At 67.9% G+C, this 47,622-nt stretch carries 45 protein-coding genes and 4 tRNA genes; 39 read left to right on the top strand and 10 right to left on the bottom strand.

The window, feature by feature from the left end; all coding sequences use genetic code 11:
* Window positions 1-45 precede the first annotated feature (45 nt).
* From QAR72_RS10495 to QAR72_RS10480, 4 genes are all read left to right on the top strand, one after another.
* Window positions 46-122, top strand: a tRNA-Arg gene (locus QAR72_RS10495).
* A 206-nt stretch (window positions 123-328) separates the two neighbouring features.
* Window positions 329-1,618 carry a PQQ-dependent sugar dehydrogenase gene (locus tag QAR72_RS10490; RefSeq protein ID WP_304617324.1) on the top strand — a complete coding sequence of 430 codons (1,290 nt, stop codon included), beginning with the start codon at window positions 329-331 and terminating at the stop codon, window positions 1,616-1,618.
* 84 nt (window positions 1,619-1,702) lie between these two features.
* A complete protein-coding gene (gene dusA, locus QAR72_RS10485) occupies window positions 1,703-2,725 on the top strand; it encodes a tRNA dihydrouridine(20/20a) synthase DusA (protein WP_304617323.1) in 1,023 nt (340 codons plus the stop codon).
* 9 nt (window positions 2,726-2,734) lie between these two features.
* Window positions 2,735-3,544 (top strand): sulfite exporter TauE/SafE family protein, encoded by an 810-nt coding sequence (locus tag QAR72_RS10480; protein ID WP_304617322.1) that lies wholly within the window; start codon window positions 2,735-2,737, stop codon window positions 3,542-3,544.
* On the opposite strand, the gene mazG is transcribed toward QAR72_RS10480, so the two are convergent.
* Complete coding sequence (gene mazG / locus QAR72_RS10475; RefSeq protein ID WP_304617321.1) at window positions 3,541-4,347, bottom strand: nucleoside triphosphate pyrophosphohydrolase; 807 nt, start codon at window positions 4,345-4,347, stop codon at window positions 3,541-3,543. The two genes, QAR72_RS10480 and mazG, sit on opposite strands and share 4 nt — an antisense overlap.
* Window positions 4,348-4,411: 64 nt before the next feature.
* Here mazG and QAR72_RS10470 point away from each other — a divergent pair, with 64 nt between their 5' ends.
* From QAR72_RS10470 to ggt, 11 genes are all read left to right on the top strand, one after another.
* Window positions 4,412-5,587, top strand: a complete 1,176-nt coding sequence (locus tag QAR72_RS10470) for a M20 aminoacylase family protein (protein ID WP_304617320.1) — start codon at window positions 4,412-4,414, stop codon at window positions 5,585-5,587.
* Between the two features lie 157 nt (window positions 5,588-5,744).
* Window positions 5,745-6,077 (top strand): preprotein translocase subunit YajC, encoded by a 333-nt coding sequence (yajC, locus tag QAR72_RS10465; RefSeq protein WP_304617319.1) that lies wholly within the window; start codon window positions 5,745-5,747, stop codon window positions 6,075-6,077.
* A gap of 15 nt (window positions 6,078-6,092) precedes the next feature.
* Window positions 6,093-7,757, top strand: coding sequence for a protein translocase subunit SecD (gene secD, locus QAR72_RS10460; RefSeq protein WP_304617318.1), 1,665 nt, complete (start codon window positions 6,093-6,095; stop codon window positions 7,755-7,757).
* Between the two features lies 1 nt (window position 7,758).
* Window positions 7,759-8,760, top strand: a complete 1,002-nt coding sequence (gene secF / locus QAR72_RS10455) for a protein translocase subunit SecF (RefSeq protein ID WP_304617317.1) — start codon at window positions 7,759-7,761, stop codon at window positions 8,758-8,760.
* On the top strand, window positions 8,760-9,113 hold the full coding sequence (locus tag QAR72_RS10450) for an Mth938-like domain-containing protein (RefSeq protein ID WP_304617316.1): 354 nt from the start codon (window positions 8,760-8,762) through the stop codon (window positions 9,111-9,113). The genes secF and QAR72_RS10450 overlap by 1 nt, the downstream gene beginning before the upstream one ends.
* The gene (gene ccmA / locus QAR72_RS10445) at window positions 9,110-9,739 is read left to right on the top strand and encodes a heme ABC exporter ATP-binding protein CcmA (RefSeq protein WP_304617315.1); all 630 of its coding nucleotides are present in this window, start codon (window positions 9,110-9,112) and stop codon (window positions 9,737-9,739) included. The genes QAR72_RS10450 and ccmA overlap by 4 nt, the downstream gene beginning before the upstream one ends.
* A 13-nt stretch (window positions 9,740-9,752) precedes the next feature.
* Window positions 9,753-10,409: a heme exporter protein CcmB gene (gene ccmB / locus QAR72_RS10440; RefSeq protein ID WP_304617314.1), complete on the top strand. Its 657-nt coding sequence runs from the start codon at window positions 9,753-9,755 to the stop codon at window positions 10,407-10,409.
* 42 nt (window positions 10,410-10,451) lie between these two features.
* A complete protein-coding gene (ccmC, locus tag QAR72_RS10435; RefSeq protein WP_304617313.1) occupies window positions 10,452-11,177 on the top strand; it encodes a heme ABC transporter permease CcmC in 726 nt (241 codons plus the stop codon).
* Complete coding sequence (gene ccmD / locus QAR72_RS10430) at window positions 11,174-11,326, top strand: heme exporter protein CcmD (protein WP_304617312.1); 153 nt, start codon at window positions 11,174-11,176, stop codon at window positions 11,324-11,326. Before ccmC ends, ccmD begins: the two co-directional genes overlap by 4 nt.
* Window positions 11,319-11,861: a DsbE family thiol:disulfide interchange protein gene (locus QAR72_RS10425; protein WP_304617311.1), complete on the top strand. Its 543-nt coding sequence runs from the start codon at window positions 11,319-11,321 to the stop codon at window positions 11,859-11,861. Before ccmD ends, QAR72_RS10425 begins: the two co-directional genes overlap by 8 nt.
* A gap of 82 nt (window positions 11,862-11,943) precedes the next feature.
* On the top strand, window positions 11,944-13,746 hold the full coding sequence (gene ggt, locus QAR72_RS10420) for a gamma-glutamyltransferase (RefSeq protein WP_304617310.1): 1,803 nt from the start codon (window positions 11,944-11,946) through the stop codon (window positions 13,744-13,746).
* A gap of 18 nt (window positions 13,747-13,764) precedes the next feature.
* On the opposite strand, the gene QAR72_RS10415 is transcribed toward ggt, so the two are convergent.
* The 4 genes from QAR72_RS10415 to tsaD are packed head-to-tail and all read right to left on the bottom strand — an operon-like array spanning window position 13,765 to window position 16,458.
* Window positions 13,765-14,184, bottom strand: a complete 420-nt coding sequence (locus QAR72_RS10415; protein ID WP_304617309.1) for an EVE domain-containing protein — start codon at window positions 14,182-14,184, stop codon at window positions 13,765-13,767.
* Complete coding sequence (locus tag QAR72_RS10410) at window positions 14,184-14,459, bottom strand: YciI family protein (RefSeq protein WP_442953570.1); 276 nt, start codon at window positions 14,457-14,459, stop codon at window positions 14,184-14,186. The genes QAR72_RS10415 and QAR72_RS10410 overlap by 1 nt, the downstream gene beginning before the upstream one ends.
* Window positions 14,456-15,394, bottom strand: a complete 939-nt coding sequence (locus QAR72_RS10405) for an NAD(P)H-dependent glycerol-3-phosphate dehydrogenase (protein WP_304617307.1) — start codon at window positions 15,392-15,394, stop codon at window positions 14,456-14,458. Before QAR72_RS10405 ends, QAR72_RS10410 begins: the two co-directional genes overlap by 4 nt.
* Window positions 15,391-16,458: a tRNA (adenosine(37)-N6)-threonylcarbamoyltransferase complex transferase subunit TsaD gene (gene tsaD / locus QAR72_RS10400; protein WP_304617306.1), complete on the bottom strand. Its 1,068-nt coding sequence runs from the start codon at window positions 16,456-16,458 to the stop codon at window positions 15,391-15,393. The genes QAR72_RS10405 and tsaD overlap by 4 nt, the downstream gene beginning before the upstream one ends.
* A gap of 80 nt (window positions 16,459-16,538) precedes the next feature.
* Here tsaD and QAR72_RS10395 point away from each other — a divergent pair, with 80 nt between their 5' ends.
* The 4 genes from QAR72_RS10395 (at window position 16,539) to QAR72_RS10380 (ending at window position 20,685) form a co-directional block, all read left to right on the top strand.
* Window positions 16,539-17,204: a uroporphyrinogen-III synthase gene (locus QAR72_RS10395; RefSeq protein ID WP_304617305.1), complete on the top strand. Its 666-nt coding sequence runs from the start codon at window positions 16,539-16,541 to the stop codon at window positions 17,202-17,204.
* Between the two features lie 93 nt (window positions 17,205-17,297).
* Window positions 17,298-18,620 (top strand): hypothetical protein, encoded by a 1,323-nt coding sequence (locus tag QAR72_RS10390; RefSeq protein WP_304617304.1) that lies wholly within the window; start codon window positions 17,298-17,300, stop codon window positions 18,618-18,620.
* Between the two features lie 10 nt (window positions 18,621-18,630).
* A complete protein-coding gene (locus QAR72_RS10385) occupies window positions 18,631-20,463 on the top strand; it encodes a heme biosynthesis protein HemY (RefSeq protein ID WP_304617303.1) in 1,833 nt (610 codons plus the stop codon).
* A gap of 146 nt (window positions 20,464-20,609) precedes the next feature.
* Window positions 20,610-20,685 (top strand) — tRNA-Thr (locus QAR72_RS10380).
* Window positions 20,686-20,932: 247 nt separating this feature from the next.
* On the opposite strand, the gene QAR72_RS10375 is transcribed toward QAR72_RS10380, so the two are convergent.
* Window positions 20,933-22,576 (bottom strand): CTP synthase, encoded by a 1,644-nt coding sequence (locus tag QAR72_RS10375; protein ID WP_304617302.1) that lies wholly within the window; start codon window positions 22,574-22,576, stop codon window positions 20,933-20,935.
* 152 nt (window positions 22,577-22,728) lie between these two features.
* Complete coding sequence (secG, locus tag QAR72_RS10370; RefSeq protein WP_304617301.1) at window positions 22,729-23,277, bottom strand: preprotein translocase subunit SecG; 549 nt, start codon at window positions 23,275-23,277, stop codon at window positions 22,729-22,731.
* A 91-nt stretch (window positions 23,278-23,368) separates the two neighbouring features.
* On the opposite strand from secG, the gene QAR72_RS10365 reads away from it, so the two are divergent.
* From QAR72_RS10365 to QAR72_RS10345, 5 genes are all read left to right on the top strand, one after another.
* Window positions 23,369-24,799: a cobyric acid synthase gene (locus QAR72_RS10365; protein ID WP_304617300.1), complete on the top strand. Its 1,431-nt coding sequence runs from the start codon at window positions 23,369-23,371 to the stop codon at window positions 24,797-24,799.
* A gap of 107 nt (window positions 24,800-24,906) precedes the next feature.
* Entirely contained in the window at window positions 24,907-25,866 is a 960-nt protein-coding gene (gene ispH, locus QAR72_RS10360; RefSeq protein WP_304617325.1) for a 4-hydroxy-3-methylbut-2-enyl diphosphate reductase, read from the top strand.
* Between the two features lie 70 nt (window positions 25,867-25,936).
* Window positions 25,937-26,542: a glutathione S-transferase family protein gene (locus tag QAR72_RS10355; protein ID WP_304617299.1), complete on the top strand. Its 606-nt coding sequence runs from the start codon at window positions 25,937-25,939 to the stop codon at window positions 26,540-26,542.
* Window positions 26,535-26,984, top strand: a complete 450-nt coding sequence (gene rnhA / locus QAR72_RS10350) for a ribonuclease HI (RefSeq protein WP_304617298.1) — start codon at window positions 26,535-26,537, stop codon at window positions 26,982-26,984. Before QAR72_RS10355 ends, rnhA begins: the two co-directional genes overlap by 8 nt.
* Window positions 26,981-27,613, top strand: coding sequence for a trimeric intracellular cation channel family protein (locus QAR72_RS10345; protein WP_304617297.1), 633 nt, complete (start codon window positions 26,981-26,983; stop codon window positions 27,611-27,613). The genes rnhA and QAR72_RS10345 overlap by 4 nt, the downstream gene beginning before the upstream one ends.
* On the opposite strand, the gene QAR72_RS10340 is transcribed toward QAR72_RS10345, so the two are convergent.
* Window positions 27,610-28,008 (bottom strand): group III truncated hemoglobin, encoded by a 399-nt coding sequence (locus tag QAR72_RS10340; RefSeq protein WP_304617296.1) that lies wholly within the window; start codon window positions 28,006-28,008, stop codon window positions 27,610-27,612. The genes QAR72_RS10345 and QAR72_RS10340 overlap by 4 nt on opposite strands.
* A 103-nt stretch (window positions 28,009-28,111) precedes the next feature.
* Between QAR72_RS10340 and queF the strand changes: the two genes are divergently transcribed.
* From queF to QAR72_RS10325, 3 genes are all read left to right on the top strand, one after another.
* The gene (gene queF / locus QAR72_RS10335) at window positions 28,112-28,573 is read left to right on the top strand and encodes a preQ(1) synthase (RefSeq protein WP_304617295.1); all 462 of its coding nucleotides are present in this window, start codon (window positions 28,112-28,114) and stop codon (window positions 28,571-28,573) included.
* Window positions 28,574-28,750: 177 nt separating this feature from the next.
* Complete coding sequence (gene ileS / locus QAR72_RS10330) at window positions 28,751-31,657, top strand: isoleucine--tRNA ligase (protein WP_304617294.1); 2,907 nt, start codon at window positions 28,751-28,753, stop codon at window positions 31,655-31,657.
* A complete protein-coding gene (locus QAR72_RS10325; RefSeq protein WP_304617293.1) occupies window positions 31,654-31,920 on the top strand; it encodes a DUF3253 domain-containing protein in 267 nt (88 codons plus the stop codon). The genes ileS and QAR72_RS10325 overlap by 4 nt, the downstream gene beginning before the upstream one ends.
* Window positions 31,921-31,977: 57 nt before the next feature.
* Here QAR72_RS10325 and QAR72_RS10320 read toward each other — a convergent pair whose 3' ends face one another.
* Window positions 31,978-32,973: a hypothetical protein gene (locus QAR72_RS10320; protein WP_304617292.1), complete on the bottom strand. Its 996-nt coding sequence runs from the start codon at window positions 32,971-32,973 to the stop codon at window positions 31,978-31,980.
* Between the two features lie 142 nt (window positions 32,974-33,115).
* Window positions 33,116-33,199: transfer RNA gene (locus tag QAR72_RS10315), tRNA-Tyr, on the bottom strand.
* Window positions 33,200-33,333: 134 nt separating this feature from the next.
* Here QAR72_RS10315 and rlmB point away from each other — a divergent pair.
* The 12 genes from rlmB to rpoC all read left to right on the top strand — a co-directional run bounded on the left by rlmB (window position 33,334) and on the right by rpoC (window position 47,607).
* The gene (gene rlmB / locus QAR72_RS10310; RefSeq protein ID WP_304617291.1) at window positions 33,334-34,134 is read left to right on the top strand and encodes a 23S rRNA (guanosine(2251)-2'-O)-methyltransferase RlmB; all 801 of its coding nucleotides are present in this window, start codon (window positions 33,334-33,336) and stop codon (window positions 34,132-34,134) included.
* 111 nt (window positions 34,135-34,245) lie between these two features.
* Window positions 34,246-34,653 (top strand): YHS domain-containing (seleno)protein, encoded by a 408-nt coding sequence (locus QAR72_RS10305; protein WP_304617290.1) that lies wholly within the window; start codon window positions 34,246-34,248, stop codon window positions 34,651-34,653.
* A 220-nt stretch (window positions 34,654-34,873) separates the two neighbouring features.
* Window positions 34,874-35,305, top strand: coding sequence for a CoA-binding protein (locus QAR72_RS10300; RefSeq protein WP_304617289.1), 432 nt, complete (start codon window positions 34,874-34,876; stop codon window positions 35,303-35,305).
* A 97-nt stretch (window positions 35,306-35,402) separates the two neighbouring features.
* A tRNA-Trp gene (locus tag QAR72_RS10295) sits at window positions 35,403-35,478 on the top strand.
* Window positions 35,479-35,618: 140 nt separating this feature from the next.
* Window positions 35,619-35,813, top strand: a complete 195-nt coding sequence (gene secE / locus QAR72_RS10290) for a preprotein translocase subunit SecE (protein WP_304617288.1) — start codon at window positions 35,619-35,621, stop codon at window positions 35,811-35,813.
* Between the two features lie 175 nt (window positions 35,814-35,988).
* Window positions 35,989-36,525, top strand: a complete 537-nt coding sequence (gene nusG, locus QAR72_RS10285) for a transcription termination/antitermination protein NusG (RefSeq protein WP_304617287.1) — start codon at window positions 35,989-35,991, stop codon at window positions 36,523-36,525.
* An 87-nt stretch (window positions 36,526-36,612) separates the two neighbouring features.
* Window positions 36,613-37,065 carry a 50S ribosomal protein L11 gene (rplK, locus tag QAR72_RS10280; protein WP_304617286.1) on the top strand — a complete coding sequence of 151 codons (453 nt, stop codon included), beginning with the start codon at window positions 36,613-36,615 and terminating at the stop codon, window positions 37,063-37,065.
* Window positions 37,066-37,068: 3 nt separating this feature from the next.
* Complete coding sequence (gene rplA, locus QAR72_RS10275) at window positions 37,069-37,767, top strand: 50S ribosomal protein L1 (RefSeq protein ID WP_304617285.1); 699 nt, start codon at window positions 37,069-37,071, stop codon at window positions 37,765-37,767.
* A 244-nt stretch (window positions 37,768-38,011) separates the two neighbouring features.
* A complete protein-coding gene (gene rplJ / locus QAR72_RS10270) occupies window positions 38,012-38,527 on the top strand; it encodes a 50S ribosomal protein L10 (protein ID WP_304617284.1) in 516 nt (171 codons plus the stop codon).
* A gap of 65 nt (window positions 38,528-38,592) precedes the next feature.
* The gene (rplL, locus tag QAR72_RS10265; protein ID WP_304617283.1) at window positions 38,593-38,964 is read left to right on the top strand and encodes a 50S ribosomal protein L7/L12; all 372 of its coding nucleotides are present in this window, start codon (window positions 38,593-38,595) and stop codon (window positions 38,962-38,964) included.
* Window positions 38,965-39,203: 239 nt separating this feature from the next.
* Window positions 39,204-43,349 carry a DNA-directed RNA polymerase subunit beta gene (gene rpoB, locus QAR72_RS10260; RefSeq protein ID WP_304617282.1) on the top strand — a complete coding sequence of 1,382 codons (4,146 nt, stop codon included), beginning with the start codon at window positions 39,204-39,206 and terminating at the stop codon, window positions 43,347-43,349.
* Window positions 43,350-43,398: 49 nt separating this feature from the next.
* Entirely contained in the window at window positions 43,399-47,607 is a 4,209-nt protein-coding gene (rpoC, locus tag QAR72_RS10255) for a DNA-directed RNA polymerase subunit beta' (protein WP_304617281.1), read from the top strand.
* Window positions 47,608-47,622: the final 15 nt, after the last annotated feature.

Raw genomic sequence — 47,622 nt, 5'->3', positions numbered from 1 at the left:
CCCTTGCGCTCGTTTGGCGCGACGGTTAGTTCACCGCCTCAAGACGGACCCGTAGCTCAGCTGGATAGAGCACCAGACTACGAATCTGGGGGTCGGGCGTTCGAATCGCTCCGGGTCCGCCATTTCCCATCCAGACCGTCGCCGGCATGCCCCGACAAGGGCTGATCCCGTAAGGTGGCTTGCGGCCTTTGCAAGGCTGTCACCGCGCCATGCGCGGGGAACGGGCGCCGGTCACTGAACCCCTCGACCGATCAGGCGTTGTTGGCCCGCGGCTCCTGCTGCTAGGCTGGACCGTCTCCGCCAACACCGGACAACAAGGGGGAAGGGAATGCAGTTTCTTGCCAAGGCCGCCGCCGCCGTGGGCGGTGCCGTCGCGCTGATGCGCCGTGTGGGCGCGCCGGACCAACAGGCCATGGGCCCGCGCCCGCAGATCCCCGAGGCCCGCAAGCAGGGCATCATGACGCTCAAGATGCCCGCCGCGCATGGCTGGGTGGACGGGCATGTGCCGACCTGCGCCCCGGGGCTGAAGGTCAACGCCTTCGCGACCGGGCTGGACCATCCCCGCTGGATCGATGTCCTGCCCAATGGCGACGTGCTGGTCGCGGAATCCAAGGAACAGCCCGGCCCGCCGAAATCGCTGATGGACCATGCCGCGCAGGCGGTGATGCGACGGGCCCGCGCCATCGGGGTCAGCGCCAACCGCGTGACGCTGCTGCGCGACGCCGATGGCGACGGCGTGGCCGAGTTCCGCACCCCCTTTGTCGAGAACCAGAACCAGCCCTTCGGCATGGCCCTGGTGGGCGAGCGCTTCTATCTGGGCAATACCGACGGCGTCCTGGTCTTCGATCACAAGCCCGGCGAGACGGCGCTGCGGGGCGAGGGGCGGCGTCTGGTCGACTTCAAGCCGCATGGCCACTGGACGCGCAGCCTGCTGGCCTCGCCCGACGGGCGCAGGCTCTATGCGGGCGTCGGCTCGCTGACCAACATCGCCGATCAGGGCATGGAGGCCGAGGAAGGCCGCGCCGCGATCTGGGAACTGGATCTGGAGACCGGGGATGCACGCATCTTCGCATCCGGCCTGCGCAACGCGGTCGGCATGGCATGGGAACCCGTGACCGGCGCGCTGTGGACGGTGGTGAACGAACGCGACGGCCTGGGAGACGAGACGCCGCCCGATTACCTGACCTCGGTCCGGGACGGGGGCTTCTACGGTTGGCCCTATTGCTATTGGGGCGACACGGTCGATGACCGCGTGCCGCAGGATGCCGGGATGGTCGCGCGCGCGATCCGGCCCGATTACGCGCTGGGCGGGCATACGGCGTCGCTGGGCCTGTGCTGGATGCCCGAGGGAACCTTGCCGGGCTTCGGCGCGGGCATGGTGATCGGCCAGCACGGGTCGTGGAACCGCTCGAAGCTCAGCGGCTACAAGCTGATCTTCGTCCCCTTCGCCGATGGCGCCCCGAGCGGGCAGCCGCGCGACATCCTGACGGGCTTCCTGTCCGATGACGAGAAGCTGGCCTATGGCCGTCCGGTCGGCGTGACGGTGGGCGCCGACGGCCGCTCGCTGCTGATGGCCGATGATGTGGGCGACGTGATCTGGCGGGTGACGGCGGCCTGAGGCGGCCTTGCACCTTTCGCCCATTTCCGGCAGGTGCGGCGCCGACAGACGCGCCCCCTGTCGGACAGCCACCGGTGGACCAGCATGACGACCCCTCATCCCAGGATCAGCGACAGCGCCCGCCTGTCCGTGGCGCCCATGATGGACTGGACCGACAGCGCCTGCCGCCGGTTTCACCGCCTACTGTCGCGTCACGCGCTGCTTTATACCGAGATGGTAACGGCCCCGGCCGTCATCCATGGCGACCGCGCGCGGCTGCTGGATTACGACGCCGCCGAACATCCCGTGGCGCTGCAACTGGGCGGGTCCGACCCGGCCGAACTGCGCGAGGCGACGCGTATCGCCGCCGATTGGGGCTATGAAGAGATCAACCTGAATGTCGGCTGCCCCAGTGACCGCGTGCAATCGGGCTGTTTCGGTGCGGTCCTGATGAAGACGCCCGGTCTGGTGGCCGAATGCGTGGCGGCGATGCAGGCCGTCAGCCCGGTCGAGGTCACGGTGAAATGCCGCATCGGCGTCGACGATCAGGACCCCCATCAGGTGCTGCCCGATTTCGTGGCCACGATGCGCGCGGCGGGGATCAGGCGCATGACGATCCATGCCCGCAAGGCCTGGCTGCAGGGCCTCAGCCCGCGCGAGAACCGCGAGGTGCCGCCGCTGGATTACGATCTGGTCCATGCGATGAAGCGCGCCTTTCCCGACATGCACCTGTCGATCAATGGCGGCATCGCGGATATGGACACGCTGCGCGACCAGTTGAGGATCATGGACGGCGTCATGGTGGGCCGCGCGGCCTATCACCAGCCCTGGGCGATCCTCGGTGCGGCGGATGCGCTGTGGGGCGCGGCGCCGGCCTTTGCCGATCCGGTCGAGGCCGCGCAGGCGATGCGGCCGATGATCGTGGACCATCTGGGGCAGGGGGGGCGGCTGCATCATTTCACCCGCCACATGCTGGGCCTCTTCCACGGACTGCCCGGCGCGCGGGGCTGGAAACGCACGCTCTCCGAGGGCGCCTCGAAGGGCGGGATCGAGGTCTATGACGCCGCCCTCGCGCAGGTTCAGGCGGCCCGCATCGAGGCGCTGGCATCTGCCGCGACGCCGGGCTAGTCAGTCCTCATGAGCGAATTGATCCCGGCCATCATCGGCCTTGCCGCGACCGGAGCCTTTGCGGGCATCCTGGCCGGTCTTCTGGGGGTCGGGGGCGGCATCGTGCTGGTCCCGGCCTATTTCTACGTCTTCACGCTGGCGGGCTTCGGCGGGGCGGGCGTGATGCAGATCGCGCTGGCCACGTCGCTGGCGACGATCATCGTGACCTCGGCGCGGTCCGTGATGGCCCATCACCGCAAGGGCGCGGTTGACTGGGACATCCTGCGCGCCTGGGCGCCGGGCATCGCGCTTGGCGCGGGCATCGGCGCGCTGACCGTGGGCGCGCTGCGGACCGAGACGCTGCAGATCATCTTTGGCGTCCTGATCTCGGTCATCGCCATCTACATGGCGGTGTCACGCCCCCATTGGCGGCTGGCCGAAGAGATGCCGCGGGGCCTCTGGCGCTGGATCTTCTCGCCCTTCACGGGTTTCGTGTCGGTGCTGCTGGGGATCGGCGGCGGCAGCATCGGCGTGCCGCTGATGACGCTGCATGGCCGGCCGATCCACCGCGCGGTGGCCACGGCGGCGGGCTTCGGGGTGCTGATCGCGGTGCCTTCGGTCGCGCTGTTCCTGTTCATGCCCACCGGCAACGCGCTGCCCTACACGCTTGGCTCGGTGAACCTGCCCGCGTTCTTCCTGACCATCGCCATGACGCTGATCACGGCGCCGATGGGCGCGGCGCTGGCGCATCGCACCGATGCCAAGCGGCTGAAACGCTATTTCGCGATCTTCCTGCTGCTGGTCGGCCTGAACATGCTGCGCAAGGCGCTGATGGGCTAAGCCCGTTCAGCCGCCTTGGCCTCGTTCCACAGGCGGTCCATTTCCGCGAGGTCGCTGTCCTCGGGGCGGCGGCCGGTCGCTGCCAGGGCGGCCTCGATCGCCTGAAAGCGACGGGTGAACTTGGCGTTGGCGCGGCGCAGGGCGGCTTCGGGATCGACCTTCAGATGGCGCGCAAGGTTGGCCATCACGAACAGAAGGTCGCCGAACTCCTCCTCCATCGCCTCGGGTCCAAGGCTGTCGCGCGCCTCGACCAGTTCGGCGGCTTCCTCGGTGATCTTCTCCAGCACGTCGCCCGCATCGGGCCAGTCGAACCCCACCCGCGCGGCGCGGTTCTGCAATTTCAGCGCCCGCGTCAGCGCCGGCAGGCCAAGCGCGACCCCGTCCAGCGTTCCGCGTTCGGCCTTGCCGGCGCGCTCGACGGCCTTGATCGCCTCCCAGTCCCTGACCTGCTGCTCGGCCGACTTGTCGCGGGATTCGTCTCCGAAGACATGCGGGTGGCGAAAGATCAGCTTGTCGCTGATCGCGGCTGCGCAATCGGCGAAGTCGAACATTCCGGCCTCATGCGCCATCTGGGCGTGAAAGACGACCTGCAGCAGCAGATCGCCCAGTTCTCCGGGCAGCTCGTCCCAAGCCTGACGCTGGATCGCGTCCTCGACCTCGTGCGCCTCCTCAATCGTGTAGGGCGCGATCGAGGCGAAATCCTGCTCGATATCCCAGGGACAGCCGGTCTGCGGGTCGCGCAGCGCCGCCATGATGCCCAGCAGGCGGGTGATCTCGGCTTCGGGGTCACGAGCGGCGGCCATTGCAATTCCCATCGGCAAGAGGACAATGGCCCCCCGACTGCCATACAGAAAGGCGCAAGTCCACATGCCCGTCCTGAACCGCATCGCCGATTTCGCCACCGACATGACCGCCTGGCGGCGCCACCTGCACCAGCACCCGGAACTGGGCTTCGACTGCCACCAGACCGCGGCCTTCGTGGCCGAACGCCTGCGCGAATTCGGTGTGGACGAGATCCACGAGGGGATCGGCCAGACCGGCATCGTCGCCATCATCGAGGGGCAGGCCCCCGGCCCGACCATCGGGCTGCGCGCCGACATGGACGCCCTGCCCATGGACGAGGCGACGGGCGCGGACTGGGCCTCGACCGTGCCGGGGCGGATGCATGCCTGCGGCCATGACGGCCATACGACGATGCTTCTGGGCGCCGCGCGCTATCTGGCCGAGACGCGCAATTTCGCGGGCCGGGTCGCGCTGATCTTCCAGCCCGCCGAGGAGGACGGCGGCGGCGGCGACGCCATGGTCCAGGAGGGGATCATGGACCGCTTCGACATCGCCCGCGTATTCGCGCTGCACAACAATCCCGGCCAGCCCGAGGGCACGTTCCAGACCACGCCCGGTCCGATCATGGCGGCAGTGGACCGCTTCGACATCCATATCAAGGGTCGGGGCGGCCACGGCGCCATGCCCCATCTGACCGCCGATCCGGTCGTCGCGGCCGTGGCGGTCGTGCAGGCTATCCAGACCATCACCAGCCGCAACCACCACGCGCTGGAGGATCTGGTCGTCTCGGTCACGCAGATCCATACCGGCAGCGCCGACAACGTGGTGCCGGACAATGCGTGGATCTGCGGCACGGTCAGGACCTTTGCGCCGCATGTGCGCGACATGGTGCGCCGCCGCATGACCCAGATCTGCGACGGCGCGGGCGTGGCCCACGAGGTCGAGATCGTCCTCGACTACCAGCAGGGCTATCCGGCCACCGTCAACGATGCGGACCAGACCGAATTCGCCGCAGAGGTCGCGTGCGAGATCGCCGGAGAGGCGCGCGTCGATGCCGAGGCCGGGCGCGAGATGGGCGCCGAGGATTTCAGCTACATGCTGAATGCCCGCCCCGGCTGCTACCTGTTCCTGGGCCAGGGCGAGGGGCCGGGCGTCCACAATGCTGCCTATGATTTCAACGATGCCGTGGCCCCGGTCGGCGCCAGCTTCTTCGCGCGGCTCGTGGAACGCGGCCAGCCTCTGAACCCCAACGATGCCTGACTTCGTCTGACGCGCGTTCACGAAGCCGTTTGCGGGCCTTGCCCCGGGGCGGGGTGGCGCTTTCTTGCCAAGGGCGGGCGGCGCAGATAGGTTGCGCGCCAATCCAGACAGGGGCGCCGCCATCGGGGCGCTGTCCCGACAGACGAAAGGATCGTGCATGTTCGTGACCCCCGCCTATGCCCAGGCCGCCGGCAGCCCCGGTGCCGGAGCCGCCTTCGCGCAGTTCATCCCGCTGATCCTGATCTTCGCGATCATGTATTTCCTGATGATCCGCCCGCAGCAGAAACGCCTTCGCGCCCATCGCGAGATGGTCGGCGCGCTGAAAAAGGGCGATCACGTCGTCACCCAGGGCGGTGTTCTGGGCAAGGTCACCAGCGTGCGCGACGATGAACTCGAGGTCGAGATCTCGCAGGGCGTCCGTATCCGCGTCGTGCGCAGCACCATCGCGCAGGTCGTCAGCAAGACCGAGCCTGTCGCCGCGAATTCCTGAAAGGCTTAAGCCAAAATGCTTCAGATCGACCGCTGGAAGCGCATCCTGATCCTCGGGATCTGCCTTCTCGGGCTGCTATACGCGATGCCCAACGCCTTCTACACCCGCGTCGAGGCGCATAATGACGCCAATGCCCGGATCGAGGCCACCGGCGTCACCACGCCCGAATTGCAGGCGGCGGCGGAAGGCTGGCCGAACTGGCTGCCCTCCAGCCTGGTCAATCTGGGGCTCGATCTGCGCGGCGGCGCGCATCTGCTGGCCGAGGTGCAGGTCGAGCAGGTCTACAAAAGCCGGGTCGACGCGCTCTGGCCGGAACTGCGCCGGGCGCTTGCCGCCGAACGCGAGACGGTCGGCGCGATCCGCCGGGTCGAGGCGCCCGAGGGCGTCCTGGCCATCGAGATCGGCAATCCCGACCAGATGGCCCGCGCGCTGGACATCGCGCGCGGCTTTTCCACGCCCGTCACCACCCTGACCGGCGCGGGCCAGCAATCGCTGGCCATCGCCTCGGACGGGGCGGTCATGCGGATCCAGCTGTCGGATGCCGAAAAGGCGATGACCGACGACCGCACCATCCAGCAATCGCTGGAGATCATCCGCCGCCGCGTCGATGAGGTGGGTACCCGCGAGCCGACCATCATGCGCCAGGGCGAGGACCGCATCCTAATCCAGGTGCCGGGCATCGGCTCGGCCGACGAGCTGAAGGCCCTGATCGGCACCACGGCGCAGCTGACCTTCAACCCGGTCCTCGGATCGACCTCGGACCCCGAGGCCGCGCCGGGCGTGGGCCAGATCATCGCGCCCTCGCTGGACAATCCGGGCCTTTTCTACATCCTCGAGGACAGCCCCGTCGTTACCGGCGACGATCTGGTCGATGCCATGCCCGGCACCGACGAGAACGGCCAGCCCTCGGTCAATTTCCGCTTCAACCCGACCGGCGCGCGGGCCTTCGGGGCCTATACCTCGGCCAATATCGGCCAGCCCTTCGCCATCGTCCTGGACAACGAGGTCATCTCGGCCCCGGTGATCCGCTCGGCCATCACCACCGGGTCGGGGCAGATCTCGGGCTCGATGAATTTCGAACAGGCCAGCCAGCTGGCGATCCTGCTGCGCGCGGGCGCGCTGCCGGCGGAACTGACCTTCCTCGAGGAACGCACGATCGGCCCGGAACTGGGGCAGGACAGCATCGATGCGGGCAAGGTCGCGGCCACCGTGGGCTTTCTGGCGGTGATCGTGCTGGTCATCATGTCCTACGGCATCTTCGGGGTCTTCGCCTCGGTCGCGCTGGCGGTGAACATGGCGATCCTGTTCGCGCTGCTCTCGGTCATCGGGGCGACGCTGACCCTGCCGGGCATCGCGGGGATCGTGCTGACCATCGGCATGGCGGTCGATGCCAACGTGCTGGTCTTCGAACGCATCCGCGAGGAATTGCGCACCGCCAAGGGCCCGGCCCGCGCCATCGAACTGGGCTATGAAAAGGCGATGTCGGCCATCGTGGACGCCAACATCACCACCCTGATCGTCGCGGCGATCCTGTTCGTGCTGGGCTCGGGTCCGGTCAAGGGCTTCGCGGTGACGCTCAGCCTCGGGATCATCACGTCGGTCTTCACGGCGCTGTTCGTCACGCGCCTTCTGACCATCATGTGGTTCGAGCGTGCGCGCCCGAAAACGATCGAGGTGTAACATGGCCTTCCGTCTGAAACTGGTCCCCTCGGAAACGCGCATCGACTTCTTCCGCTGGCAGAAGCTGACCTTCGGCCTGTCGGCGCTGATGATGATCGCCTCGGTGATCGTGCTGTTCGTGAACGGGCTGAATTTCGGCATCGACTTCCGCGGCGGCACCACCATCCGGACCGAGGCGACCCAGCCCGTCGATGTCGCCGCCTATCGCGCCGCGCTGGCGGGGATGGATCTGGGCGACGTGGCCATCACGCAGGTCTTCGATCCGGGCTTCCGCGAGGATCAGCACGTCGCGCAGGTCCGCATCAGCGCGCAGGACGGCGTCGAATCCGTCTCGCCCGAGACGATCCGCGCCATCGAGGCCGCGTTGCAGCAGGTCGATCCCTCGATCACCTTCCCGTCGGTCGAATCGGTCGGGCCCAAGGTCTCGGGCGAGCTGATCAAGACCGCGATCTATGCGGTCCTTGCGGCGCTGGTGGCGATCTCGATCTATATCTGGCTGCGCTTCGAATGGCAGTTCTCGGTCGGCGCCATCGTGTCGCTGGTCCATGACGTGCTGATCACGATGGGCGTCTTCGCGCTGTTCCAGATCCGCTTCGATCTGGCGACGGTCGCGGCGCTGCTGACCATCGTGGGCTATTCGATCAACGACACCGTCGTCGTGTTCGACCGCCTGCGCGAGAACCTGATGAAATACAAGAAGCGCGCCCTGCGCGACCTGATGAACCTGTCCGTGAACGAGACGCTCTCGCGCACGGTCATGACGTCGGGGACGACGCTTCTGGCGCTGATCGCGCTGCTGGTCCTGGGCGGCGACGTGATCCGCGGCTTCGTCTTCGCGATCACGTTCGGCATCCTGATCGGGACCTATTCCTCGATCTACGTGGCCAAGAACTTCGTGCTGTGGCTGGGCGTCAAGCGCAACTGGGACAAGGACGACCCCGAGACCCAGGAAGGCCGCAAGAAGCGGACGAAATCGCCCTTCGAGGGCGCCGAGGAGGTCTGATGGCCCTCAGCCCCAGCGATTTCGGCGGTGCCGCCATCATCGAGGGCTACGGCCCCGGCTTCTTCCGCGTCGCGGGTCAGGTGATTCAGGGCGCGGTTCTGGTCGAGGGCGATCAGGGCCAGCCCTGGGACGGGCTGTCGGACGAGGCCGCGCTGCTGGCTCTGGCCGGCCGCGTCGATGTGCTGTTTCTGGGAACCGGCGCCCAGCCCGCCTATCCGCCGCGCGGCCTCTTCGACCGCCTTGCCGAGGCGGGCATCCGCGCCGAGGCGATGCCCTCGCCCAATGCCGCGCGCACCTACAACGTCACGCGTTCCGAAGGCCGCCGCGTCGCCTGCGCGCTTCTGCCGCTGTGAGGCATCTGGCCGTCCATGACCTGAGCGTTTCGCGCGGCGGGCTGCGGGCGGTGGAGGGCGTCAGCTTCACGCTGGACGCGGGCGAGGCGCTGATCCTTCGCGGCCCGAACGGCATCGGCAAGACGACGCTTCTGCGCTGCATCGCGGGGCTTCAGGCCCCGGTCGCGGGCCGGATCGACGCGGCCGAGGACAGCGTCGCCTATGCCGCCCATGCCGATGGCCTGAAGCCGGCCCTGTCGGTGGCCGAGAACCTGACCTTCTGGTCGCGCATCTTCGGCGGCAAGCCGATCGAACCCGCTCTGGCCGCGATGGACCTGACCGCGCTTTCCGACCGTCCGGCGGGCGCGCTGTCGGCGGGGCAGAAACGCCGTCTGGGTCTGGCGCGGCTGCTGGTCACGGGCCGCCCGCTCTGGGTGCTGGACGAGCCGACCGTGTCGCTGGATGCGGCCTCGGTCACGGCCTTCGGCGTGGTGATCCGCGCGCATCTGGCGCTTGGTGGGGCGGCGCTGATGGCCACCCATATCGACCTCGGCCTGTCCGAGGCGCGGGTTCTGGACCTCACCCCCCACCGTGCCCAGCCCGGAGCCGTGGCCCGTCCCGCCAGCTTCAACGAGGCCTTCGCATGATCGGGGGTCCGTCATGCTGGCGCTGCTGACCCGCGACCTGCGGCTGGCCGTGCGCGCGGGCGGGGGTTTCGGCCTTGGCGTGGCCTTCTTCCTGATCCTGTCGGCGCTGGTTCCCTTCGGGGTCGGCCCCGACCGTGCGGCACTGGCTCCGGTTGCGCCCGGCATCCTGTGGGTCGGCGCGCTGCTGGCCTGCCTTCTGTCGCTGGACCGCATCTTCGCGCTGGATCACGAGGATGGCAGCCTCGATCTGCTGGCCACCGCGCCGATGCCGCTGGAAGGCGCGGTCGCGGTCAAGGCGCTGGCGCACTGGATCACCACCGGCCTGCCGCTGGTCCTGGCCGCGCCGCTCTTCGGGGTGCTGCTGCAATTGCCGCCCGTCGCGATGCCCTGGCTGGTCCTGTCGCTGCTGATCGGCACGCCGGCCCTGTCGATGCTGGGCGCCTTCGGGGCGGCGCTGACCGTGGGTCTGCGCCGGGGGGGGCTGCTTTTGTCGCTCTTGGTGCTGCCGCTCTATATCCCTACGCTGATCTTCGGGGCCGAGATCACCCGCCGCGGCGCCGAGGGCGCGGCCATCGTCACGCCCCTCGTCTTTCAGGCCGGGATCACGCTGGCGGTCCTGGCGCTGATACCTTTCGCCGCAGCCGCCGCGCTGAGGGTCAATCTGCGGTGAGCGGGCTTGAGCCGCAACCGCGCCTTGGTTAGGGGAAAATTCATGTCGATCTGGGAATACGCCAACCCCGCCAAGTTCATGCGCACGACCGACAGGCTGCTGCCCTGGGTCGTGGGCGGCGCCGTCCTGCTGTCGGTGACGGGCGTCGTCTGGGGCTTTCTGACGCCCGACGATTTCCGGCAGGGCTCGACCGTCAAGATCGTGTTCCTGCACGTCCCCGCCGCGATGATGGCGATCAACATCTGGGTGATGATGCTGGTCGCCTCGCTGATCTGGATCATCCGCCGCCACCATGTCAGCGCGCTGGCCGCCAAGGCCGCGGCCCCCATCGGCGCGGTGATGACGCTGATCGCGCTGGCCACGGGTGCCCTGTGGGGCCAGCCGATGTGGGGAACCTGGTGGGAATGGGACCCGCGCCTGACCTCGTTCCTGATCCTGTTCCTGTTCTATCTGGGCTATATCGCGCTCTGGGCGGCCATCGACGATCCCGACAGTGCGGCCGACCTGACCGGGGTCCTGTGCCTTGTCGGATCGGTCTTCGCACTTCTGTCGCGCTATGCGGTCCTGTTCTGGAACCAGGGCCTGCATCAGGGCGCCAGCCTTTCCGTCCAGTCGGGCGAGCGCATGAGCCATGTCTATCGCTACCCGCTCTATACCGCGATGGTGGGCTTCGGCCTGCTGTTCCTTGCGCTGCTGCTGATCCGCACGCGCACCGAAATCCGCAGACGGCGCCTTGCCGCCCTGCAAGCCCGCGAGATGCGCGCATGATCGATCTGGGGAAATACGCCTTCGCCGTGGTGGCATCCTACGGCGTGTCGCTGGCGCTGCTGGGCGGGCTGATCTGGCAGACGGTCGCCGCCAATGCCCGCGCGCGCCGGGCGCTGGAAGACCACGAGAAAGGGAAGAAGAATGGCTAGGCTCTCGCCGCTTGTCATCCTGCCGCCGGCGGTCTTCGCCGGGCTGGCCGCCATGTTCCTCTGGGGCATGAACCGCGAGAATCCCGGCGAGAACCCCTCGGCCCTAGCCGGACGCGAGGCGCCGGCCGTGCCCGTCCAGAGCCTGCCCGACAAGGTGCAGCTGACCGATGCGATGCTGCGCGAGCCGGGCGTCAAGCTGGTGAACTTCTGGGCCAGCTGGTGCCCGCCCTGCCGGGTCGAACATCCGGTCCTGATGGAACTTTCGCAGGAAATCCCGGTCTATGGCGTCGCTCTGCGCGACAATCCCGACAATGCGCTGGCCTTTCTGGCCGAGGGCGGCGACCCCTACCACGCCATCGGAGATGACCCGCGCGGACGCACTGCCATCGACTGGGGCGTGACCGCCCCGCCCGAGACCTTCATCGTCGACGGCAATGGGCGCATCCTCTACCGCTTTGCCGGCCCCATCGTGGGCGCCGATTACGAGAACCGCTTCCGCCCCGAACTGGACCGCGCGCTGGCGGCCGAGCAGTAACACGCCGCCCGCGAAACCGGGGGTTGTAAAGCCCCGTCCCGGCCTTCAGGATTGCATGAAATGCAATCTCATGGGGGCAAGGATGAGACAGGTTCTGGTTCTGGCGCTGCTTCTGGGCGGCGCGGGCATGGCGGCGGCGCAGCAGGCGACGGATGCCGTCATTCCCGAAGGCGCCTCGGGCACCGAGGTCACATCACGCGGCTTCGGCCCCCTGACCGAGGCCGCGCAGGAGGCTCTGGCCGACAAGGCTGCCGGCCGGGTGGCGCGCGGGACCGACTGGATGGTCAGCGCGGCGCATCCGCTTGCGGTCGAGGCAGGCGCGCGCGTCCTGCGCGAGGGCGGGAATGCCGCCGATGCGATGGTCGCCGTGCAGGTCGTGCTGGGCCTGGTCGAGCCGCAAAGCTCGGGCCTTGGCGGCGGCGCCTTCCTCGTCTGGTATGACGCAGAGACCGGCGAGGTGACGACGCTGGACGGTCGCGAGACCGCGCCCCTGCGCGCCACGCCGACCCTGTTCCAGAACGACAATGGCGAGCCTCTGGCCTTCATGGAGGCCGTCGTGGGCGGCCGTTCCGTCGGCACGCCCGGCACGCCGCGCCTGCTGGAGGTCGCGCATCAGAAATGGGGCCGCGCCGACTGGGCCAGCCTGTTCGATGACGGCATCCGTCTGGCGGATGAGGGCTTTTCCGTCTCGCCGCGGCTTGCCACGCTGGTCGCGGGCGAAGGTGATGCGCTGTCGCGCTATCCGGCCACGGCGGATTACTTCTTCCCCGAAGGCCAGCCCGTGGCCGAGGGCGCCACGCTGACAAACCCCGCCTATGCCGACACGCTGCGCGCCCTGGCCGAAGGCGGCGCCGACGCCTTCTACAGTGGCGAGATCGCGCAGGCCATCGTCGATGCCGTCACGGGGGCCGAGGACAATCCCGGCCTTCTGTCGCTGGAGGATCTGTCGATCTACCGTGTGGTCGAGCGTCCGGCGATCTGCGTCGAATACCGCGCGCATGATGTCTGCGGGATGGGGCCGCCCTCGTCGGGGGCGCTGACCGTTGGGCAGATCCTCGGCATGCTGGGCGGCTATGATCTGGCCGAGATGGGCGCCGACAGCCCCGAGGCCTGGCGGCTGATCGGGGACGCCTCGCGGCTGGCCTTTGCCGACCGGGGCCGCTTCATGGCCGACAGCGATTTCGTTCCCATGCCGACCGAGGGGCTGATCGACCCCGCCTATCTGGCCGAACGCGCCGCGCTGCTTTCGGGCGATGACAGCCTGCCCGAGGTCGCGCCCGGCAATCCCGGCTGGAGCCATGCGATGCTGTGGGGTCAGGACAGCGCGCTGGAACTGCCCTCGACCACGCATATCTCGATCGTGGACGGTGACGGGAACGCCCTGTCGATGACCACGACGATCGAGAACGGCTTCGGCTCTCGCGTGATGGCGGCGGGGTTCCTTCTGAACAACGAACTGACCGATTTCAGCTTCGAGACGCATGACGCCTCGGGCTATCCCATCGCCAACGCCATCGCCCCGGCCAAGCGGCCCCGGTCGTCGATGGCGCCGACCATCGTCTTGCGCGACGGCGCGCCGGTCATGGTGATCGGCTCGCCGGGCGGCAGCCGGATCATCGGCTATGTCGCCCGCGCCATCATCGCCCATCTGGACTGGGGCATGGATATCCAAGAGGCCGTCGCGGCGCCCAATCTGGTCAACCGCTTCGGCCCGATGGATGTCGAGCCCGGCCTGCCCGAGGCGCTGACTGAAGGTCTGGCCGCGATGGGGTTCGAACTGAACGAGACCGCGCTGACCTCGGGCCTGCAGGGCATCGTGATCACGCCCGACGGGCTGGAAGGCGGCGCAGATCCCCGGCGCGAGGGCATCGCCATCGGCAACTGAGCCCCGGTTAGGGCGCCGTCATTCGGCGGCGCCCGACAATTCCATGATCACCGCCCATTCCGCGTCACTGACGGGCTGGACCGAAAGGCGCGTGTTGTTGACCAGCACCATGTCCTTCAGGCGCGGCTCGGCCTTGGCGTCCTCAAGGCTGACGGGGCGCGGCAGCTTGCGCACGGCGCGCACATCCACGCATTCCCATTTCGGATCGTCCGATGTGCTGTCGGGATGGGCCTCGGCGATGACCTCGCAGATGCCCACGGCCTCCTTGCCGATATTGCTGTGATAGAACAGGCCCAGATCGCCGACCTTCATCGCGCGCATCATGTTGCGCGCCTGATAGTTCCGCACGCCGTCCCATTGCTCGCCCTGCTCGCCCTTGGCGACCAGATCGTCCCAGCCAAAGACATCGGGTTCGGATTTGAAGAGCCAGTAGGCCATCAGCCGATCACCTTCTTCCATTCGACGATCTCGACCGACTGGAACAGGCCCGCATGGGCATAGGGGTCGGCCCCGGCCCAGCCCTCGGCGGCGGCCCGGTCCGCGCAATCCAGGATGACCAGCGAACCCGCCATCTCGCCGCCCTCGATCAGGGGGCCGGCCTGGGCGACGATGCCGCTGTCCCTGATATGGGCCAGATGCGCCTCGCGGGTGGCCAGGCGGATGGGCAGGGCGCCGGGCTTGTCCCGGCAGATCACGGCGAACAGGGGCATCATTCCTCCTTCAGGGGGCGGCTCAGCAGATGGTTCATGGCGTTTTCGACGGAAATCGCGCCCGTCGCAAGGCGTGCGACCATGGCGCTGATCGGCAGGTCCAGACCCTCGGCCCCCGCCATGCGGGCCAGGGCCTGCGCGGTCGCGGCGCCCTCGACCGTGGTCGCGGCGTCGAAATCCTCCCCCGCGCCAAGCGCCGCGCCAAAGCGGAAATTGCGCGACTGGGCCGAGGTGCAGGTCAGCGTCAGATCGCCCAGCCCCGACAGCCCCGTCAGCGTTTCGGGACTTGCGCCCAGATGCGCGGCCAGCCGCGTCATCTCGGCGAAGCCGCGCGTGATGATCGCCGCACGCGCGCTGTCGCCCAGACCCGCCCCGATCACCGCCCCCGCCGCGATTGCGATGACGTTCTTCAGCGCCCCGCCCAGTTCGGCACCGGTCACATCGGTCGTGCGGTAAAGCCGCAGCGCGCGGGTGGACAGCGCCTCCTGCAGGGCGCGCCCCTCGGCGGCGTCCGCGCAGGCCAGCGTCAGGGCCGTCGGCAGGCCGCCTGCGATATCGGCGGCGAAAGACGGGCCGGTCAGCACCGCCACCACCGCGCCCGGCGCCCGCGCCGCGATCAGCGCCGAGGGGCCGCGCAGCGTCGCAAGGTCGATCCCCTTGGCGGTGCTGACCAGCCGCTTGCCCGCCAGATCCGCGCCATGCGACTCCAGAAACCCGCCAAGCGCCTGCGCGGGCAGGGCCAGCAGGATCACCGGCGCATCAAGCGCGCGGGCCAGATCCTCGGTCGCGCTGACGCCCTCGGGCAGCGTCACGCCCGGCAGGCGCGGATTCTCGCCCCGCCAGCCGATCCGGCGGCCCCACAAGGTCACCGCGCCGCGTTCCGCCAAAGCCACCGCAAGGGCCGTGCCGAACGCGCCCGCACCCAGAACCGAAATCATGCCTTCGCCCCCTTCTTGCCGCTGCCCAGCATCGGCGCGGCGCTGCGATCCAGCGGCCAGCGCGGACGCGCCGACAGGTCCATCCCGTCGCGCCGCCCGGCGCGGTAAAGCTCGATCCCCGCCCAGGCGATCATCGCGCCGTTATCGGTGCAAAGCCGCAGCGGAGGTGCCAGAAAGCCCGCCCCCGCCTGCGCCGCGACCGCCTGTAAGGCCGCGCGGATCGGCCCGTTCGCGGCCACGCCGCCCGCCACGGCCAGAAGCGGCGCGCCGCTTTCCGCCAGCGCCCGGCGAGACTTTTCGGCCAGAACCTCGGTCACGGCACGCTGGAAGGCTGCGCACAGATCGCGCCTGTCGGCCGCGCGCAGGCCGCCCGCCTCGGCGATCAGCGCGTCGCGCTGGCGCAGGGCGGCGGTCTTCAGGCCCGAAAAGCTCAGATCGCAGCCGGGCCGGTCCAGCAGCGGGCGGGGCAGGGGGAAACGCTGCGGATCGCCCTGCGCCGCCTCGGCCTCGACATGCGGGCCGCCGGGCTGGGGTAGGGCCAAGAGCTTGGCCAGCTTGTCAAAGGCCTCGCCCGGCGCATCGTCGATCGTGCCGCCCAGCCGGGTGAATTCCTCGGGGCCGTGGGCCAGCAGGAACTGGCAATGCCCGCCCGAGACCAGCAGCATCAGATAGGGGAAATCTACCCCGTCGGTCAGGCGCGGCGTCAGCGCATGGCCCGCCAGATGGTTCACCCCGACCAGAGGCAGCCCGGCCCCGGCGGCGATCCCCTTGGCGCACATCACGCCCGCCATCACCCCCCCGATCAGCCCCGGCCCGGCCGTCACGGCCACCCCGCTCAGGTCGCCCAGGGCCAGCCCGGCCTGCGCCAGCGCCTGTTCGACGACCAGATCCAGCCGTTCGGCATGGGCGCGGGCGGCGATTTCGGGGACGACGCCGCCGAAATCGGCATGCAGCTCGGTCTGCGAGGCGACGACATTCGACAGGATGCGGCGATCGCCCGTCACGATGGCGGCGGCGGTGTCGTCGCAACTGCTCTCGATGCCCAGAAAGATCAGATCATCCATGCTTGCCCCGAACCGCCCCCTTGCTTACCCATGCCTTGCCTCACCCATGTCGGGCCTAGCACCGGCGAAGGAAAGTGCCAATGCCGACCGCGCCGCGCGCCACGCTGCTTCTGACCCGACCGATGCCCGATTCGCGGCGCATCGCGGCGATGCTGCCCGATTGGCCCGTCGTCATCGCGCCCATCCTGCGGATCGAGCCCGTCCCCCATGACGCCGCAGCCCTGCAGGCCGCGCCGGGACTGGTCTTTACCTCGGGCCATGCGGTGGCCAGCGCCGGGCCCGGGCAGGGGCGGCTGGCGCTCTGCGTGGGGCCGCGCACCGGCGATCTGGCCCGCGCCGCCGGGTTCGACGTGCGCGAGGGGGACGGCTTTGCCGAAAGCCTGCTGCCCCTGATCGCCACGGCCGGGATGCCGCTGATCCATCCGCATGGCCGCCATCTGGCGCGCCGCCTGCCGGTGCCGGGCGTCGTGGTCTATGACCAGTTGCCGCAGCCCCTGACGCCCGAGGCGCTGGCCCTGCTTGAGCGGCCCGATCCGGTGGTGCTGCCGCTCTTTTCGCCGCGCTCGGCCCGGCTTCTGTCGCAGGCTTTGGCAGGGGCTGTCGCGCCCCTTTGGGTGGTGGCGATCAGCGATGCGGCCCTGGCGGCCTTCGAGGCGCCCGCCGCGCGGGCCGTGGTGGCCACCCGACCCGATGCGCCCGCGCTGGTCGCGGCAATCGGGCAGATCGCGCGGGCGGAACAAAGCTGATAGCGGGCGGGTTGAGCAGCGGCCCTCCCGCGACTAGGCTGCGCGGGACGCGCCGCGCAGGGCTGCCGCCCTGCCACCATACGGGGACATGACGTGACAACCAATCAGACGACCGAGGAAGCCGCGCCCGGCGCGCGGCCCCAGCCCGCCAAGCCCGGCGTGATCGCCTCGACCGAGATCGGCGCGGGCAAGCCCGCCCAGGCCGGCCAACCCGGAGAGATCCGGCCCATCGAATCCAGCCTCGTGGGCGACGGCTCGACCGGGCTTCCTGCGGCCAGCCCGCGCAGCCCCGCGCCGTCCCAGTCCGCGCGAACCGAGGCCCCCACCGCCCCCACTCCGCCCGCGACCGGCGCTTCGCCGCGTCCTGCCATGGACCCCGCCCCGCGTCGTGGCGGCTTCCTGCCGCTGGCGCTTGGCGGCGCGGTCGCCGCCGGTCTGGGCGCCGCTGCCGCCATCTGGGCGCTGCCGCATCTGCCCCCCGAATGGCGCCCCGCCACGGCTGCCGCGCCCGTCGCCTCCGCCCCTCCGGCCGAGGCCCCGCCGCCCATCGACGAGGCCGCCCTGATCGCCGCCGCCGAGGCCGCCGCCCGTCAGGCCGCGATGGATGCGCTGGCCGAGGCACCCGCCCCCGAAGCCGCGCCCGCCGATCTGCCCGCCGATCTGGCCGCCCGCCTCGACGCGCTGGAACAGGCCGCAGCCCAGCAGGACGACGCCCCCGAAGGCGCCAACCCCGAGGCGCTGGCCGCGCTCCAGACCCGACTTGACGAACAGCAGGCCCGGCTTGACGAACTGGCCGCCCGCCCGGCCTTCGACCCGGAAGCCGCCAGCGCCCTGCAGGCCCAGATCGAACAGGCCGCCGCCGAAGCCGAACAGCGCCTGGCCGCCGCGCAGGCCGAGGCCGACGCCCTCCAGCAGGCCGCCGCCGAAAGCACCCGCCGCGCCGAGGCCGTCGCCGCCATCGCCGCCCTGCAGGCCGCGCTGGACGAGGGGATCACCCCCGATCAGGCCCGCGACGCCCTGGCCGCCGCCGGGCTCGAGGCGCCCCAGGCGCTGGCCGCGCCCATCCCCAGCCTGGCCCAGCTGCAGGCGGGCTTTCCCGAAGCCGCCCGCGCGGCCCTGCGCGCCAGCCTGACCGCTGCCAGCGCGGAACGTCGGGGCAATCTGGTGACGAACTTCCTGCGCGCCCAGACCGGCGCCCGCTCGGTCACGCCCCGCGAAGGCACGGACCCGGACGCGATCCTGTCGCGCGCCGATGCCGCGCTTCAGGCCGGCCGCGTCGCCGATGCCCTGGCCGAGATCGCGACCCTGCCCGAACCCGCCCTTGCCGCACCCGCCATGGCTGAATGGCGCGCCGAGGCCGAGGCCCATGCCAACGCGCAGGCGGCCCTGTCCGACCTGTCCCCGGACCAGAACTGAGGCCCGCCCGATGCTGTTGTCCTTCGTGAAAATCCTGTTCTTCTTCGCCGCCGTGCTGGCGCTGGCGCTCGGCGCCACCTGGCTGTCGGAAACCGGGCAATTGCTGCGGATCGAATATGGCGGCGTCGAATATGTGCTCACCCCGGTCAAGGCCGTGGTCGCGCTGGCGACCCTGGCGATCCTGGCCTGGCTGGTGATCCGCCTTCTGGGCCTCTTCCTCGCCTTCCTGCGCTTTCTGGCGGGTGACGAGACCGCGATCAACCGCTATTTCGCCCGGTCGCGCGAACGCAAGGGCTATGCCGCCTTTGCCGAGGGCATGCTGGCCGTCGCCTCGGGCGAGGGCAAGCTGGCGCAGGACAAGGCCGCCAAGGCCGCGCGCTATCTGAACCAGCCGCATCTGACGAACCTTCTGGCCGCGCAGGCGGCAGAGACGGCAGGCGACCGCCAGAAGGCCATCGCCGTCTACCGCGAGCTTCTGGGCGACGACCGCACCCGCTTCGTCGGGATCCGCGGCCTGATGCGCCAGAAACTGGCCGAGGGCGACACCCACAAGGCGCTGCTGCTGGCGCAAAAGGCCTATGCGCTGAAACCCCGCCACAAGGAGGTGCAGGACACGCTGCTGGACCTCCAGACGCGCGAGCATGACTGGAAGGGCGCGCGCCGCACCCTCAAGGACAAGAAGGCCCAGGGCGATCTTCCCAAGGACGTCGCGCTGCGCCGCGACGCGGTCCTCGCCCTGCAGGAGGCCTCCGAGGTTCTGGCCAAGGGCAATTCCATCAGCGCCCGCGAGGCCGCGATTTCGGCCGCCAAGGCCTCGCCCGACCTGATCCCGGCGGCGGTGCTGGCCGCGCGCAGCTATGTCGCGCAAAAGGACTACCGCAACGCCTCGCGCATCCTCGAAAAGACCTGGAGCGTGCGGCCCCATCCCGACATCGCCGCCGCCTATGCCGAGATCGCGCCCGACGAATCCCGTCAGGCCCGGCTGCGCCGCTTCGACGCGCTGATCCGCAAGAACCCCGATCATGAGGAAACGCGCCTGCTTCAGGCCGAACTCCTGCTGGCCGCCGAGGATTTCCCCGGCGCCCGCCGCGCGCTTGGCGACCTGGCGACGAAACACCCGACGGTCCGGACGCTGTCGATCATGGCGGCGATCGAACGGGGCGAGGGGGCCGATGACAGCGTCGTGCGCGGCTGGCTGACCCGCGCCCTGACCGCGTCGCGCGGGCCGCAATGGTGCTGCGACAAATGCCACAACGTGATGCATGAATGGGCGCCGGTCTGCGACAGCTGCAACGGCTTCGACACGCTGACCTGGCGCGAACCGGACGGCCCGCGCGCCAGCCCGGCCCCCGCCTCGGCGGCCGGGGCCGAGATGCTGCCCCTCCTGGTCGGCGCCTCCGCGCCGGCCCCGGAAAAGCCCGCCGCGCCGGAGGCGCCCTCCCGGGCGCCCCAGGGCACGGCGCCGCGCCCCGAACCCGGCCCGGCCCCCGCGCCCCGCAACGTGCCCCGGGTCGCACCGGGCATGGTGCCGCGCGAATCGGATTACGACGATTACGAACCGGCCCGCACGATCACCGAACCCTCCGCCGGATCGGGCCCCGTCCCCGACCTCACCGGCAAGGCCGAGGCCTCGCCCGCCCGCGACGCCCCGCCGCTGGTGATCCCCGAAACGCCTCCCGCGACCGCGCAAGCCCCGGAGCCCGCCGACGAGCCCGCCGCCCAACCTGCCGCCGAACCCCTGGTCGAACCGGCGCCGAAGCCCGAGCCCGAGCCCCGCATGGTCCGCCCCGACGTGGAACCCCCGGAAGAGGCCGACTGGACCGAGGGCAAGACCCGCCCCTGACCGCGCATGCCACCACCCGCCGCGCCCCCGACCGGGGGCGCGGCGACCCGCGCGCCCCGATACGGCCGCAGGGCGAAAAAAAAATCCGCCCGCGCCCCCTTCCCCCCCGCCACCGAAGGTGCTAATCCGCCCTCCACAGTCTGGATGCCGCTGTAGCTCAGCTGGTAGAGCACGTCATTCGTAATGATGGGGTCGGGGGTTCGAGTCCCTTCAGCGGCACCACTTTCCCCCGGAAGGTGAGACAGACTTCAAGGCGCAGCCCCGAACGCCGCGCGATCCTCCACCAGATCGACGATCCTGTCAGAGCGGCTCGGCCGCGCGCCGAACTTGCAAGCCCTCCCGGCCGCATGGTCAATGGCAGAACGCCCCGCCCCGTGGGGCAGGGCGCGCCTGCTCTTTGCCTTGGCTCAAATATCCTCGGGGGGTCCGGGGGGCGAAGCGCCCCCGGCGATCGCGGGACGCAGACAGTTCAGACCAGCCGCCCTTCCTCCATCGCCGCCCGCACGAAGCCCGCGAAAAGCGGCGCCGGCTCGAAGGGCTTCGATTTCAGCTCGGGATGCGACTGCACGCCGATGAACCAGGGATGGTCGGCATATTCGATCACCTCGGGCAGCTTCCCGTCCGGCGACATGCCCGAGAATTGCAGCCCCGCGGCTTCCAGCCGCTCGCGATATGTGGCGTCCACCTCATAGCGGTGACGATGGCGGTCCTCGATCTCGGTCGCCCCGCCATAGACCTGCGAGATGCGCGAGCCTTGCGACAGCACCGCCGTATAGGCGCCCAGCCGCATCGTGCCGCCCTTGTCGTCGCCGACCTTGCGCTTGACGGTATAGTTCCCCTGCACCCATTCCTTCAGGTGATAGACGACAGGGGTAAAGCGCGTCTTGCCCGCCTCGTGGTCGAATTCCTCTGACCCGGCATCGGGCATCTCGGCCAGGTTCCGCGCCGCCTCGATCACGGCCATCTGCATGCCCAGACAGATGCCGAGATAGGGCACCTTCTTCTCGCGCGCGTAACGCGCGGCGGCGACCATGCCCTCGGTCCCGCGCTCGCCGAAACCGCCCGGCACGATGATGCCGTGATAGCCGTCCAGAAGATGCGCGCCCTCGCCCTCCAGCTTCTCGCTGTCCACCCAGTCGGCCCGCACGCGGACCCGGTTGGCCATCCCGCCATGGGTCAGCGCCTCGGCGATGGATTTGTAGGCATCCTCCAGCTGGGTGTATTTCCCCACGACAGCGATCCGCACCTCGCCCTCGGCATTCTCCAGCCGGTCCATCACATCCTCCCATTTCGAGAGGTCGGGGCGCGGCGCCGGGCTGATCTGGAACGCGTCCAGCACCGCCCGGTCCAGCCCCGCGCGGTGATAGGCCAGGGGCGCCTCGTAGATCGACTTCAGGTCATAGGCCGGGATCACAGCATCGGGGCGGACATTGCAGAACAGCGCGATCTTGGCGCGTTCCTTTTCCGGGATCGGATGCTCGGACCGGCAGACCAGCACGTCGGGGGCAAGGCCGATCGATTGCAATTCCTTGACCGAATGCTGCGTGGGCTTCGTCTTCAGCTCTCCGCTGGCCGCCAGATAGGGCAGCAGCGTCAGATGCATCAGGATGCATTCGCCGCGCGGACGCTCGTGGATGAACTGGCGGATCGCCTCGAAGAAGGGCAGGCCCTCGATATCGCCGACCGTCCCGCCGATCTCGCACAGCATGAAATCGACCTCGTCCTCGCCGATGGCCAGGAAGTCCTTGATCTCGTTGGTGACATGCGGGATCACCTGGATCGTCTTTCCCAGATATTCGCCCCGGCGTTCCTTCTCCAGCACGTTGGAATAGACGCGCCCGCTGCTGATGCTGTCGGTGCGCCGCGCCGAGACGCCGGTGAAGCGCTCGTAATGGCCCAGGTCCAGATCGGTCTCGGCGCCGTCATCGGTGACGAAGACCTCGCCATGCTCGAACGGGCTCATCGTGCCGGGATCGACGTTCAGATAGGGGTCCAGCTTGCGCAGCCTGACGGTGAAGCCGCGCGCCTGCAACAGCGCCCCCAACGCCGCCGAGGCCAGGCCCTTGCCAAGCGAGGACACAACGCCGCCGGTGATGAAGATGTAACGCGCCATGAGGCCCCCGTGATCTGCGATTCGTCTGTCTGCTGGCCGTTGCGAACAACCGGCATCACGGGATTTGGACAATAGCCGATTCGCCCCGTGGCCGCAACGGACCCCAAGTTCATGTGGGGCGGATCAGACCGCCCCCAAGTCGTTGTGTGTCTTCAGTTGGCCGGAGGCGGCGTCACCGCATCGCCCGGCGCAACCGGCTCGGGTGCGGCTTCGGGCGCGGCGGGCGCTGCGGCCTCGGGCGCCGCTTCGGGCGCGGCCGGCGCGACCACATCGGGCGCCGCAGCCGCAGGGGCAGCCGCTTCGGGCGCCACGGCTTCGGGCGCGGCCGCCTCAGGCGCATCCGGCGCGGGCGGGGTCAGCGGGTTGCCGCCTGTCGCGGGCGGGGGCGTGTAAAGCGGCATGTTCGGCACGGCCGGCGTGGCGGGCTGGTCGCCCCCGGTCACGCCGATCTGGTCCATGATCGACCCGGTCGTGGCCTGACGCGCCGCGATCACCGTCAGCGCCAGCGAGGTGCAGAAGATCGCCACGCCCAGGATCCATGTCATCCGCGTCAGCGCATTCGCGGCCTGACGGCCCGACATGACGCCGCCACCGCCGCCGCCACCCATGCCAAGCCCGCCCCCTTCCGAGCGTTGCAGCAGGACGACCCCGGTCAACAGCACGGCAAGGATCAGATGGACGGTCAGGATGACGTTTTCCACGGCTTTCGGCCTTTCATTTGCGGACGCGCCTATCTAGTCACCTGTCGGGGTGATGGCAAGCAAGACTGTCCCCGGACCGGCGGGGGGTGACATGACGGCATTGATGATCCAGGGCACCGGCTCGAATGTCGGCAAGTCGCTGCTGGTGGCGGGGCTATGCCGCGCGGCCTGGCGGCGCGGCATCAAGGTCGCGCCCTTCAAGCCGCAGAACATGTCGAACAACGCCGCGGTGACCCCGGACGGGGCCGAGATCGGGCGCGCCCAGGCCCTTCAGGCGCTGGCTGCGGGGATCGAGCCGCAGGCCGACATGAACCCCGTCCTGCTGAAGCCCGAGACCGATCGCGGCGCGCAGGTGATCCTGCAGGGCCGCGCCATCGCCCGGGCCGAGGCGCGCGATTATCAGGCGCTGAAGCCCCGCCTGCTGGGGGGCGTGCTGGACAGCTTCGCCCGCCTGTCCGCCGCGCACGATCTTGTCATCGTCGAAGGCGCGGGCAGCCCGGCCGAGGTGAACCTGCGCCCTCGCGACATCGCCAATATGGGATTCGCCCGCGCCGCCGGCGTGCCGGTCGTGCTGGCGGGCGACATCGACCGGGGCGGCGTGATCGCCCAGATCGTCGGCACGCAGGCCGTGATCGACCCCGAGGACGCCGCCATGATCCACGGCTTCCTGATCAACAAGTTCCGCGGCGATCCCCGCCTTTTCGATGACGGCTACCGGATGATCGAAGCGCGGACCGGCTGGCCCGGCTTCGGTGTCCTGCCGTGGTTTCCGGCCGCCCATCGCCTGCCCGCCGAGGATGCGATGGAACTGCGCGGCGGGCGGGGCGAGGGGCTGCATGTCGTCTGCCTGACCCTGTCGCGCATCGCGAATTTCGACGATCTGGACCCGCTGGCGGCGGAACCGAGCGTGCGGTTGACCATGCTGCCGCCGGGCCGGGCCATTCCGGGCGACGCCGATCTGGTGATCCTGCCCGGCACGAAATCGACATTGGGCGATCTGGCCTTTCTGCGCGCGCAGGGCTGGGATATCGACCTTGCCGCCCATCATCGCCGGGGCGGGCATGTGCTGGGCATTTGCGGCGGCTACCAGATGCTGGGCCGCCTGATCGACGATCCCTCGGGCGCGGACGGGCAGGCGGGTCAGGTCGAGGGGCTGGGCCTTCTGGACGTGACGACGGTGATGGCGCCCGACAAGCGCGTGACCCGCGCATCGGGCAGCGCGTTCGGCCAGCCGGTCTCGGGCTACGAGATCCATATGGGCCGGACCCGTGGCCCCGATTGCGCGCGCCCCTTCGCCCATATCCCCGACCCGGACGGCGCGATCAGCCCCGACGGGCGGGTGATGGGCAGCTACCTGCACGGGCTATTCTCGGATGACGGGTTGCGCGCGGCCTTTCTCGCGCGTCTGGGCGCGCCCTCGCAGTCGGGCTACGGGGCGGGCGTCGAGGCCGCGCTGGACGATCTGGCCGACCATATCGAGGCGCATCTGGACGTCGCCGGCCTTCTGGCCGTTGCGCGCTGATCGTTAACGCGGCGCGCGTTGTCGGTGCACGTCCTGTGCACGCGCTGTGCACGGCTTGTGACCTTGTGGTGCTGGACGAAACCGGGCGGGCGCGCTACCTGATGGGCATGGAACACGCAAAGCCGCCCCTGAAGCTCTACCTCGCCGCGCCGCGCGGCTTCTGCGCGGGCGTGGACCGCGCGATCAAGATCGTCGAGATGGCGCTGCAGAAATGGGGCGCCCCGGTCTATGTCCGCCACGAGATCGTCCACAACAAGTTCGTGGTCGATCAGCTTCGCGAACAAGGCGCTGTTTTCGTTGAGGAACTTGACGAGTGCCCCGATGACCGGCCGGTGATCTTCTCGGCCCATGGCGTGCCCAAGGCCGTGCCAGCCGAAGCGCAGCGCCGCCAGATGGTCTATGTGGACGCGACCTGCCCGCTGGTCAGCAAGGTGCATATCGAGGCCGAACGCCACCACGCCGCCGGGCTGCAGATGGTGATGATCGGCCATCAGGGCCACCCGGAAGTCATTGGAACCATGGGACAATTGCCCGAGGGCGAGGTGATCCTGGTCGAGGATGTCGCCGATGTCGCCCGCATCGAGGTCCGCGACCCCGGGCGCCTGGCCTTCATCACCCAGACCACCCTGTCGGTCGATGACACCGCCGCCGTGGTCGAGGCCCTTCAGGCGCGCTTTCCCGCCATCGTCGGGCCGGCGAAGGAGGATATCTGCTACGCCACCACCAACCGCCAGGCGGCGGTCAAGGCCGTGGCACCGCATATCGATGCGCTGCTGGTGATCGGCGCAGAAAATTCCAGCAATTCCAAGCGGCTGGTCGAGGTCGGCCGGGCTGCGGGCTGCGGCTACGCGCAGCTGGTGATGCGCGCAGCCGATATCGACTGGCGCGCGCTGGAGGGGATCTCGGCCATCGGCGTGACGGCCGGGGCCAGCGCGCCCGAAGTGCTGATAAACGAGGTGATCGACGCTTTCCGCGACCGTTACGACACGAGTGTCGAGATCGTCGAGACCGCCATCGAGCGCGTCGAGTTCAAGGTGCCGCGCGTCCTGCGCGAACCCGCGGCCTGAGGGCTGGGCCGAGAGCGCCGGGGCTCTGCCCCGGACCCCGGGATATTTGAGCCAAGGCAAAGGGTTGGCGATGCGACTTTATTCCATGCCCTCGTCCGGGAACAGCTACAAGGTGCGGCTGCTGCTGGCCTTGCTGGGCCGCGACTGCGAGATGATCGATGTCGAATATGGCAGTCCTGCGCTTGAGGCGGCGCAGCGCGAGGGGCGGCTGCCCTTCGGCAAGGCGCCGGTGCTGGAACTGCCGGACGGGCGGCTTTTGCCGGAATCGAACGCGATCCTGTGCTGGCTGGGCGAGGGGACGCGGTTCTGGCCCGGCGATGCCGTCGAACGCGCCAAAATGCTGGCATGGATGTTTTGGGAGCAGAACCAGCATGAGGGCGTGATCGCCGTGCGGGCCGCGCTGGCCTGCTATCCGCATCGCGCCGCCGAGGCCACGCCCGAGCGGATGGCCGCCCTGCTGGAGGCGGGGCATCGGCTGCTGGGCCAGATGGAGGCGCATCTGGCGGGGCGCGACTGGCTGGTGGGCGATGCGGCCAGCTTGGCCGATATCTGTCTTTATGCCTATACCCATACGGCGGGCAGTCGGGGTGGGTTCGACATGGCGCGTTTTCCCGCCGTGACGGCCTGGCTGGACCGGGTCGCGGCGCTGCCGGGTCATGTGGGGCTCGATGGCTGAGTTGTTCGCTTGGACCGATGGCGCCTGCAGCGGCAATCCCGGCCCCGGCGGCTGGGGCGTCCTGATGCGCGCGATCGAGGGCGAGACCGTCCTCAAGGAGCGTGAATTGCAGGGCGGCGAGGCCGCGACCACCAACAACCGCATGGAATTGATGGCCGCGATCAGCGCCTTGGAGGCCCTGACCCGGCCGAGCGAGATCGTGATCGTCACCGACAGCAACTACGTCAAGAACGGCGTCACCCAATGGATCCACGGCTGGAAGCGCAACGGCTGGAAGACCGCGGACCGCAAGCCCGTCAAGAACGTGGAATTGTGGCAGCGTCTTGATGAGGCCGCACGCCGGCACAAGGTCGAGTGGCGCTGGATCAAGGGCCATGCCGGTCACGCCGAGAACGAGCGCGCCGACGAACTGGCCCGCGCAGGCATGGCACCGTTCAAATGAGCCTCGATGCGCTGGTGACGGTGCTGGATTATGGTTCCGTGCTGATCTTCGCGCTGACCGGTGCGCTGGTGGCCAGCCGGGCGCAGCTGGATCCGGTGGGGTTCGTCTTCATGGCCTCGCTGACCGCGGTCGGGGGCGGGACGCTGCGCGACCTGATCCTGAACCGCGAGGCGGTTTTCTGGGTCGCCGAGCCGTCCTATGTGCTGCTGGCTGCGGGGGCGGCGCTGGTCGTCTTCTGGACCGCGCATCTGCTGGAGAGCCGCAGGCGCTGGCTGGTCTGGCTGGACAGCGTCGCTTTGGCCGTCGCCGTCGCGGCAGGGGCGGGCGTGGCGATGGAGATGGGATCGCCTCCGATCATCGTGGTCATCATGGGCATCGCCACCGGCACGTTCGGCGGGCTGATGCGCGATGTGGTCGGCAACGAGGTGCCGCTGGTCTTCAAGCAGGGCGAGCTTTACCTGACCGCGGCCTTCGGCGGCGCGGTGGCGGCGGTCATGCTGGACTGGCTGGGCATCGCGCGGGCCGAGGCGCTGATCGCCGGGGCGGTCGTGGTCTGGGTGCTGCGTGCGGGCAGTCTGGCCTTTGGCTGGAAGCTGCCGCTTTACAAACCGCGCCCGCCGCGGCGCTAGCGCAGCACCGGGGGCCCCGCGCGGCCTGCGTCGATATTCTGGACCCCGGCGCGCAGCCCCTGTCCGATGCGATGGGCCAGTTGCGACCAGGCGCGGGCCGACCAGGGGGGCAGGGTGCGGCGGAGGGCCTCGTCGAAGAGCGCCAGCCAGATCTCGAAATGTTCGGGGCGGACATTGCCCGCCGAGAGATGCGCGCGCATCGGGCTGCCGTTGTAGCCGGCCTTGTGCAGGATCGCGCCCTTCCAGAAGGCGGCGATGCGGTCCTCGTGCGCGGGCCAGTCGCCGACATGTTCGGCGAAGACCGGGCCCAGCACCTCGTGCCGGCGCACGGCGGCGTAGAAGACGGCGACCACTCGGGCGATCTCGGGTTCGGTGATGTCGAAGCGCGGGGTCATTTGCCGCATCTGGGCGAGGCGCGCGCCGGTTGCAAGGGGGAACGCGCAGGCTTATGCGGGCGCATCCCGGTCGCAGCCCACCCGGACAAAACAGGAGCATCCCATGGCCCATTACACCGACGCGCTGACCCAGCTTGGCAGCGCCACCGCCCTGCCGCAATCGCCCGAGGAGGCCGTGCTGGAGCGCGTGCCGAACCCGCAGGCGGGCACCGCCTATGTCGTGCGCTTCACGCAGCCCGAATTCACCAGCCTGTGCCCGCTGACCGGCCAGCCCGATTTCGCGCATCTGGTCATCGATTACGTGCCGCGCGACTGGCTGGTGGAATCGAAGTCGCTGAAACTGTTCCTGGGCAGTTTCCGCAATCACGGCGCCTTTCATGAGGATTGCACCGTCGGGATCGGCCGCCGCATCGAGGAGCTGCTGCAGCCCGACTGGCTGCGGATCGGCGGCTACTGGTATCCGCGCGGCGGCATGCCGATCGACGTCTTCTGGCAGACCGGCCCGGTGCCGGCGGGCGTCTGGCTGCCGGATCAGGGCGTGCCCGGCTATCGCGGGCGCGGCTGAGCCGGACGCCACCCCCAAAGAAGCCGCAGGCGGGGTGCTTGCGGGGGGACGTGGCGCTTTCTATAGAGGGCGCATGGATTTGCAGCCGCGGTTTCGTCGAATTAGCAGCCCGGTGGCGTGAGGTTTCGCGCCGCCGGGTTTCTGGATGCCTGCACGAGACCGACAAAGGACGCCCCGATGAGCGACGCCACCCCCGATTACCGCGACACCGTCTTTCTGCCCCAGACCGATTTCCCCATGCGCGCGGGCCTGCCGCAGCGCGAGCCCGAATGGCTGGAGCGTTGGGCGCGGATCGGCGTCTATGACCGCCTGCGCGCAACCGCCTCGGGGCGCACGCCCTTCGTGCTGCATGACGGCCCGCCCTATGCGAACGGGCATCTGCATATCGGCCACGCGCTGAACAAGACGATCAAGGACATCGTGGTGCGCTCGCATCAGATGATGGGGTTCGATGCGCGCTACGTGCCAGGCTGGGATTGCCATGGTCTGCCCATCGAATGGAAGATCGAGGAGAAGTACCGCAAGGAGGGCCGCGACAAGGACGCGGTCGACATGGTCGAGTTCCGCCAGGAATGCCGTCGTTTTGCCGATGAATGGGTCGGCATCCAGCGCGAGGAATTCAAGCGTCTGGGCGTGACCGGCGCCTGGGACCGGCCCTATCTGACGATGGATTTCCACGCCGAGGCCGTCATCGCGGCCGAGTTCATGAAGCTGGTGATGAACGGCTCACTCTATCAGGGCTCGAAGCCGGTGATGTGGTCGCCCGTCGAAAAGACCGCCCTGGCCGAGGCCGAGGTCGAGTATCACGACCATACCAGCCACACGATCTGGGTGCGGTTCGCTGTGGTGAGCGGGTCGGGTATTTTTGCAACGGAGAAAGATGCGAGGGTGGTCATCTGGACGACGACCCCCTGGACCATTCCCCAGAACCGCGCGGTCGCGTTCAACCCGGCCATTGCCTATGGTCTTTATGAGGTCGGCAGTGTCGCCGAGGGCTCGACCGCCCAGCCGGGCGAGCGGCTGGTTCTGGCCGATGCGCTGGCCGAAGGCGTGATGACCCAGGCCAAGGTGTCGGGCTTCACGCGGCGTGCCGATGTGACCGCCGCCGATCTGGAGGGGCTGGTCCTGGCCCATCCGCTGCGCGGGGTCGCGGACGGAGCGGGCGAGTGGGACTATGACGTCCCCATGCTGCCGGGCGATCACGTCACCGACGAGGCCGGGACGGGCTTTGTCCATACCGCGCCGAGCCATGGCGATGACGATTACCAGCTTGGCCTGCGCTTCAAGCTGCCCATGACCTATAATGTCGAGCCGGATGGCAGCTATCGCAAGGATCTGCCGCTGTTCGGCGGTCAGGCGATCATCGCGCCCGATGGCAAGGAGGGCCCGGCCAATGTCAGCGTGATCAAGCAGCTGGCCTGGGCGGGCGCGCTGCTGGCCAAGGGCAAGATCAAGCATTCCTACCCGCATAGCTGGCGGTCCAAGGCGCCGCTGATCTATCGCAACACGCCGCAATGGTTCGCCGCGATCGACAAGCCGCTGGATGACGGGATGGGCCAATACGGCGACACGATCCGGACGCGGGCGCTGAACAGCGTCGACAAGCTGGTGAAGTGGTGGCCCCAGACCGGGCGCAATCGCATCCATTCGATGGTCGAGAACCGCCCCGACTGGGTCCTGTCGCGCCAGCGCGCCTGGGGCGTGCCACTGACCTGCTTCGTCAAGCGAGGGGCCAAGCCGACCGACGAGGATTACCTGCTGCGCGATGCCCGCGTGAACGAGCGCATCATCGCCGCCTTCGAGGCCGAGGGTGCCGATATCTGGTATCGCAATGGCTTCAAGGCGCGGATGCTGGACGGGATCGTGGATCCAGAGGCCTATGAGCAGGTCATGGACGTGCTGGATGTGTGGTTCGACAGCGGCTCGACCCATGCCTTCGTGCTGCGCGACCGCGAGGATGGCGCGCCGGACGGCATCGCCGACGTCTATCTGGAGGGCACCGACCAGCATCGCGGCTGGTTCCAGTCCTCGCTGCTGCAGGCCAGCGCGACCAAGGGCCGGGCGCCCTATCGCAACGTGCTGACGCATGGCTTCACGCTGGACGAGAAGGGCATGAAGATGTCCAAATCGCTCGGCAACACCATCGTCCCGGCCGAGGTGATCAAGCAATACGGCGCCGACATCCTGCGACTGTGGGTGGCGCAGGCCGATTACAGCGCCGACCAGCGCATCGGCCCCGAGATCCTGAAGGGCACCGCCGACAGCTATCGCCGCCTGCGCAACACGCTGCGCTTCCTGCTGGGCGCGCTGCACGGCTATTTGGAGGCCGAGCGGATCGAGCCCGCAGAGATGCCCGAGCTGGAGCAATGGGTGCTGCACCGTCTGGCGCAGCTGGATCATCAGGTCCGCAAGGGCTATGCCTCGTTCGATTTCCAGGGCGTATTCCAGACGCTGTTCCAGTTCTGCACCGTGGATCTGTCGGCCTTCTATTTCGACATCCGCAAGGACGCGCTTTATTGCGACGGTGCCGACAGCGCGCGGCGGCGCGCGGCGCGCACGGTGCTTGACCTGCTGTTCCACCGGCTGGTGACCTGGCTGGCGCCGATCCTGCCCTTCACGATGGAGGATGTGTGGCTGTCACGCTTCCCCTCGGATGACGACAGCGTGCATCTGCATGATTTCGCACCGACACCGGCGGATTGGCTGAACGAGCCGCTGGCCGCGAAATGGGACCATGTCCGCCGCGCCCGCCGCGTGGTGACCGCCGCGCTGGAGGTCAAGCGGACCGACAAGACCATCGGCGCCAGCCTCGAGGCCGCGCCGGTCGTCCATGTCGAGGATGCCCAGATGCTGGCTGCGCTGAAATCGGTGGCCTTCGCGGATGTCTGCATCACCTCGGATCTGGTCCTGACCGCCGATCCCGCCCCGGCCGAGGCCTTCCGCATGGCCGAGGCACCCGGCATCGGCGTGGTCTTCGAAACCGCCGAGGGCGAAAAATGCCAGCGCTGCTGGAAGATCCTGCCTGATGTGGGCAGCCACAAGCATCCCGGTACCTGCGCGCGCTGCGACGCGGTTCTGGGATGAGCGATGACGACCTGCGCGAGGCCATCCTTGCGCGGGTCGCCCGATTGCGCCCCGGCACGACCTGCTGCCCAAGCGAGGTGGCGCGCGCCCTTGCCGCCGACTGGCGCCCGCTGATGGCACCGTTACGCCGTGTCGCGCTAGAACTGGCGGCGGCCGGGCGTATCGCGGTCCTGCAGAAGGGATCGCCCGCCGGGCGGGAACCGCGCGGTCCGATCCGGCTTGCGCTGCCCGTCAGGGGGATGGCCGACGAAAAGGCAGACTGATCAGCAATACCGTCCGACGGGGCGCCTGCGGCGCGAGACCTGCATGAAGGGCAGGGGTCAGACCAGCCACCAGCCCTTGGCGCGGATCTGGTTGCGGATCGCGCGTTCCTGCCGCGGCAGGGGCTTGCCCTCGAAGAGGGGGCGTACCTTCTCTCGGCCTTTCTGCTGATAGATCAGCTTGCGGGCCGGTTCCCATTCGCGCAGGTGGCGGCGGATCGACTTGTCGGCCACCGCGTCTTCGAGATGGGCGATCTGGGCGTCGCTGCCAAGCGCGTAGAGCAGCGGCAGCTTGCGGTAATGGAAGGTCACATCGCCATCCAGCCCGGCCAGGTCGGGGCCGGGCCTGCCGCCGCCGAAGCTGTGGATCACGATCGGCAGCACGACCTGATCCAGCCAGGGGTCCATCACCTGACAGGCCAGTTCGTCATGGGGATCGTCGCGCAGCGTGCGCGCCCATTCCAGATAGCGGCGTCCGAACTCGACCGGGTCGTTGCCCAGAAACCAGCCCGCGTTGAAATAGAGATAGCGTTCCCAATGCTCGTCCGGCTGGTCCAGGTCGAGGCTGGAGGCGAAATCCAGGCCGAAGCGGTCATAGATCGACTTCCAGATCGCGCCGTAGCCCGGACCGTAAAGCGGGGGTTGCGGCCAGGTCCCCTCGCGCCGCATCGATGCCGAGGGGCGCGCGAAATCCGCCGCGACCCCGTCCAGCGGTCCGGTGATCAGCGTGTCGGTGTCCAGAAACAGGAACGGCTCGCCGGGGGGCAATAGCGGCAGCGCCTCGATCTTGTTGCCCTGCGGATAGGCGGCGCCGAAGGTCGTCGCGGTAAAGGGCAGGATCTCGGCGCCCAGATCGGTCAGGATCGCGCGCCCGGCATCGGACAGCGTGGTCTCTTGCCCAGCCCAGGCCCCCTCGGGACGGGGTTCGGCCAGAATCGCGCGCCCGCGCCACTCGGGCGATGCGCGACGCAGGCTGGCCATGAGGATGATCGCCTCGAATTCAAGCCGCCCGGACTGGGCAATGGCCAGAATGTTCGCGTGACCTGACTGGTTCATGATGCGGCAACTCGAGGACTGGTAACACCAGCGCACAGGATAGGGCCTGTGCCCCCGCCGCGAAAGCCCCAGAACGCGTGATGCCCATAAAATGCGCGCAACCGGTCCGGAAAGCCGAGTGATTTCAGAGAGGGAGGGGAAGTGGTGGGCGACCCTGGAATCGAACCAGGCATGGGTCTCCCCGGCGGAGTTACAGTCCGCTGCCGCACCTTGCAGCTCGTCGCCCGCCGAACGCTTTCGGCGTGGGGCGGTGATTAGCCTCCCCGTCAGGGGGCGTCAAGCGCATTTCCGGCGCGGATCTGCGGGGGTTGCGCGAAATCCGCCTGCGGCGCATTCAGGCAGGGACAAAGGAGCCCCGCGATGAACGACAAGACCCGCAAGAGCCAGAAACCCTCTTGGGTGATCGACAAGGAACGCGCCCGCCGCGCCGCCGCTGCCGAGACGGTCTGGCTGTTCGGCCTGCATGCGGTGCGCGACGCGCTGGCCAATCCCGAACGCAAGAAGCTGCGGCTGGTGGTGACGGCCAACGCGCTGGCGCGGCTGGGCGATCTGCACGGCATGACGCCCGAGATCACCGATGCCCGTGTCTTCGACAAGACCGTGCCGCTGGCGCCCGAAAGCGTGCATCAGGGCGCCGCGCTGGAGGTCAAGCCGCTGCATTGGGGCAGCCTGTCCGAAGTCGCGCTGCGGCAGGCGCCGGGCGAATCGCGCCCGCTGCTGGTGGCGCTGGACCGCGTGACCGACCCGCACAATATTGGCGCGATCCTGCGATCGGCCGAGGTGTTCGGCGCCCGCGCCGTCATCGCGCCTGCCCGCCATTCCGCCCCCGAGACCGGCGCGCTGGCCAAGACCGCCTCGGGAGCGCTGGAACGCCAGCCCTATCTGCGCGTCCCGAACCTGGCCGAGGCTCTGGTGCAGCTGAAGAACATGGGCTTCATCCTGATCGGGCTGGATGGCACGGGCGAGGTTCTGTTGCCCGACCTTCTGGAGACGCTGCCGGGCCGGGCGCTGTGTCTGGTCATGGGCGCCGAGGGCCCGGGCATGCGCGAGCTGACCACCAAGACCTGCGACCACATCGCGCGCATCCCCTTTGCCGCCGATTTCGGGTCGCTGAATGTCAGCAATGCGGCGGCGGTCGCGCTTTACGCGGCGGGGCGCTAGGGCGTGGCTGCGTTGCGCACGCATCACAACGCTGCGACATGACGAACCGGTGCGTTGAGATTCGCGGGCCGTGCTGCCAAATGAGGCTCAGCCACCATGATCCGAGCCACGATGCGTAAGCTGATTCCCCTCGCCCTGACCGGCATGATGCTGGCTGGTCCGGCCCTCTCGCAGAACTGGGCGTTGGGCGGGCATGATCCGGTCGGCACCGTGCAGGCGGGACAGGCCGTGCCGGGACGCAGCGACATCGCCACCATGTGGAAGGGCGAGCTGTGGCATTTCGCCTCTGAGGAGAATCGCGCCCGGTTCGAAGCCGATCCCCGCGCCTATGCCCCCGCGCTGGACGGCTACTGCCCCGTCGCGCTGTCCGAGGGGCGCCGGGAACGCGGCGATCCGCGCCATTTCGTGGTGATCGGCGGCGATCTCTACCTGCTGGCATCGTCTTCGGCCGAGAGACGGCTGCGCGAGGCGCCTGCCGATATCATCGCACGCGCCCGTGCTGCGCTTGGCCGAAACTGATCCCCTGACCGCCCGCCACGATTCGCGTAACCTTTTCGTGAGTGCGCTGGAACATTTGCGGGGTGATGCACATTTACATCTCAGGACATGACCCCGGAACGGTCATGTTCGGATCACTGTCCCTCGTTCCGCACTTGCGCCCGGCCAGATTCTGGACCGGGCGCTTTTTCTGTGGCAGCGTGGCTACAACCTTCGGATGTAAGGTGAGGGAGGAAGCTTCATGGACATGTTGATGACCGAGGATGAGGATATCGCCCGCATCGCCCGCGACGTGCGGGTGATCGCCATGGTGGGGCTATCGCCCAACGAGGACCGACCCAGCTGGGGCGTCGCCCGGTTCCTTCAGGCGCAAGGCTATCGCGTGATCCCGGTCAATCCCGGCCATGCCGGGGGCGTCATCCTGGGGGAGCGGGTCTATCCGTCGCTGGCCGCGATCCCCGATGACGAGGGCGTGCAGATGGTGGACATCTTCCGTCGTTCGGAAGCGGTGGAGGCCATCGTGGACGAGGCGCTGGCGCATCTGCCCGACCTGTCGGTGATCTGGACCCAACTTGGCGTGCGCGACGACGCGGCGGCCGACCGCGCCCGGCGCGCGGGGATCACCGTCGTGCAGGACCGCTGCCCCAAGATCGAGTTTCCGCGCCACGACTGATCCTTTCGGCGCGATGCCGCCTCCGGTGTCATCCCGGGGGCGGCGACGGTTATCCGCTTGACGCCGCTGCGGCCAGCTTCTAATCAGGCGCGACCGCAGGGGTATAGCTCAGTTGGTAGAGCATCGGTCTCCAAAACCGAGGGTCGGGGGTTCGAGTCCCTCTGCCCCTGCCAGGTCCTTCCGACGAAACGCATGATCGACAGGCCGGGTGCCGCATCCGGTCCTGAAGCGTCATGCGGGGCCACGCCCGCGCTGCCTTGAAAACTGCGCCGGTCCCCGCTAGATGATGCCCAGCAATCGAGGAGCCTGAGCCGTGGCCAATCCCGTCCAGTTCATCAACCAGGTCCGCGCCGAGGCGGCCAAGATCACCTGGCCGACGCGCCGCGAGGTCATCACGACCACGATCATGGTCTTCATCTTCGCCTCGCTGACCAGCCTGTTCTTCTTCCTCGTCGATCTGGCGATCCGAACCGGCCTGACGCAGGGGCTGCGCCTGATCAGCGGCTGACGCCAGGGGTTGCAATCGCCGGGCGAGGGCGTTAATAGCCCCGGACTGTCCGGCGACCGGCGTGCATCGAATCCGCATGCGCGCCGATTTCGATTTTGTCGGACATATTTGGAATTCAGAGGGTTGGCGCCGTCCGGGCGCGATTCTCGGAACACGAGCAGGGGTCGATCGAGACATGGCAAAGCGTTGGTATTCGGTCAGCGTCCTGTCGAACTTCGAAAAGAAGGTCGCAGAGGCGATTCGCCAGGCCGTCGCCGAGAAGGGTCTCGAGGACCAGATCGACGAGGTCCTGGTCCCGACCGAGGAAGTGATCGAGATCCGGCGCGGCAAGAAGGTCACTTCCGAGCGTCGCTTCATGCCCGGTTACGTGCTGGTCCACATGGACATGTCGGACCGCACCTATCACCTGGTCAATTCGATCAACCGCGTGACGGGCTTCCTTGGCGCCCATGGCAAGCCGATGCCGATGCGCGACGACGAGGTGAACGCGATGCTGAACCGCTCGGGCTCGGGCGAGCCCGCGGCGCCGCGCAACCTGATCCGCTTCGACGTGGGCGAGAAGGTGAACGTGACCGACGGTCCGTTCGAGGGCTTCTCGGGCATGGTCGAGGAGGTCGACGAGATATCGTCGCGCGTCAAGGTTACGGTCTCGATCTTCGGCCGCCCCACGCCGGTCGAACTGGAATTCACGCAGGTCAGCAAGACCTCGTGATTGGCTGCGGGAGGCCGCGCCCGGACGGGCAGGCCGGACCGCTAAATCGGCCCCTCAAGCGGGCTTGATGATGAAGGAGTAGGCCAGATGGCCAAGAAAGTTGTCGGCAGCCTCAAGCTGCAAATCAAGGCGGGTCAGGCGAACCCGTCGCCCCCCGTTGGCCCGGCCCTGGGTCAGCGGGGCATCAACATCATGGAATTCTGCAAGGCGTTCAACGCCAAGACGCAGGAGATGGAGCAGGGCTCGCCCGTTCCCGTGGTGATCACCTACTACGCCGACAAGTCGTTCACCTTCGAGACGAAGACGCCCCCGGCGTCCTTCCTGCTGAAGAAGGCGGCCGGTCTGAAGCCCGTGGGCAAGCGCAACCGCGCCAAGGGTTCGGAGAAGCCGGGCCGTGCCGTCGCGGGCACCGTCACCGTCAAGCAGGTGCGCGAGATCGCCGAAGCGAAGATGAAGGACCTGTCCGCGAACGACGTCGAAGCGGCAATGAAGATCATCGTCGGCTCGGCCCGTTCGATCGGCATCGAGGTGAAAGGCTAAGTCATGGCAAAGCTGTCCAAGAAAAAAGCCGCCGCCCGCGCCGCGTTCGAAGGCAAGACCAACCTGACCGTCGAAGAGGCCGTCAAGCTGGTGAAATCCGCCGCCTCGGCCAAGTTCGACGAAACCGTCGAGATCGCGTTGAATCTGGGCGTTGATCCGCGCCATGCCGACCAGATGGTCCGCGGCGTCGTCACGCTGCCCGCCGGCACCGGCAAGGATGTCCGCGTCGCCGTCTTCGCCCGTGGCCCCAAGGCTGACGAAGCCAAGGCCGCCGGTGCCGAGATCGTCGGCGCCGAGGACCTGCTGGAGACCATCCAGTCCGGCAAGATCGAGTTCGACCGCTGCATCGCGACCCCGGACATGATGCCGCTGGTGGGCCGCCTGGGCAAGATCCTGGGCCCGCGCAACCTGATGCCGAACCCCAAGGTCGGCACGGTGACGATGGACGTGAAAGCCGCCGTCGAAGCCGCCAAGGGTGGTGAAGTCCAGTTCAAGGCCGAGAAGGCGGGCGTCGTCCATGCCGGCATCGGCAAGGTCTCGTTCGACGAGGACAAGCTGGCGCAGAACCTGCGCGCCTTTGTCGACGCCGTGCAGAAAGCCAAGCCCACGGGCGCGAAGGGGACCTACATGAAGAAGGTCTCGATCAGCTCGACCATGGGGCCGGGCGTGTCGGTGGACGTCCTGTCCGCGACCGGCGCCTGAGCCTGAAGAATTTCCCGGCCTCCCTTGCGGGCGGTCGGGGATGGCGGGGCGCCAATCGCCCCGTCCTGTCCGAGACGGAGGGTGCGGGGAAACCCGCTTAATATCCTTCCCGAGATGGGGAAGCATTTTTCCGAAGACCGCGCTGCGGCCCTTCGGGTGATCTTGCCCTAGCGGACCCGACCCTCGGCCCCGGCCGTGGGAAAAGTGAGAGCCGGGGGGATACCCCCCTACTTGGAGTGAAACCGTGGATAGAGCACAAAAAGAACAGGTGGTCGAAGAACTCGGCCAGATCTTTGAAAGCTCTGGCGTCGTGGTGGTTGCCCACTACGAGGGGATGACGGTTGCACATATGCAGGACCTCCGTGCGCGCATGCGCGAAGCGGGTGGTTCGGTTCGCGTTGCCAAGAACAAGCTCGCCAAGATCGCCCTGGAAGGTAAGCCTTGCGCCAGCATCGCCGACTACCTGACGGGCATGACCGTGCTCACCTATTCGGAAGATCCCGTGGCTGCTGCCCGGATCGCCGACAAATACGCCAAGGACAACGATCGTTTCGTGATCCTGGGCGGTGCAATGGGTGATCAGGCTCTGGATCCGGCCGGTGTGAAAGCCGTCGCCTCGATGCCGTCGCGTGAAGAGCTCATCGCTCAGATCGTGTCCTGCATCGGTGCGCCCGCGTCGAACATCGCCGGTGCCATTGGCGCGCCTGCCTCGAACATCGCGAGCATCCTCACGACTCTGGAAGAGCGCGAGGCTGCGTAAGCAACCCCATTCCTTCATGTGGTCGATGACCCGATGTTGGAACACTAACTGGAAAGAACGGAAAAATGGCTGATCTGAAGAAACTCGCCGAAGAAATCGTGGGCCTGACCCTGCTGCAAGCCCAGGAACTGAAGACCATCCTGAAGGATGAGTATGGCATCGAGCCCGCCGCCGGCGGCGCCGTGATGGTTGCCGGCCCCGCCGCCGCTGCCGAAGCTGCCGAAGAGAAGACCGAATTCGACGTCGTCCTGGTCGACGCCGGCGCCAACAAGATCAACGTGATCAAGGAAGTGCGTGGCATCACCGGTCTGGGCCTGAAAGAAGCCAAGGACCTGGTCGAAGCCGGTGGCAAGGTGAAAGAAGGCGTGTCGAAGGCCGAAGCCGAAGACTTCAAGAAAAAGCTGGAAGACGCCGGCGCCAAGGTCGAACTGAAGTAATCGGCCCTTGGCCGGTCGCTGAGATCGCACGAAATGGGCAGGGTCCGGGATTTCCCGGTCCCTGCCGAACCTGTCTTGAAGGTCGGTCTGACGCACAGACCTCCCTTCAGGGCATGTTCGAGGTTCGGGAGCTTCGCGGTGGGACGCGCGGCACGAATGGAACCTCAACCCTGCATTCGTAGGCGCGTTCCGGGGGCCCCGACCCGGCCGCGCGCGAAGACGAAAGGTGACAAGACCCCATGGCGCAGTCCTATGTCGGCCAGAAGCGCATCCGGCGCTATTACGGCAATATCCGCGAAGTTCTCGAGATGCCGAACCTCATCGAGGTTCAGAAATCCTCGTATGACCTGTTCCTGAACTCGGGCGAGGGCACGGGCCACCACGACGGAGAGGGCATCCAGGGCGTCTTCCAGTCGGTCTTTCCGATCAAGGATTTCAACGAGACGGCTGTTCTGGAATTCGTGAAATACGATCTGGAAAAGCCGAAATACGACGTGGACGAATGCCAGCAGCGCGACATGACCTATGCCGCGCCGCTGAAGGTCACGCTGCGCCTGATCGTGTTCGATGTCGACGAGAACACCGGCGCGAAGTCGGTCAAGGACATCAAGGAACAGGACGTGTTCATGGGCGACATGCCCCTGATGACGCAGAACGGCACGTTCATCGTGAACGGAACCGAGCGGGTCGTCGTCAGCCAGATGCACCGTTCGCCGGGCGTGTTCTTCGACCATGACCGCGGCAAGACGCACAGCTCGGGCAAGCTGCTGTTCGCCTGCCGGATCATCCCCTATCGCGGCTCGTGGCTGGATTTCGAATTCGACGCCAAGGATCTGGTCTTCGCGCGCATCGACCGCCGCCGCAAGCTGCCGGTGACGACCCTGCTCTATGCGCTTGGCATGGACCAGGAAGGCATCATGGACGCCTTCTACCAGACGGTGAACTACTCCCTGCGCCGCGAGGGGCGCGAGCAGGGCTGGGTCACCCGGTTCTTCCCCGAGCGCGTGCGCGGCACCCGTCCGGCCTTTGATCTGGTGAACGCCGATACCGGCGAGGTCATCACCAAGGCCGGCGACAAGGTGACGCCGCGTCTGGTCAAGAAGCTGCTGGACTCGGGCGAGCAGGTGAACCTGCTGCTGCCGTTCGAACGCATCGTCGGCCGCTTCATCGCCAAGGACATCGTCAACGACCAGACCGGCTTCATCTATGCCGAGGCCGGCGACGAGATCACCGCCGATTACAACAAGGAAGGCGATCTGTCGGGCGGCCTGCTCAAGGTGCTGCTGGACAATGACATCACCGAGGTTCCGGTTCTGGACATCGATCATGTCAATGTCGGCCCCTACATCCGCAACACGATGGCCGCCGACAAGAACATGAGCCGCGACGGCGCGCTGATGGACATCTACCGCGTCATGCGCCCGGGCGAGCCGCCCACCGTCGAGGCCGCGCAGACCCTGTTCAAGAGCCTGTTCTTCGACGCCGAGCGTTACGACCTGTCCGCCGTGGGCCGGGTCAAGATGAACATGCGCCTCGATCTGGACGCGCCGGACACGCAGCGCACGCTGCGCCACGAGGATATCGTGGCCTGCGTTCGCGGCCTTGTGGAGCTGCGCGACGGCAAGGGCGAGATCGACGACATCGACCACCTCGGCAACCGCCGGGTGCGCTCGGTCGGCGAGCTGATGGAGAACCAGTATCGCGTCGGCCTGCTGCGCATGGAGCGTGCCATCCGCGAGCGCATGTCCGGCGTCGAGATCGACACCGTCATGCCGCAGGACCTGATCAACGCCAAGCCGGCCGCGGCCGCGGTGCGCGAGTTCTTCGGCAGCAGCCAGCTGTCGCAGTTCATGGACCAGACGAACCCGCTGTCCGAAGTGACGCACAAGCGCCGCCTCTCGGCCCTCGGGCCGGGCGGTCTGACGCGCGAGCGCGCGGGCTTTGAGGTCCGCGACGTTCACCCGACCCATTATGGCCGGATGTGCCCGATCGAGACGCCGGAGGGCCAGAACATCGGCCTGATCAACTCGCTGGCGACCTTTGCCCGCGTGAACAAGTATGGCTTCATCGAGACTCCCTACCGCAAGGTGATCGAGGGCAAGGTCACCGACGAGGTCGTCTACATGTCCGCGACCGAGGAAATGCGCCACACCGTGGCGCAGGCCAACGCCACGCTGGACGCCGAAGGCCGGTTCGTGGACGAGCTGATCTCGACCCGTCAGGCGGGCGACTTCATGCTGAACCCGGTCGATGCCGTCGATCTGATCGACGTCTCGCCCAAGCAGTTGGTCTCGGTCGCCGCGGCGCTGATCCCGTTCCTGGAAAACGACGACGCCAACCGCGCGCTGATGGGCTCGAACATGCAGCGTCAGGCGGTTCCGCTTCTGCGGGCCGAGGCGCCCTTCGTCGGCACCGGCATGGAAGCGACCGTGGCCCGCGATTCGGGCGCCGCGATCATGGCGCGCCGCAGCGGGATCATCGACCAGGTGGACGCGCAGCGTATCGTCGTTCGCGCGACCGAGGATCTGGGCGCCGGTGACGCGGGCGTGGACATCTATCGTCTGCGCAAGTTCAAGCGCTCGAACCAGTCCTCGACCATCAACCAGCGCCCGCTGGTGAAGGTCGGCGAGAAGGTCGTGAAGAACCAGGTCATCGCGGACGGTCCCTCGACCGACCAGGGCGAGCTGGCCATCGGCCGGAACGTGGTCGTCGCCTTCATGCCGTGGAACGGCTACAACTACGAGGACTCGATCCTGATCTCCGAGCGGATCCACCGCGACGACGTGTTCACCTCGATCCATATCGACGAATACGAGGTGGCTGCCCGCGACACCAAGCTGGGGCCGGAGGAGATCACCCGCGACATCCCGAACGTCGGCGAGGAGGCCCTGCGCAACCTCGACGAGGCCGGCATCGTCTATATCGGCGCCGAGGTCGGGCCGGGCGACATCCTGGTGGGCAAGATCACCCCCAAGGGCGAAAGCCCGATGACGCCGGAAGAGAAGCTGCTGCGCGCGATCTTCGGCGAGAAGGCGTCCGACGTGCGCGACACCTCGCTGCGTCTGCCGCCGGGGGCCTATGGCACGATCGTCGAGGTGCGGGTCTTCAACCGCCACGGCGTCGACAAGGACGAGCGTGCGCTGCAGATCGAGCGCGAGGAAGTCGAGCGTCTTGCCCGCGACCGGGACGACGAGCAGGCGATCCTGGACCGCAACATCTATGCGCGCCTCAAGACGCTGATCCTGGGCAAGACCGCGCTGAAGGGGCCGAAGGGCATCAGGGCGAACAGCGAGATCACCGAGGAGCTGCTGGGCACGCTGTCGCGCGGCCAGTGGTGGCAGCTGGCCGTGTCCGAAGAGGACGTGGCCAAGGAGGTCGAGGCGCTGAACCAGCAATACGACACTCAGAAGAAGCTGCTCGAGGCCCGCTTCGAGGACAAGGTCGAGAAGGTCCGCCAGGGCGACGACCTGCCGCCGGGCGTTATGAAGATGGTCAAGGTCTTCGTCGCCGTGAAGCGCAAGCTTCAGGCCGGGGACAAGATGGCCGGTCGTCACGGCAACAAGGGCGTCGTGTCCAAGGTCGTGCCGATCGAGGACATGCCCTTCCTGGCCGACGGCACGCCCGTCGACCTGGTGCTGAACCCGCTCGGCGTGCCGTCGCGGATGAACGTGGGCCAGATCCTCGAGACGCATATGGGCTGGGCGTCGCGCGGCCTCGGGATCAAGATCGACGAGGCGCTGGAGGAATACCGGCGCAACGGCGACATGACCCCGGTGCGCGAGGCGATGCGGATCGGCTATGGCGACGAGATGTATGCCGAGACCTTCGCGGACATGGACGACGAGACGCTGCGCGAGCATGCCGGAACGGTGCGGACGGGCGTTCCCATCGCCACGCCGGTCTTCGACGGCGCCAAGGAGGCGGACGTGAACGACGCGCTGACGCGGGCGGGCTTCGACACTTCGGGACAGTCCGTGGTGTTCGACGGCCGCACCGGTGAGCAGTTCGCGCGCAAGGTCACCGTGGGGATGAAATACGTCCTCAAGCTGCACCACCTTGTCGACGACAAGATGCACGCCCGCTCGACCGGGCCGTACAGCCTCGTCACGCAGCAGCCGCTCGGCGGCAAGGCGCAGTTCGGCGGTCAGCGTCTCGGCGAGATGGAGGTCTGGGCGCTGGAAGCCTATGGCGCCGCCTACACGCTGCAGGAGATGCTGACGGTCAAGTCGGACGACGTCGCCGGCCGGACCAAGGTCTACGAGTCCATCGTCAAGGGCGAGGACAACTTCGAGGCCGGCGTCCCGGAAAGCTTCAACGTGCTGGTCAAGGAGGTCCGGGGTCTGGGCCTCAACATGGAACTCCTGGATGCGGAGGAAGAGGAGTGAGGGCGAAAGCCCTCACCCACCCCCCACGCGCCCTTTCAAGGATTGAAAAATGAACCAGGAACTCGCCACCAACCCGCTGAACCCGCTGGCCCCGCCGCGGCAGTTCGACGAAATCAAGATCTCGCTGGCCTCGCCCGAGGAAATCCTCGCCTGGTCCTTCGGCGAGGTGAAGAAGCCCGAGACGATCAACTACCGCACGTTCAAGCCGGAACGTGACGGCCTCTTCTGCGCGCGCATCTTCGGGCCGATCAAGGACTACGAGTGCCTGTGCGGCAAGTACAAGCGCATGAAGTATCGCGGCCTCGTCTGCGAGAAATGCGGCGTGGAAGTCACGCTGCAGAAGGTCCGCCGCGAGCGCATGGGCCATATCGAGCTGGCCGCCCCCGTCGCCCACATCTGGTTCCTCAAGTCGCTGCCCTCGCGCATCGGCCTGATGCTGGACATGACGCTGCGCGATCTGGAGCGGATCCTCTACTTCGAGAACTACGTCGTCATCGAGCCGGGTCTGACCGACCTGACCTATGGCCAGCTGCTGACCGAGGAGGAGTTCCTCGACGCGCAGGACAATTACGGCGCCGACGCCTTCCAGGCGGATATCGGGGCTGAGGCGATCCGCGCCATGCTGGCGAACATCGACTTGGCGGCGACGGCCGAGCAGCTGCGCGAGGACCTCAAGGAGGCCACGGGCGAGCTGAAGCCGAAGAAGATCATCAAGCGCCTGAAGATCGTCGAGTCGTTCCTCGAGTCGGGCAACCGGCCCGAATGGATGGTGCTGACCGTGATCCCGGTCATCCCGCCGGAACTGCGCCCGCTGGTTCCGCTGGATGGCGGCCGCTTCGCGACCTCGGACCTGAACGACCTCTATCGCCGGGTCATCAACCGGAACAACCGCCTCAAGCGGCTGATCGAGCTGCGCGCGCCCGACATCATCGTCCGTAACGAGAAGCGGATGCTGCAGGAATCGGTCGACGCCCTCTTCGACAACGGCCGTCGCGGCCGCGTCATCACGGGCAACAACCGTCGCCCGCTGAAGTCGCTGTCGGACATGCTGAAGGGTAAGCAGGGCCGCTTCCGCCAGAACCTTCTGGGCAAGCGCGTCGACTTCTCGGGCCGCTCGGTCATCGTGACCGGCCCCGAGCTGAAGCTGCACCAGTGCGGTCTGCCGAAGAAGATGGCGCTCGAGCTGTTCAAGCCGTTCATCTATTCGCGGCTCGAGGCGAAGGGGCTGTCCTCCACGGTCAAGCAGGCCAAGAAGCTGGTCGAGAAAGAGCGTCCCGAGGTCTGGGACATCCTGGACGAGGTCATCCGCGAGCATCCGGTCCTGCTGAACCGCGCGCCCACGCTGCACCGTCTGGGCATCCAGGCCTTCGAGCCGATCCTGATCGAGGGCAAGGCGATCCAGCTGCACCCGCTGGTCTGCTCGGCCTTCAACGCCGACTTCGACGGCGACCAGATGGCCGTGCACGTCCCGCTGTCGCTTGAGGCGCAGCTGGAAGCGCGCGTGCTGATGATGTCGACGAACAACGTGCTGTCGCCCGCCAACGGCGCGCCGATCATCGTGCCGTCGCAGGACATGGTCCTCGGCCTCTACTATACCTCGATGAGCCGCGACGGCATGAAGGGCGAGGGCATGGCCTTCGCCAATGTCGACGAGGTCGAGCACGCCCTCGCCGCCGGCGAGGTGCATCTGCACGCCAAGATCACCGCGCGGATCAAGCAGATCGACGAGAACGGCAACGAGGTGCTCAAGCGCTTCGAGACGACGCCGGGCCGCATCCGCCTGGGGGCGCTGCTGCCGATGAACGCCAAGGCGCCCTTCGAGCTGGTCAACCGCCTGCTGCGCAAGAAGGACATCCAGAACGTCATCGACACCGTCTACCGCTACTGCGGCCAGAAGGAATCGGTCATCTTCTGCGACCAGATCATGGGTCTGGGCTTCCGCGAGGCGTTCCGCGCCGGCATCAGCTTCGGCAAGGACGACATGGTCGTGCCCGACAACAAGTGGTCGATCGTCGAGGAAGTCCAGGAGCAGGTGAAGGAGTTCGAGCAGCAGTATCTCGACGGCCTGATCACCCAGGGCGAGAAGTACAACAAGGTCGTGGACGCCTGGTCGAAGTGCAACGACCGCGTGACCGAGGCCATGATGTCCACGATCTCGGCCACCAAGAAGGACGAGGCCGGCGCCGAGATGGAGCCGAACTCGGTCTACATGATGGCCCATTCGGGCGCCCGGGGCTCGGTCAACCAGATGAAGCAGCTGGGCGGCATGCGCGGCCTGATGGCCAAGCCCTCGGGCGAGATCATCGAGACGCCGATCATCTCGAACTTCAAGGAAGGCCTGACCGTTCTTGAATACTTCAACTCGACCCACGGCGCCCGGAAGGGTCTGTCGGACACGGCGCTGAAGACGGCGAACTCGGGCTACCTGACCCGCCGTCTGGTGGACGTGGCGCAGGACTGCATCATCCGCGAGCATGATTGCGGCACCGACCGAGCGATCACCGCTTCGGCGGCGGTCAATGACGGCGAGGTGATCAGCCCGCTCTCCGAGCGCGTGTTGGGCCGGACCGCGGCCGAGGACGTTTTGGTTCCCGGCACGGACGAGATCATCATCCGCGCCAACGAGGTGATCGACGAACGCAAGGCCGACGCCATCGAGGCGGCGGGCGTGCAGACCGTGCGCATCCGCTCGGCCCTGACCTGCGAATCCGAGGACGGGATCTGCGCGCTCTGCTATGGCCGCGACCTGGCCCGCGGCACGCTGGTCAACATCGGCGAGGCGGTCGGCATCATCGCCGCCCAGTCCATCGGCGAGCCGGGCACCCAGCTGACGATGCGGACCTTCCACATCGGCGGCATCGCGCAGGGCGGCCAGCAATCGTTCCAGGGCGCCTCGCACGAGGGCACCGTCCAGTTCCGCAACGAGAACGTCCTGACCAACGCCTCGGGCGAGCAGATCGTGATGTCGCGGAACATGCAGCTGCTCATCTTGGATGATCAGGGGCAGGAACGCGCCAGCCACAAGCTGTTCTACGGCTCGAAGCTGTTCGTGAAGGAAGGCGACAAGGTCACCCGCGGCCTCAAGCTGTTCGAATGGGACCCCTATACCCTGCCGATCATCGCCGAGAAGGCCGGTATCGCGCGCTTCGTCGACCTGCTGTCGGGCCTGTCGGTCCGCGACGAGACCGACGAGGCGACGGGCATGACCCAGAAGATCGTGACCGACTGGCGTTCCGCGCCGCGCGGCAGCGACCTGAAGCCCGAGATCATCATCATGGATGAGAACGGCGAGCCGGTCCGCAACGACCAGGGCAACCCGGTCAGCTATCCGATGTCGGTCGACGCGATCCTCTCGGTCGAGGACGGGCAGGAGATCAAGGCCGGTGACGTGGTCGCGCGTATCCCGCGCGAGGGCGCACGGACCAAGGACATCACCGGGGGTCTGCCCCGCGTGGCCGAATTGTTCGAGGCCCGCCGTCCCAAGGACCACGCCATCATCGCCGAGGTCGATGGCTATGTGCGCTTTGGCAAGGACTACAAGAACAAGCGCCGCATCACCATCGAGCCGTCCGAAGAGGGCGTCGCCCCCGTCGAATACATGGTGCCGAAGGGCAAGCACATCCCGGTGCAGGAAGGCGACTTCGTGCAGCGTGGCGACTACATCATGGACGGCAACCCGGCGCCGCATGACATCCTGCGCATCATGGGGATCGAGGCTCTGGCCGACTACCTCATCGACGAGGTGCAGGACGTCTATCGACTGCAGGGCGTGAAGATCAACGACAAGCATATCGAGGTGATCGTTCGCCAGATGCTTCAGAAGATCGAGATCCTCGACAGCGGCGACACCACGCTGCTGAAGGGCGAGCATGTCGAGCGTGACGAGTTCGCCGAGGAGAACGCCAAGGTCGAGGCGCGCGGTGGGCGTCCCGCCCAGGGCGAGCCGGTCCTGCTGGGGATCACCAAGGCGTCGCTGCAGACCCGCAGCTTCATCTCGGCCGCGTCCTTCCAGGAAACGACGCGGGTGCTGACCGAGGCTGCCGTCCAGGGCAAGCGCGACAAGCTGGTCGGGCTGAAGGAGAACGTCATCGTGGGCCGCCTGATCCCGGCGGGCACCGGTGGCGCGACCAGCCGCGTGCGCCGGATCGCCTCGGAACGCGATGCCAAGGTGATCGAGGCGCGCCGCGCCGAAGCCGAGGCTGCCGCCGCTCTGGCCGCTCCGGTCGAGACCGGCTTCGGCGGCGACAGCGAAGCCTGATCGCGTCAAGACATG

This window comes from Paracoccus sp. (in: a-proteobacteria) (assembly GCF_030604785.1).
GTDB lineage: Bacteria > Pseudomonadota > Alphaproteobacteria > Rhodobacterales > Rhodobacteraceae > Paracoccus.
This window is presented reverse-complemented; position numbering and strand designations above follow the sequence as displayed.

Bases quoted from the DNA above. Each gene is read 5' to 3' on its own strand.
- QAR72_RS10490 (WP_304617324.1), top strand. From the start codon at position 329: ATGCAGTTTCTTGCCAAGGCCGCCGCCGCCGTGGGCGGTGCCGTCGCG.
- dusA (WP_304617323.1), top strand. From the start codon at position 1,703: ATGACGACCCCTCATCCCAGGATCAGCGACAGCGCCCGCCTGTCCGTG.
- QAR72_RS10480 (WP_304617322.1), top strand. From the start codon at position 2,735: ATGAGCGAATTGATCCCGGCCATCATCGGCCTTGCCGCGACCGGAGCC.
- mazG (WP_304617321.1), bottom strand. From the start codon at position 4,347: ATGGCCGCCGCTCGTGACCCCGAAGCCGAGATCACCCGCCTGCTGGGC.
- QAR72_RS10470 (WP_304617320.1), top strand. From the start codon at position 4,412: ATGCCCGTCCTGAACCGCATCGCCGATTTCGCCACCGACATGACCGCC.
- yajC (WP_304617319.1), top strand. From the start codon at position 5,745: ATGTTCGTGACCCCCGCCTATGCCCAGGCCGCCGGCAGCCCCGGTGCC.
- secD (WP_304617318.1), top strand. From the start codon at position 6,093: ATGCTTCAGATCGACCGCTGGAAGCGCATCCTGATCCTCGGGATCTGC.
- secF (WP_304617317.1), top strand. From the start codon at position 7,759: ATGGCCTTCCGTCTGAAACTGGTCCCCTCGGAAACGCGCATCGACTTC.
- QAR72_RS10450 (WP_304617316.1), top strand. From the start codon at position 8,760: ATGGCCCTCAGCCCCAGCGATTTCGGCGGTGCCGCCATCATCGAGGGC.
- ccmB (WP_304617314.1), top strand. From the start codon at position 9,753: ATGCTGGCGCTGCTGACCCGCGACCTGCGGCTGGCCGTGCGCGCGGGC.
- ccmC (WP_304617313.1), top strand. From the start codon at position 10,452: ATGTCGATCTGGGAATACGCCAACCCCGCCAAGTTCATGCGCACGACC.
- ccmD (WP_304617312.1), top strand. From the start codon at position 11,174: ATGATCGATCTGGGGAAATACGCCTTCGCCGTGGTGGCATCCTACGGC.
- QAR72_RS10425 (WP_304617311.1), top strand. From the start codon at position 11,319: ATGGCTAGGCTCTCGCCGCTTGTCATCCTGCCGCCGGCGGTCTTCGCC.
- ggt (WP_304617310.1), top strand. From the start codon at position 11,944: ATGAGACAGGTTCTGGTTCTGGCGCTGCTTCTGGGCGGCGCGGGCATG.
- QAR72_RS10415 (WP_304617309.1), bottom strand. From the start codon at position 14,184: ATGGCCTACTGGCTCTTCAAATCCGAACCCGATGTCTTTGGCTGGGAC.
- QAR72_RS10410 (WP_442953570.1), bottom strand. From the start codon at position 14,459: ATGATGCCCCTGTTCGCCGTGATCTGCCGGGACAAGCCCGGCGCCCTG.
- QAR72_RS10405 (WP_304617307.1), bottom strand. From the start codon at position 15,394: ATGATTTCGGTTCTGGGTGCGGGCGCGTTCGGCACGGCCCTTGCGGTG.
- tsaD (WP_304617306.1), bottom strand. From the start codon at position 16,458: ATGGATGATCTGATCTTTCTGGGCATCGAGAGCAGTTGCGACGACACC.
- QAR72_RS10395 (WP_304617305.1), top strand. From the start codon at position 16,539: ATGCCGACCGCGCCGCGCGCCACGCTGCTTCTGACCCGACCGATGCCC.
- QAR72_RS10385 (WP_304617303.1), top strand. From the start codon at position 18,631: ATGCTGTTGTCCTTCGTGAAAATCCTGTTCTTCTTCGCCGCCGTGCTG.
- QAR72_RS10375 (WP_304617302.1), bottom strand. From the start codon at position 22,576: ATGGCGCGTTACATCTTCATCACCGGCGGCGTTGTGTCCTCGCTTGGC.
- QAR72_RS10365 (WP_304617300.1), top strand. From the start codon at position 23,369: ATGACGGCATTGATGATCCAGGGCACCGGCTCGAATGTCGGCAAGTCG.
- ispH (WP_304617325.1), top strand. From the start codon at position 24,907: ATGGAACACGCAAAGCCGCCCCTGAAGCTCTACCTCGCCGCGCCGCGC.
- QAR72_RS10355 (WP_304617299.1), top strand. From the start codon at position 25,937: ATGCGACTTTATTCCATGCCCTCGTCCGGGAACAGCTACAAGGTGCGG.
- rnhA (WP_304617298.1), top strand. From the start codon at position 26,535: ATGGCTGAGTTGTTCGCTTGGACCGATGGCGCCTGCAGCGGCAATCCC.
- QAR72_RS10345 (WP_304617297.1), top strand. From the start codon at position 26,981: ATGAGCCTCGATGCGCTGGTGACGGTGCTGGATTATGGTTCCGTGCTG.
- QAR72_RS10340 (WP_304617296.1), bottom strand. From the start codon at position 28,008: ATGACCCCGCGCTTCGACATCACCGAACCCGAGATCGCCCGAGTGGTC.
- queF (WP_304617295.1), top strand. From the start codon at position 28,112: ATGGCCCATTACACCGACGCGCTGACCCAGCTTGGCAGCGCCACCGCC.
- ileS (WP_304617294.1), top strand. From the start codon at position 28,751: ATGAGCGACGCCACCCCCGATTACCGCGACACCGTCTTTCTGCCCCAG.
- QAR72_RS10325 (WP_304617293.1), top strand. From the start codon at position 31,654: ATGAGCGATGACGACCTGCGCGAGGCCATCCTTGCGCGGGTCGCCCGA.
- QAR72_RS10320 (WP_304617292.1), bottom strand. From the start codon at position 32,973: ATGAACCAGTCAGGTCACGCGAACATTCTGGCCATTGCCCAGTCCGGG.
- rlmB (WP_304617291.1), top strand. From the start codon at position 33,334: ATGAACGACAAGACCCGCAAGAGCCAGAAACCCTCTTGGGTGATCGAC.
- QAR72_RS10305 (WP_304617290.1), top strand. From the start codon at position 34,246: ATGCGTAAGCTGATTCCCCTCGCCCTGACCGGCATGATGCTGGCTGGT.
- QAR72_RS10300 (WP_304617289.1), top strand. From the start codon at position 34,874: ATGGACATGTTGATGACCGAGGATGAGGATATCGCCCGCATCGCCCGC.
- nusG (WP_304617287.1), top strand. From the start codon at position 35,989: ATGGCAAAGCGTTGGTATTCGGTCAGCGTCCTGTCGAACTTCGAAAAG.
- rplK (WP_304617286.1), top strand. From the start codon at position 36,613: ATGGCCAAGAAAGTTGTCGGCAGCCTCAAGCTGCAAATCAAGGCGGGT.
- rplA (WP_304617285.1), top strand. From the start codon at position 37,069: ATGGCAAAGCTGTCCAAGAAAAAAGCCGCCGCCCGCGCCGCGTTCGAA.
- rplL (WP_304617283.1), top strand. From the start codon at position 38,593: ATGGCTGATCTGAAGAAACTCGCCGAAGAAATCGTGGGCCTGACCCTG.
- rpoB (WP_304617282.1), top strand. From the start codon at position 39,204: ATGGCGCAGTCCTATGTCGGCCAGAAGCGCATCCGGCGCTATTACGGC.
- rpoC (WP_304617281.1), top strand. From the start codon at position 43,399: ATGAACCAGGAACTCGCCACCAACCCGCTGAACCCGCTGGCCCCGCCG.